Origin of the sequence: Rhizobium sp. AC27/96, assembly GCF_001692325.1 — a bacterium.
Classification (GTDB): domain Bacteria; phylum Pseudomonadota; class Alphaproteobacteria; order Rhizobiales; family Rhizobiaceae; genus Rhizobium.
The window spans coordinates 575,245-631,612 of sequence record NZ_LXKN01000018.1; the positions used below are offsets into that span (position 1 = coordinate 575,245).

At 60.2% G+C, this 56,368-nt stretch carries 56 protein-coding genes (1 of these 56 cut by a window edge); 16 read left to right on the forward strand and 40 right to left on the reverse strand.

Annotated elements, in window-relative coordinates:
• Positions 1 to 90: 90 nt before the first annotated feature.
• Positions 91 to 732 carry a GntR family transcriptional regulator gene (locus A6U86_RS16290; protein ID WP_068393105.1) on the forward strand — a complete coding sequence of 214 codons (642 nt, stop codon included), beginning with the start codon at positions 91 to 93 and terminating at the stop codon, positions 730 to 732.
• 36 nt (positions 733 to 768) lie between these two features.
• Here A6U86_RS16290 and A6U86_RS16295 read toward each other — a convergent pair whose 3' ends face one another.
• Complete coding sequence (locus A6U86_RS16295) at positions 769 to 1,182, reverse strand: hypothetical protein (protein ID WP_068393107.1); 414 nt, start codon at positions 1,180 to 1,182, stop codon at positions 769 to 771.
• A 211-nt stretch (positions 1,183 to 1,393) separates the two neighbouring features.
• Positions 1,394 to 2,416 carry a LacI family DNA-binding transcriptional regulator gene (locus A6U86_RS16300; RefSeq protein WP_068393110.1) on the reverse strand — a complete coding sequence of 341 codons (1,023 nt, stop codon included), beginning with the start codon at positions 2,414 to 2,416 and terminating at the stop codon, positions 1,394 to 1,396.
• A 165-nt stretch (positions 2,417 to 2,581) separates the two neighbouring features.
• Between A6U86_RS16300 and ltnD the strand changes: the two genes are divergently transcribed.
• From ltnD to A6U86_RS16330, 6 genes are all read left to right on the forward strand, one after another.
• Complete coding sequence (ltnD, locus tag A6U86_RS16305; protein ID WP_068393113.1) at positions 2,582 to 3,490, forward strand: L-threonate dehydrogenase; 909 nt, start codon at positions 2,582 to 2,584, stop codon at positions 3,488 to 3,490.
• Positions 3,491 to 3,493: 3 nt separating this feature from the next.
• Positions 3,494 to 4,768: a 3-oxo-tetronate kinase gene (gene otnK, locus A6U86_RS16310; protein ID WP_068393117.1), complete on the forward strand. Its 1,275-nt coding sequence runs from the start codon at positions 3,494 to 3,496 to the stop codon at positions 4,766 to 4,768.
• Positions 4,765 to 5,415 carry a 3-oxo-tetronate 4-phosphate decarboxylase gene (gene otnC / locus A6U86_RS16315; protein ID WP_068393120.1) on the forward strand — a complete coding sequence of 217 codons (651 nt, stop codon included), beginning with the start codon at positions 4,765 to 4,767 and terminating at the stop codon, positions 5,413 to 5,415. The genes otnK and otnC overlap by 4 nt, the downstream gene beginning before the upstream one ends.
• 2 nt (positions 5,416 to 5,417) lie before the next feature.
• Positions 5,418 to 6,185, forward strand: coding sequence for a hydroxypyruvate isomerase family protein (locus tag A6U86_RS16320; RefSeq protein WP_083196854.1), 768 nt, complete (start codon positions 5,418 to 5,420; stop codon positions 6,183 to 6,185).
• Between the two features lie 84 nt (positions 6,186 to 6,269).
• A complete protein-coding gene (denD, locus tag A6U86_RS16325; RefSeq protein ID WP_068393123.1) occupies positions 6,270 to 7,256 on the forward strand; it encodes a D-erythronate dehydrogenase in 987 nt (328 codons plus the stop codon).
• Positions 7,253 to 8,029 (forward strand): SDR family oxidoreductase, encoded by a 777-nt coding sequence (locus A6U86_RS16330; protein WP_068393126.1) that lies wholly within the window; start codon positions 7,253 to 7,255, stop codon positions 8,027 to 8,029. Before denD ends, A6U86_RS16330 begins: the two co-directional genes overlap by 4 nt.
• A gap of 107 nt (positions 8,030 to 8,136) precedes the next feature.
• On the opposite strand, the gene A6U86_RS16335 is transcribed toward A6U86_RS16330, so the two are convergent.
• From A6U86_RS16335 to A6U86_RS16345, 3 genes are all read right to left on the reverse strand, one after another.
• Entirely contained in the window at positions 8,137 to 9,099 is a 963-nt protein-coding gene (locus A6U86_RS16335; RefSeq protein ID WP_068393128.1) for a S1C family serine protease, read from the reverse strand.
• Positions 9,100 to 9,261: 162 nt separating this feature from the next.
• Positions 9,262 to 10,803: a diguanylate cyclase gene (locus A6U86_RS16340; protein WP_083196891.1), complete on the reverse strand. Its 1,542-nt coding sequence runs from the start codon at positions 10,801 to 10,803 to the stop codon at positions 9,262 to 9,264.
• Positions 10,804 to 10,961: 158 nt separating this feature from the next.
• Positions 10,962 to 11,444, reverse strand: a complete 483-nt coding sequence (locus A6U86_RS16345) for a MarR family winged helix-turn-helix transcriptional regulator (protein WP_068394021.1) — start codon at positions 11,442 to 11,444, stop codon at positions 10,962 to 10,964.
• Between the two features lie 39 nt (positions 11,445 to 11,483).
• Here A6U86_RS16345 and A6U86_RS16350 point away from each other — a divergent pair, with 39 nt between their 5' ends.
• The gene (locus tag A6U86_RS16350; protein ID WP_068393134.1) at positions 11,484 to 12,758 is read left to right on the forward strand and encodes an FAD-dependent monooxygenase; all 1,275 of its coding nucleotides are present in this window, start codon (positions 11,484 to 11,486) and stop codon (positions 12,756 to 12,758) included.
• 19 nt (positions 12,759 to 12,777) lie between these two features.
• Here the strand turns inward: A6U86_RS16350 and A6U86_RS16355 are convergent, their stop codons facing one another.
• Entirely contained in the window at positions 12,778 to 13,317 is a 540-nt protein-coding gene (locus A6U86_RS16355; protein WP_068393137.1) for a hypothetical protein, read from the reverse strand.
• Between the two features lie 171 nt (positions 13,318 to 13,488).
• On the opposite strand from A6U86_RS16355, the gene A6U86_RS16360 reads away from it, so the two are divergent.
• Positions 13,489 to 14,121 carry a lysozyme inhibitor LprI family protein gene (locus tag A6U86_RS16360; RefSeq protein WP_068393141.1) on the forward strand — a complete coding sequence of 211 codons (633 nt, stop codon included), beginning with the start codon at positions 13,489 to 13,491 and terminating at the stop codon, positions 14,119 to 14,121.
• 159 nt (positions 14,122 to 14,280) lie between these two features.
• Here A6U86_RS16360 and A6U86_RS16365 read toward each other — a convergent pair whose 3' ends face one another.
• Positions 14,281 to 14,529 carry a hypothetical protein gene (locus tag A6U86_RS16365; protein WP_068393143.1) on the reverse strand — a complete coding sequence of 83 codons (249 nt, stop codon included), beginning with the start codon at positions 14,527 to 14,529 and terminating at the stop codon, positions 14,281 to 14,283.
• 292 nt (positions 14,530 to 14,821) lie between these two features.
• On the opposite strand from A6U86_RS16365, the gene A6U86_RS16370 reads away from it, so the two are divergent.
• Positions 14,822 to 16,045, forward strand: a complete 1,224-nt coding sequence (locus tag A6U86_RS16370; protein WP_068393146.1) for an ROK family transcriptional regulator — start codon at positions 14,822 to 14,824, stop codon at positions 16,043 to 16,045.
• A 71-nt stretch (positions 16,046 to 16,116) separates the two neighbouring features.
• On the opposite strand, the gene A6U86_RS16375 is transcribed toward A6U86_RS16370, so the two are convergent.
• From A6U86_RS16375 to A6U86_RS16410, 8 genes are all read right to left on the reverse strand, one after another.
• Positions 16,117 to 18,144: a beta-N-acetylhexosaminidase gene (locus A6U86_RS16375; RefSeq protein ID WP_198929062.1), complete on the reverse strand. Its 2,028-nt coding sequence runs from the start codon at positions 18,142 to 18,144 to the stop codon at positions 16,117 to 16,119.
• A 23-nt stretch (positions 18,145 to 18,167) separates the two neighbouring features.
• A complete protein-coding gene (locus A6U86_RS16380) occupies positions 18,168 to 18,638 on the reverse strand; it encodes a GNAT family N-acetyltransferase (RefSeq protein WP_068393152.1) in 471 nt (156 codons plus the stop codon).
• Positions 18,639 to 18,650: 12 nt separating this feature from the next.
• A complete protein-coding gene (locus tag A6U86_RS16385) occupies positions 18,651 to 19,577 on the reverse strand; it encodes an ABC transporter ATP-binding protein (protein WP_068393155.1) in 927 nt (308 codons plus the stop codon).
• Positions 19,574 to 20,389 carry an ABC transporter ATP-binding protein gene (locus tag A6U86_RS16390; RefSeq protein WP_068393158.1) on the reverse strand — a complete coding sequence of 272 codons (816 nt, stop codon included), beginning with the start codon at positions 20,387 to 20,389 and terminating at the stop codon, positions 19,574 to 19,576. The genes A6U86_RS16385 and A6U86_RS16390 overlap by 4 nt, the downstream gene beginning before the upstream one ends.
• Positions 20,386 to 21,288, reverse strand: a complete 903-nt coding sequence (locus A6U86_RS16395) for an ABC transporter permease (RefSeq protein WP_068393161.1) — start codon at positions 21,286 to 21,288, stop codon at positions 20,386 to 20,388. The genes A6U86_RS16390 and A6U86_RS16395 overlap by 4 nt, the downstream gene beginning before the upstream one ends.
• Positions 21,288 to 22,268 carry an ABC transporter permease gene (locus A6U86_RS16400; protein WP_068393173.1) on the reverse strand — a complete coding sequence of 327 codons (981 nt, stop codon included), beginning with the start codon at positions 22,266 to 22,268 and terminating at the stop codon, positions 21,288 to 21,290. The genes A6U86_RS16395 and A6U86_RS16400 overlap by 1 nt, the downstream gene beginning before the upstream one ends.
• A gap of 22 nt (positions 22,269 to 22,290) precedes the next feature.
• Positions 22,291 to 23,985, reverse strand: coding sequence for an ABC transporter substrate-binding protein (locus A6U86_RS16405; RefSeq protein ID WP_068393175.1), 1,695 nt, complete (start codon positions 23,983 to 23,985; stop codon positions 22,291 to 22,293).
• A 456-nt stretch (positions 23,986 to 24,441) separates the two neighbouring features.
• A complete protein-coding gene (locus tag A6U86_RS16410) occupies positions 24,442 to 24,837 on the reverse strand; it encodes a RidA family protein (protein WP_068393178.1) in 396 nt (131 codons plus the stop codon).
• A 269-nt stretch (positions 24,838 to 25,106) separates the two neighbouring features.
• Here A6U86_RS16410 and A6U86_RS16415 point away from each other — a divergent pair, with 269 nt between their 5' ends.
• Both A6U86_RS16415 and ligD read left to right on the forward strand, forming a co-directional pair.
• A complete protein-coding gene (locus A6U86_RS16415) occupies positions 25,107 to 25,901 on the forward strand; it encodes an SDR family NAD(P)-dependent oxidoreductase (RefSeq protein ID WP_068393182.1) in 795 nt (264 codons plus the stop codon).
• A 90-nt stretch (positions 25,902 to 25,991) separates the two neighbouring features.
• Positions 25,992 to 26,879: a non-homologous end-joining DNA ligase gene (gene ligD / locus A6U86_RS16420; RefSeq protein ID WP_068394022.1), complete on the forward strand. Its 888-nt coding sequence runs from the start codon at positions 25,992 to 25,994 to the stop codon at positions 26,877 to 26,879.
• Positions 26,880 to 26,881: 2 nt separating this feature from the next.
• On the opposite strand, the gene A6U86_RS16425 is transcribed toward ligD, so the two are convergent.
• From A6U86_RS16425 to A6U86_RS16445, 5 genes are all read right to left on the reverse strand, one after another.
• Complete coding sequence (locus tag A6U86_RS16425; RefSeq protein WP_068393185.1) at positions 26,882 to 27,460, reverse strand: isoprenylcysteine carboxylmethyltransferase family protein; 579 nt, start codon at positions 27,458 to 27,460, stop codon at positions 26,882 to 26,884.
• Positions 27,457 to 28,194: a glutathione S-transferase gene (locus A6U86_RS16430; protein WP_068394025.1), complete on the reverse strand. Its 738-nt coding sequence runs from the start codon at positions 28,192 to 28,194 to the stop codon at positions 27,457 to 27,459. The genes A6U86_RS16425 and A6U86_RS16430 overlap by 4 nt, the downstream gene beginning before the upstream one ends.
• A gap of 28 nt (positions 28,195 to 28,222) precedes the next feature.
• Positions 28,223 to 28,618 carry a GFA family protein gene (locus A6U86_RS16435; protein ID WP_068394026.1) on the reverse strand — a complete coding sequence of 132 codons (396 nt, stop codon included), beginning with the start codon at positions 28,616 to 28,618 and terminating at the stop codon, positions 28,223 to 28,225.
• A gap of 229 nt (positions 28,619 to 28,847) precedes the next feature.
• The gene (locus A6U86_RS16440) at positions 28,848 to 29,162 is read right to left on the reverse strand and encodes a plasmid stabilization protein (RefSeq protein ID WP_068393188.1); all 315 of its coding nucleotides are present in this window, start codon (positions 29,160 to 29,162) and stop codon (positions 28,848 to 28,850) included.
• A gap of 508 nt (positions 29,163 to 29,670) precedes the next feature.
• Entirely contained in the window at positions 29,671 to 29,943 is a 273-nt protein-coding gene (locus A6U86_RS16445; protein ID WP_068394029.1) for a DUF2934 domain-containing protein, read from the reverse strand.
• A 348-nt stretch (positions 29,944 to 30,291) separates the two neighbouring features.
• On the opposite strand from A6U86_RS16445, the gene A6U86_RS16450 reads away from it, so the two are divergent.
• Positions 30,292 to 31,755, forward strand: coding sequence for a phosphatidylserine/phosphatidylglycerophosphate/cardiolipin synthase family protein (locus A6U86_RS16450; protein WP_068393191.1), 1,464 nt, complete (start codon positions 30,292 to 30,294; stop codon positions 31,753 to 31,755).
• Between the two features lie 123 nt (positions 31,756 to 31,878).
• A complete protein-coding gene (locus A6U86_RS16455) occupies positions 31,879 to 32,718 on the forward strand; it encodes an endonuclease/exonuclease/phosphatase family protein (protein ID WP_068394030.1) in 840 nt (279 codons plus the stop codon).
• A 95-nt stretch (positions 32,719 to 32,813) separates the two neighbouring features.
• Here A6U86_RS16455 and A6U86_RS16460 read toward each other — a convergent pair whose 3' ends face one another.
• On the reverse strand, positions 32,814 to 33,569 hold the full coding sequence (locus A6U86_RS16460; RefSeq protein WP_068393194.1) for an SDR family oxidoreductase: 756 nt from the start codon (positions 33,567 to 33,569) through the stop codon (positions 32,814 to 32,816).
• Between the two features lie 539 nt (positions 33,570 to 34,108).
• On the reverse strand, positions 34,109 to 35,290 hold the full coding sequence (locus tag A6U86_RS16465) for an MFS transporter (protein WP_068393197.1): 1,182 nt from the start codon (positions 35,288 to 35,290) through the stop codon (positions 34,109 to 34,111).
• 239 nt (positions 35,291 to 35,529) lie between these two features.
• On the opposite strand from A6U86_RS16465, the gene A6U86_RS16470 reads away from it, so the two are divergent.
• A complete protein-coding gene (locus A6U86_RS16470; RefSeq protein WP_068393200.1) occupies positions 35,530 to 36,327 on the forward strand; it encodes an NAD(P)-dependent oxidoreductase in 798 nt (265 codons plus the stop codon).
• A gap of 35 nt (positions 36,328 to 36,362) precedes the next feature.
• Here the strand turns inward: A6U86_RS16470 and A6U86_RS16475 are convergent, their stop codons facing one another.
• From A6U86_RS16475 to kdpF, 12 genes are all read right to left on the reverse strand, one after another.
• Entirely contained in the window at positions 36,363 to 37,409 is a 1,047-nt protein-coding gene (locus A6U86_RS16475; protein WP_068393203.1) for a sulfate/molybdate ABC transporter ATP-binding protein, read from the reverse strand.
• An 11-nt stretch (positions 37,410 to 37,420) separates the two neighbouring features.
• Positions 37,421 to 38,293, reverse strand: coding sequence for a sulfate ABC transporter permease subunit CysW (gene cysW, locus A6U86_RS16480; protein WP_068393206.1), 873 nt, complete (start codon positions 38,291 to 38,293; stop codon positions 37,421 to 37,423).
• Positions 38,283 to 39,140 (reverse strand): sulfate ABC transporter permease subunit CysT, encoded by an 858-nt coding sequence (gene cysT / locus A6U86_RS16485; protein WP_068393209.1) that lies wholly within the window; start codon positions 39,138 to 39,140, stop codon positions 38,283 to 38,285. Before cysT ends, cysW begins: the two co-directional genes overlap by 11 nt.
• A gap of 6 nt (positions 39,141 to 39,146) precedes the next feature.
• Positions 39,147 to 40,175: a sulfate ABC transporter substrate-binding protein gene (locus tag A6U86_RS16490; RefSeq protein WP_068393211.1), complete on the reverse strand. Its 1,029-nt coding sequence runs from the start codon at positions 40,173 to 40,175 to the stop codon at positions 39,147 to 39,149.
• Between the two features lie 160 nt (positions 40,176 to 40,335).
• On the reverse strand, positions 40,336 to 40,791 hold the full coding sequence (locus A6U86_RS16495) for a PTS sugar transporter subunit IIA (RefSeq protein WP_068393214.1): 456 nt from the start codon (positions 40,789 to 40,791) through the stop codon (positions 40,336 to 40,338).
• A gap of 92 nt (positions 40,792 to 40,883) precedes the next feature.
• Positions 40,884 to 41,576: a response regulator gene (locus tag A6U86_RS16500; RefSeq protein ID WP_068393217.1), complete on the reverse strand. Its 693-nt coding sequence runs from the start codon at positions 41,574 to 41,576 to the stop codon at positions 40,884 to 40,886.
• On the reverse strand, positions 41,573 to 44,284 hold the full coding sequence (locus A6U86_RS16505) for a sensor histidine kinase KdpD (RefSeq protein ID WP_068393220.1): 2,712 nt from the start codon (positions 44,282 to 44,284) through the stop codon (positions 41,573 to 41,575). The genes A6U86_RS16500 and A6U86_RS16505 overlap by 4 nt, the downstream gene beginning before the upstream one ends.
• A gap of 60 nt (positions 44,285 to 44,344) precedes the next feature.
• Positions 44,345 to 44,950 (reverse strand): K(+)-transporting ATPase subunit C, encoded by a 606-nt coding sequence (locus A6U86_RS16510; RefSeq protein WP_068393223.1) that lies wholly within the window; start codon positions 44,948 to 44,950, stop codon positions 44,345 to 44,347.
• A gap of 11 nt (positions 44,951 to 44,961) precedes the next feature.
• Positions 44,962 to 47,049: a potassium-transporting ATPase subunit KdpB gene (gene kdpB, locus A6U86_RS16515; RefSeq protein WP_068393226.1), complete on the reverse strand. Its 2,088-nt coding sequence runs from the start codon at positions 47,047 to 47,049 to the stop codon at positions 44,962 to 44,964.
• 47 nt (positions 47,050 to 47,096) lie between these two features.
• On the reverse strand, positions 47,097 to 47,258 hold the full coding sequence (locus A6U86_RS35455) for a hypothetical protein (RefSeq protein ID WP_158008759.1): 162 nt from the start codon (positions 47,256 to 47,258) through the stop codon (positions 47,097 to 47,099).
• Between the two features lie 12 nt (positions 47,259 to 47,270).
• A complete protein-coding gene (kdpA, locus tag A6U86_RS16520; RefSeq protein WP_068393229.1) occupies positions 47,271 to 48,974 on the reverse strand; it encodes a potassium-transporting ATPase subunit KdpA in 1,704 nt (567 codons plus the stop codon).
• A 27-nt stretch (positions 48,975 to 49,001) separates the two neighbouring features.
• Entirely contained in the window at positions 49,002 to 49,091 is a 90-nt protein-coding gene (gene kdpF / locus A6U86_RS16525) for a K(+)-transporting ATPase subunit F (RefSeq protein ID WP_034509905.1), read from the reverse strand.
• Between the two features lie 640 nt (positions 49,092 to 49,731).
• Here kdpF and A6U86_RS16530 point away from each other — a divergent pair.
• The gene (locus A6U86_RS16530) at positions 49,732 to 50,751 is read left to right on the forward strand and encodes a LacI family DNA-binding transcriptional regulator (RefSeq protein WP_068393232.1); all 1,020 of its coding nucleotides are present in this window, start codon (positions 49,732 to 49,734) and stop codon (positions 50,749 to 50,751) included.
• An 11-nt stretch (positions 50,752 to 50,762) separates the two neighbouring features.
• On the opposite strand, the gene A6U86_RS16535 is transcribed toward A6U86_RS16530, so the two are convergent.
• The 6 genes from A6U86_RS16535 to A6U86_RS16560 form a co-directional block, all read right to left on the reverse strand.
• Positions 50,763 to 51,773 carry a zinc-dependent alcohol dehydrogenase family protein gene (locus A6U86_RS16535; protein WP_068393235.1) on the reverse strand — a complete coding sequence of 337 codons (1,011 nt, stop codon included), beginning with the start codon at positions 51,771 to 51,773 and terminating at the stop codon, positions 50,763 to 50,765.
• Between the two features lie 103 nt (positions 51,774 to 51,876).
• A complete protein-coding gene (locus A6U86_RS16540; RefSeq protein WP_068393238.1) occupies positions 51,877 to 52,935 on the reverse strand; it encodes a carbohydrate kinase family protein in 1,059 nt (352 codons plus the stop codon).
• Complete coding sequence (locus A6U86_RS16545) at positions 52,935 to 53,606, reverse strand: D-lyxose/D-mannose family sugar isomerase (protein WP_068393240.1); 672 nt, start codon at positions 53,604 to 53,606, stop codon at positions 52,935 to 52,937. The genes A6U86_RS16540 and A6U86_RS16545 overlap by 1 nt, the downstream gene beginning before the upstream one ends.
• Positions 53,603 to 54,760, reverse strand: coding sequence for a Gfo/Idh/MocA family protein (locus A6U86_RS16550; protein WP_068393243.1), 1,158 nt, complete (start codon positions 54,758 to 54,760; stop codon positions 53,603 to 53,605). Before A6U86_RS16550 ends, A6U86_RS16545 begins: the two co-directional genes overlap by 4 nt.
• Positions 54,761 to 54,782: 22 nt before the next feature.
• Entirely contained in the window at positions 54,783 to 55,607 is an 825-nt protein-coding gene (locus tag A6U86_RS16555; RefSeq protein WP_068393247.1) for a class I fructose-bisphosphate aldolase, read from the reverse strand.
• Between the two features lie 117 nt (positions 55,608 to 55,724).
• Positions 55,725 to 56,368, reverse strand: the 3' portion of a protein-coding gene (locus tag A6U86_RS16560) for a Crp/Fnr family transcriptional regulator (RefSeq protein ID WP_244509953.1). Its footprint extends 46 nt past the window's final position; 644 of the gene's 690 nt are visible here — the last part of the coding sequence; its start codon lies off the right edge, out of view — the gene reads right to left on this strand; its stop codon occupies positions 55,725 to 55,727.

Here is a 56,368-nt window from a genome sequence, read left to right on the forward strand (position 1 = left end):
GATATTTTTTCGGCACCGATTACGGGTCCGTTGGCCAAGAACCGGGTCCATGATAGTCATCGCCAAAAACGGGAGGCTTGGGAGAGCTGCATGAATTCGCTGGAAGCTGACGCGACAGCGCGCGCACAAGAGGCCGAGGCGCCGGATGTGACCGAGCTCATTCTCCAGGACATCCTTGCCGGCAGGCTTCCGCCCGGAACATGGCTGAAGCAGATCGATCTGGAGCGGCGATATCACTGTACGCGGCCGCAGGTGCGGCTGGCGCTGGACAGGCTGGTGCAGAAACGGCTGGTGGAGCACATCCCCAACCGTGGTTACCACGTCCACGAGCAGGATGGGCGCCGCGCGCAGGAAGTCAGCGACATCCGCGTCATTCTTGAAACGGCAGTCAGCGACCGCATCATCGCAAACGTAGCCGAGGCCGATATCGTCGCCTTGCGCGCGCTGGCCACGCGCTTCGACGAACTTGTCCTGACCGGCACCATGCTCGAGCTCTACGAAGCCAATCTCGCCTTTCATCGGCATTTGCTTGCGCTTGCAGGCAACCAGGAACTCGTCGACCTGATCACCGAAATCCGGCAGCGGACCTCATCGGCGCCGGTTTCGCAATGGCGTACCCGCGCCCGCATCGAGCAATCCGGCCGCGAGCATCAATCGATGGTCGACGCGATAGGCAAGCGCGATGTGGATATGCTCAAGGAGCTGACACGCCGACATATTCTGCAAGCGTGACAACACCGGCTCTCCAAGGCGACGGATCGGCCAAATTTACCTGACAGTGAAGTCGGCCGATTCCAGCACTTTGCCGTTAACCGAAAACTCGATCCTGTAGGTTCCGACGGGCCAACCATTGTTTGGTCTGGTCATCGCAGATTTTACGTTTTTTGTCAGGGAGCCAATATGCAGGTCGACGCCATCGATCTTGTAATTCGACGGCGCTGCTCCGCCGGTGTCAACAGCGATCCAAGCAATGTTCACGTCGCTCCCTGATGGCACATCCTTGGTCAGATGAGCTGACACGAAAATCTTCGGGGTATCGGCGGCGAAACTGGTTTGAACGGCTTTGGAACCCTCCTTGGCCGAAATCACGATGTTTTCGATGCCGGCTGCCCATGCACTTGTCGAGATGATTGTTACGGCACCGACCGTAAACGCGAAAATCACATGCTGGGGGCTACGCATTCTCTTGGATCCCTTTCTCTGGAAAAGACCGCTGCGCCGAACCAGATGACGGTCAGAGGATCGCCATGACGAAATTGCCCTCTGTACACACCGGACAATGTGACCGTCACCCCAGAATTCGGGCAATGAACGAATGGGATATTGGTCTCAACTATGCATTGACAAGGCTTACGGCTCAGCCTCGCGCTATCAAGGCGACACCCTGGGAGGGTTAAGAAGCATCAACAACGTCGTCGTAATCAGCAATTCCCGTAATGATCGGCTTGAACCTGACGGTTCGCTGCCCCGCCTCGTGCTCACCCGCCACAGCCTGTCGCACCAGTTGTGCGGCTACCTCGCCGATGGCTCGCCTTGGCGAGCGCGAGGTCGCAATCTGCGACGGGAGAGAGTTGACGAGATCCAATCCGTTAAATCCAGCGATCAGGATCTTCTCGGGGACTGCGACCCTCAGTTCCATGCACGCGAACAATCCGCCGCTCGCCATGTCGTCGTTGGAATAATAGATGCAGTCAAGATCGGGAACGGCAGCAAGCATGGCAATCGTCAGACGCTTTCCAAGCGCGATCGAGGAAAAGGCATCATCGATCGCCTGTTCCACGAAATGCAGGCCGTGCTCGCGCAACACGCGCTCGAAACCGGCCTTGCGCTTGCCCGCGCGCAAATCCTTATCCAGCGCGCTGCCGACATAGCCGAACCGCCGGCGGCCGGCCGCGATCAGCGCCCTTGCCATATCGGCACCGGCCTCGCCATGCGACAACCCGACATTGAAATCGATTGGCGTGCCATCGAGATCCATAAGCTGGATGACCGGGATGTCTGCGTGCTTCAGCAATTTCACCGTTTCCTCCGGCTGGTCGAGGCCGGTTACGATGATGGCGCAGGGCTGCCAGGAAAGCATATCGCGGATGATGGCGCGCTCCTTGGCAACATCATAGTCGCAAATACCGAATACGGCCTGCATGCCCGAGCCATCGAGGCCGGCGGAGATGCCGGCCAGCACCTCCGGAAAGACGATATTCGACATGCTGGGCACGACCACGGCGACGAGGTTGGTGCGCTGCGAGGAAAGCGAGAGCGCCAGCCGGTTGCCGACATAGCTGAGCCGCCTCGCCACCTCCAGCACCCTGTCGCGGGTTTCGCTTGACACATCGCCGGCACGGCGAAGGGCGCGCGAGGCGGTCATCTTGCTGACCCCAGCCTCGATCGCGACTTCTTCCAGAGTGGGTTTGCGCATTCCCCGGCGACCCTCGACATTGGCAGCGACTCCGGCCGGCGTCGCTCTTCCTCATAGGATATTTCCGGGAAAAGGAAAACTGGCGCTATTGACAGATACAGGAGAAATTGGCCATGTTAACGATACCGGTACCGGTAACATGGCCTAAATTACAGAGGTAACATCGTGCAGGAAACGAAGAAGGCAGCCGTCATCGGCTTGGGATCGATGGGCTGGGGCGCAGCCCTGTCCCTTCTCAAGGCAGGCTTCGCGGTGCGGGGATGTGATATTCGCAGCGATGCCCTCGCACGCTTCACGGAAGCCGGCGGGGACGCTTGCACAACGCCGGCACTGGCTGCCGAAACCGCCGATGTCATCCTTGTCTACGTCATCAACAGCAAGCAGGTTGAAGACGTCGTATTCGGTCCGAACGGCGCACTGGAGACGGCAAAGCCTGGCACCGTGTTTCTGCTCTGCTCCACCATGGCGCCGAGCGCCACCACCGATATTGCCGAAAGACTTGAGACAGCGGGCATGCTCGTCATCGATGCGCCGGTTTCCGGCGGCCATGTTCGCGCGCTGGCCGGCGAAATCACTGTCATGGCATCCGGCTCGCAAGAGGCCTTCGATCGGGCTTCTGCCGCCCTCGATGCCATCTCGGCCAAGGTGTTCCGGCTGGGGGATCGTCCCGGCGCAGGTTCCCAGGTGAAGATGATCAACCAGCTTCTCGCCGGCGTCCATATCGCCGCGACGGCCGAGGCGATGACACTTGCCGCCAAGGCCGGCATCGACCTGAAGACGCTTTATGACGTGATCCGCGTTTCCGCAGGCTCCTCATGGATGTTCGAGAACCGCGGTGAGCACATTGTTTCCGGCGATTATGCGCCACGTTCGGCAGTCAACATTTTCGTCAAGGATCTCGGTATCGTCGCGTCCGAAGCCGAAAAGGCAGGGGCGATCACACCGCTTGCGGCCTCCGCGCTCAACCTTTTCGTCGAGGCGTCGGAGGCGGGCCTTGGCCAGGAGGATGACGCCGCCGTCGCCAAGATCCTTGCTCGCAAGAGCGGCGCCACCCTTCCCGGCATGGAGGAATAGCTTATGGCCCTCCTCCTCGGCTGCATTGCCGACGATTTTACCGGGGCCACGGATCTCGCTGCCCTCCTGTCGCGCAGCGGTCTACCCGTATCGCTGCGGATCGGCGTGCCGCCGACGAAACGAGACGAGAGCGATGCATCCGTCATCGAAGTCATCGCCCTGAAATGCCGGACATCGCCGGTCCAGAGCGCCGTCGAGCAAGCGCGCCAGGCGCTGGACTGGCTGAAAGACGCCGGAGCGACGCGCTTCTTCTGGAAATACTGCTCGACCTTCGACAGCACATCGGAGGGCAATATCGGGCCGATCGCAGAAATGCTGATGGCGCAGACTGGCGCGGAGCAAACGATCTATTGCCCGGCCTTCCCCGAAAACGGCCGCAACATATTCATGGGCCACCTTTTTGTCGGCGAGCAGCTTCTTGCCGAAAGCCCGATGAAGGACCACCCACTGACGCCGATGCGCGATTCCAGCCTGGTGCGACTGCTGTCGCCACAGGTGCGCGGCAAAGTCGGCCTTGCCAGTCGCGTCGTGGTGTCGGAAGGCCCGGCAGCCCTAAAGGCGAGGCTGGAGCGGTTCAAGGAAGACGATGTGCAGCATGTCATCGTCGATGCCATTTGTGACGACGATCTACGCACCATTGCCGCCGCGACGGTGGATATGCCGCTTCTGACCGGCGGCAGCGCCATCGCCGGCCAGCTGCCGCGATTGTACGTCGAACAGGGCCTCGCAACAGCGCCTGACACTCACAAGCTCTTGCCACATGTTGGGGGTGGCCAAATCGTCCTGTCTGGAAGCTGCTCCGCGATGACACGCAGGCAGGTGGCGGATTACACAGCACATAGCGCCGGCCTCAAGCTTGACCCCATCAACCTTTCCAAACAGGGTTCTGCAGCCGCATGCCTGTGGCTGAGGCAGCAGCCAGCCGACACCGGCAAGATCATCTACGCCACAGCAGAGCCCGCTGACGTGCACCAGGCGCAGGAACGATTGGGACGCGAGGAGGCAGGCCAGGTTGTCGAGGAAGCGTTGTCGGAGATCGCCCGCGAGGCTTTTCAACGGGGAATTCGCCGTTTCGTCGTCGCCGGCGGCGAGACATCGGGGGCGATCACGCAGGCGCTCGGGATCACCCATCTTACCATCGGCCCGGAAATAGCCCCAGGCGTACCCTGGACTTTCACGGAGGTGGATGGCGAGATGATCGCGCTCGCTCTGAAATCAGGCAATTTCGGCAGCGAGACCTTCTTCACGGATGCCTTTGCGCGGCTGGAGGAAGCATGAGCGAAGAAGCCAGCCTGCGCGAGCAGATATGCCAGATGGCCAAGTCGCTTTACGATCGGGGCCTTACCGCCGGCTCGTCCGGAAATATCTCCGCGCGCCTCAGCGATGGACGCCTGCTGGTTACGCCGACAGGCAGTTCCTTCGGACGGCTGGACCCGGCACGGCTTTCGCTGTTTGACCATGATTTGCGCCTGATCGGCGGAGACAAGCCGACGAAGGAAATGCCGCTGCACGCCGCTTTCTACGAGACGCGACCGGACAAGACCGGAGCCATCGTGCATCTGCATTCCAGCCATTCGGTCGCACTGTCTGTTCTGCCTGATGTCGACAGCGACAATATGCTGCCGCCATTGACAGCCTATTCGATCATGAAGCTCGGCAAGGTGAAACTTCTGCCCTATTTCATGCCGGGAGACCCGGCCATGGGCGATGCGATCCGCGGCCTTGCCGGCAAACGCAGCGCCGTCATGCTGGCGGCGCACGGACCAGTCGTCTCGGCTAAGGATCTGGAAGCAGCGGTGTATGCGATCGAGGAACTGGAAGAGACGGCAAAGCTGGCCATTCTGACGCGCGGGGCCAACCCTTCCCTGCTGACGGATGCCCAGATCGCCGATCTGGTTCGCACCTATGATGTGGAGTGGGACTGAACATGCTGCACTTTTCCGCCAATCTCGGCTTTCTCTGGCAGGAGCTTTCGCTTCCCGACGCGATCCGGGCCGCCAAGGCCGCCGGCTTCGATGCGGTGGAATGCCATTATCCCTATGACACACCAGTTGAGGTCGTGCGGCAGGCGCTCGCCGAAACAGGCCTTTCCATGCTTGGCCTCAATACCAGCCGTGGCAATGTCCAGGCCGGCGACAATGGGTTGGCGGCCTTGTCGGGGCGAGAGGACGAGGCACGCCGCGCGATCGACCAGGCAATCGACTATGCCGCGGAGATCGGCGCGCAGAATGTCCATGTGATGGCAGGAAAGAGCCGTGGCGAGGAAGCGCGCGCCACCTTCATCGCCAATCTGCGCCATGCCTGCGGGCGGGCCAGCGAGGTGGGCATTACGGTGCTGATCGAGCCGCTGAACAGCCGCGATGCGCCGGGATATTTTCTACAGACGACCGATCAGGCGCTCGACATCATATCTGCGGTTGGCGCAGGGAACATCAAGCTGATGTTCGACTGCTATCACATCCAGATCATGCAGGGCGACCTGACCCAGAAGCTCGAAGCACTTCTGGGCGCCATCGGCCATATCCAAATCGCATCTGTCCCCGACCGGCGCGAACCGGATCACGGCGAAATCGACTATCGTCACATTTTCCGCTTCATCGAAAAGCTTGGCTATGACAGGCCCATCGGAGCCGAATATCGACCCGCCACGACGACGGAGGCTGGACTGGGCTGGCTGCAGGCATATCGCAGCTGAACCATTTGATCGTTTTCGACCCGGCGCGGAGACGGCGAACCACATTGAAGACCGATACCGATTCCTTGAGGAGGAAAAGCCGAAATGCATGTGTTGATTTTGGGGGCCGCCGGCATGGTCGGCCGCAAGCTTGTTGAACGGATCGCCAGTGAACCGAAGGCGCTCGGACAGTCGATCGATCGACTTACTCTCGCGGATGCTTTTCAATCGCCCATACCGGAAGCTCTCAGAGACATCTCGAAGGCTGTCACCGTCGACCTCGCCAATGCCGGCGTCGCGGATAAGCTCATCGAAGAACGTCCCGACCTCATCTTTCATCTGGCCGCCGTTGTTTCAGGCGAAGCGGAAGCGGATTTCGACAAGGGCTATACGGTCAATCTTGACGGAACACGGGCGCTGTTCGAGGCGATCCGGCAACAAGGTCTGGCGGCTGCCTATACGCCACGCGTCATCTTTGCATCATCCCTCGCGGTGTTCGGTACGCCCTTCCCCGAGATTATCGGCGACGAGTTCCTGACTGCGCCGCTCACCAGCTACGGTACGCAAAAGGCAATCACAGAACTTCTGCTCTCCGATTATTCGAGACGCGGCATTTTCGATGGCATCGGCATCAGGTTGCCGACCATCTGCGTGCGGCCGGGCGCTCCGAACAAGGCGGCCTCTGGCTTCTTCTCGAATATCCTGCGCGAACCGTTGATCGGCAAGGAAGCGATCCTGCCGGTCAGCGACACGGTGCGGCACTGGTTTGCCAGCCCGCGCTCTGCGGTCGGCTTCTTCGTGCATGCCGCGACGCTCGACACCGCGAAGATCGGGCCGCGACGCAATCTCACCATGCCCGGGCTTTCGGCCGTCGTTTCCGACGAGATCGACGCGCTGCGGCGGGTGGCCGGCGACAAGGCGGTCGCCCTCATCCGGCGGGAGACTGATCCGGTGATCGAGAAGATCGTTACCGGCTGGGCGCAGCGGTTCGATGCAGAGCGCGCGCGTGACCTCGGCTTCAAGGCGGAACAGAGCTTCGACGAGATCCTGCAGGTGCATATCGAGGACGAATTGGGCGGGAGGCTTGCATGAGCGAAGGTTTGGCTAAAACACAAACTGGAATAGCGCTGGTAACAGGTGGCGGCACGGGCCTTGGGCGCGCCATGGCAAAAGCGCTTGGAGTGGCCGGCTTCAAGGTCGTGATCTCAGGACGCCGTGCGGATGTGCTTGAAACATCCGCCAAAGAGCTTTCCGAAGAGACCGGCGCGGAATTTTTCGCGGTTGCCGCCGATGTCAGCGATCCCGACTCGGTCCGCGCCCTCTTTGATGCCATCACCAGCCGATACGGCCGCCTCGATCTGCTGGTCAACAATGCCGGCATGGGCCTTCCGGCCGTACCGATGGAGGAACTGAGCTTCGAACAGTGGAACGCCATCCTCGGCGCGAACCTCACCGGCGCCTTCCTCTGCACGCAGCAGGCCTTCCGGCTGATGAAGAGCCAGGTGCCGCACGGTGGCCGCATCATCAACAACGGCTCGATTTCGGCAACGACGCCGAGGCCACATTCGGCACCCTATACGGCGACGAAGCATGCCATCACTGGTCTCACGAAATCGACGGCGCTCGACGGCCGTCCCTTCGACATAGCCTGCGGCCAGATCGATATTGGCAATGCCGCGACCGACATGACCGCAAGGATGAGCGCCGGCGTGCTGCAGGCAAACGGAGAGGTGGCTGCCGAGCCGACGATCTCGGCCGAACATGTCGCCCGCGCCGTCGTCTATATGGCCACCCTGCCGCTTGATGCCAATGTGCTGTCGATGACCGTCATGGCAACCAAAATGCCATTGGTCGGCAGAGGCTAGCGACCGGCAGGCTCGGAGCATTTCCAGGTAAACCGGAAATGCTCCATCTTTTTGTTTCCTGACGCATTCCGGACGGAAAGCCGCTACGCACTTTTCCTGGAGGTGCCCTAGATCGCAGGACGAGCCGACGGCTTCACTTGCCGTCGCTCGATCAGCCCGGCGACGCTGAAGATCAGAACCTCGATTTCGGTATCGATCTTGTCGCCGTCCAGAAGCCTGACAACATCGTCTATGCCCGAGACGGCGTGGCCCTCGATGGCGAGCAGATAGTCGCCTTCCTGCAGGCCAGCCTTTTCCGCCGGGCTATCCTTTTCGACGCGGCGCAGACGCACTGCGGTTGAATGCGTGACGCCGGCCTCAAGCGCAATGCGTCGCTGCAACTCGACAGTGTCGGCGGCGATGCCGATATAGGCACGCCGGACATGACCGAAGCGCAGGATTTCGGACACGACATGCCTGGCCGTGTTCGAGGCGACCGAGAAGGCGATGCTCTGGGCGCCCTGGATAACCGCCGTATTGACGCCGATCACCTCGCCCGCCGACGATACCAGCGGCCCGCCGGAATTACCCGGATTGAGCGCCGCATCCGTCTGGATGATGTCATCCATCAGCCGGCCGCTCGCGGCGCGCATCGACCTGCCGAGCGCGGATACGATGCCCGCCGTAACTGTCCATTCGAAGCCGAGCGGGTTGCCGATGGCGATGGCAATATGGCCGCGCTTCAACGTCTTGGAATCGCCGAGCCGGGCCCATGCGCCGGGCCAGTCATTGGCGCGGATTAGCGCAAGATCGGTGTCCGGATCACGGCCAAGCACCCTGCCCTCGACGGTTGCCCCTTCCGGCGTCTTGATGCGGACCGTCTTGGCATCGTCGACCACATGGTTGTTGGTGACGACGAGGCCATCCGGCGAGATGGCGAAGCCGGAACCATGCCCGGCACGGCCGCCCAAGCGCTCGATCCGGCTCACGGCCGGACCAACGATATCGACGGCACCAGATACCGATTGGGAATAGGCATCCAGCAGCCCGGCATCGGGTGACGGCTGGATGTCGCGATCAATGAATCCCATAGAAACTCCTCCGACGCGGGCGCGTCGCTACGAGGACCGGCAGCTACTGTGAAAAGCGAGAGGCTGTCAGTTCGACAGATTGAAACAATTGATATTCAGATGAGGAGGCGACGAACCAAGTTCAAGAGCTGGGAATATGCACCGCCATGCGGCGCCGGCCCATTACTTCATACGCCTCGAGACGGCCTGACGACGACGGACGCTGGCGGCCATCCGCCAGGTATTCCGGCCGCTGGCTTTTGCCTGATAAAGGGCGCGGTCGGCCTCCTGAACGAGTGCCTCCCCGCTCTGACCGTCCTCCGGCGACGACGAGACGCCGATGCTGATGCCGATATCCACCGCCACGCCCCCGATGAAGAAAGAGGACTTGAAGGCGGCGATGCAACCGCGCGCGACATCACCGATATTTCCATCGGCTGCTTCCATCAGGATGGCGAATTCGTCGCCGCCCAACCGGGCGACCATGTGTTCCCTCGCCGCGCCGCGCAACCGCTCTGCGACCATCTTGAGAACCTCATCACCAGCGGCATGCCCAAACGTGTCGTTGACCGGCTTGAACCCATCGAGGTCGAGACAGAAGACGGCGACGCCTTTTCCCCCACTCGTCTTCAGAGCTTCGCCGAGGGCCTTGTAAAAACACATCCGGTTCGGCAATCCGGTCAGCATATCGTGTGCGGCCAGACGGTTGGCTTCGGCCTCGGCGAGAATTCGGTCGCTGACATCGGCGATCGTCAGCAGCAGGCGGCGCTCCAGCCCCTCGTGGAGCAGCCGAACATAGACGAGCACATGGCGCTCCGAACCATCGGCTATTCTCTGCCGCCAAACGGTTCTGGCCTCGCAATCACCTTCGAGCTCAAGAAGTGCAGCTGCGAAACGGTCGGCCTCGCTCTCGACATGCATGCCGCACGCCTTGGATGAAAGCAGTGTTGCCGCATCAAAACCGTAGAAGTCCAATGCTGCCCGGTTGGCCTGGAGGATATCGAGGCTGGTGCCATCGCACAGGAGCATCGGCATCGGATTGGCGTCGAAAAGCTGGCTCAGCCATTCCTCGCGCTGCTTCAGCTCGCTGATGTCTATCCGCATGCCGATGGCGCCACCATCCGGCGTGCGCCGGTCGTCATGCCGAAGCCATCGTCCGTCGCGCAGTTGCTGCTCTTCCTGGGAAACCGGCTGGCGAAACTTTCGCATGCGCTGCCGCAGCCAGATATCCTTGTCTCCGACGACTTCCGGCATACGGCCGCTTGCGAGGCTGATCTTCAATATATCTTCGAAAGCAGTCCCCGGCTTCAGATGGTCGGCAATATCCGGATAGAGCTCCGCATATTTCTCGTTCCATAGGACATAGCGGTCGTTCGCATCGAAGACGCACACGGCTTCCGGCAGCATCTCGATGACATAGCGCAGGCGCAAATTGGCGTCTCGTGCCGCGACAGCCGCCTGGCGCTCCTGGCTCTCCGGCTCGATGAGAATTGCGGTCAGCTCATCGGATGCCGAACGCCATGTCGTCACCTTGACCTGGCAGTTTCGCCGATCGCCACCGGCTGCGACGACAAGCGCGTGGGATACTGTGGCCTGTAATGGCCAGTCCGGCAGCAGAGCCGAGATAGCGAGATCGGGAGGCACTTCGCCAAACGCAAAGAGATCACAGGCCCCCGCATTCGCAAAGACAACGACACCAGCGGCGTCAACTACAAGCGCCGCCATCGGATATGCTTGGAGAAATGCGACGATTTCCGCGCTCAGCATCTTATCCCGGTATTTGCCTTTCGAATTTGAACCTGTCTTCGATCATAACACCCGATGGTAAAGGAATGTCCTCGGCTGCGACAGTATCCACTAAACGCCCTTCCGACCCGATGGGATCAGCTCGCTCCCCTCTCCTGCAACCGTTCGAGTTCGTGCTCCTGCATCTCTATCGCTTGCGTCAGAAATCGCAGGACGACCTGCTTTTCCGCTTCTGAAAACTGCCCAAGCATCCGCATGCCAGCCTCATGGATCGGACCGTAAATTTCCCTGCCGAGCTTTACGGCCTTCTCCGAGGGAGCGACCAGGATCTTGCGCCGGTCTTTCGGATCGGCGACGCGATGAACAAGATCGCGCGCCGTGAGGCGATCGATCAACGCTGTCACCGATGGAGGTGCAAGGCCGATGGCCTTGGCGACGGCGTTCGCCGGTTGTGGCGCTCTCATGATGACACTCAGGCATTGGCGCTCGGCGCTATTCAACCCGTAAAGCTTGCCGAAGGTTTCATCGAAGGCCTCCACCGCTTCCTGCCATCGCATGCAGGCGAAACCGATCTCCTCGGCAAGGCGCTGCGACTCCTCATTTGACTTTTGTTCGATCATCGAATAATTCACCTATCTAACAATTAGAAGGAAGAAACAATGTGCCCTATGACGGACGGTGCTGCAACTCCCGATACAAATAGCCAAGAATTGACGATCGGCATTTGCGGTGCCGGCATCGGCGGGCTGGTGCTCGCTTTGCGGCTGGCAAAGCTGGGTTTTCGTCCGATCCTGTTCGAGGCCCGCTCGCGGGAAGCCGCTCTTTCCGAAGGCGAATTCCTGACGCTCGCGCCCAACGGAATGAACGGGCTTCGGGCCGTGGATTGCTGTGATGAAGTCCTGCGCGCGGGGCTGGAGACCAAAGCCATCGAGCTTTGCAATGCGCGCGGCCGCAGGCTGGCTCTCGTGGACCAGAGCGACCATCGGTCGACGTTCGGCGCCCCGTCCGTCACGGTCAAGCGGGGAACACTGACCCGGATACTGATCGAGCAATGCGAAGCACGCGGGATCGCCGTGCAATTCGACCGACGCGTTTCCGGCGTCGAGAGCCGTATCCATTCCGTTTCGCTAAGTTTTCCGGATGCGGCCAGCGTTTCGGTGGGCCTTCTCGTCGCCGCCGATGGTCTGCGCTCGCAGGTCCGTTCGCAGGTGTTCCCGGACTTCCCGGCCCCGCACTTTACCGGCCTGATCGGCGCCGGCGGCATTGTGGATGCCGATATACCGGCAACGGATGGCCTGATGCGCATGACATTCGGTGAGAAAGCCTTCTTCGGTTACATCAAGACGGCATCGCATCCGGTTTACTGGTTCAACTCCTTCGCCGCGGATACCCCCGATATGGTGCGCGGAATGGATCCCCATGCCTTGGCGGACCGCATTCGCGAGATGCATGCCGAGGATCCGTTTCCCAATGCGGTGATCCTGCAGGAAGTTGAGAGGGTCGAACGCAGTTATCCGATTTTCGACATGCCACCGCTTCCGGCCTGGTCGAAAGGGCGCGTGGTTCTGCTCGGGGATGCTGCCCATGCGATAGGCCCGCACGCCGGACAGGGAGCCTCGATGGCGATAGAAGATGCGCTCGTCCTGTCGTCATGCCTGGCCGAAACGATCGACCACAGCGACGCCTTCGCCCGCTATGAAGCATTGCGGCGCCCAAGGATCGAGCGCGTCGTAAAGCTTACCAGGCAGAACGCATCAAGGAAGCGTAAGTCCACTCGGCTCGGGCTGTTGCTGCGAGACCTGCTTCTGCCCCTGTTGCTGCCACTCGGCATAAGGATGGGCCGCAAATTGTTTGCCTATCGGGCCGATCTCGAAGCCTTGGGTCCAGGCAGCATCGATAGTATGGGGCAAAAGAACCAGCGAGACGCCGCATAGGCGTACCAAAGGCATTTTGTCATTTCGCGCTTTTGTTGGCCGTTGCACCAGATGCCTTGCGCGGCCAGGCCAGTCTGCTCCAGTTCGCGATGTAGATCACAAAGACGATGAACATGCCGGAGCCGATCACATCGAGCCGGTGATGGCCGAACAGGAAGAGGCCAAGCAGGGCCAATCCGACCGAGGATAGCATTAGAAAGATGGACGGGAGCGTGCTGGTGATGCGCGTTCCCGCTTCACCCTCGGCTTCGACACCGCCGCCGGTAATATGGCCGCTTGAGCCTGGCGATCCGTTGTTGAGCCGGATAGAAACCCTGCCTCTCCTGACACCGACCTTGCCTTTGGTCTGCCTCCCCGAGGTCAGCATCACGAGCATCATGGCGACGACCATGCTGCCGAAGCCCCATGCAAAAACCACGCAAGCCGCCATAGCGGTTGCCGTGGCGTTTGTTCTGTAAAGGTGGATTCCCAATGCCGCCATTCCGATGGTGACGGCAAGAAAAACCGATCCGACGACCAGGAACGTGACCCTGCCAGACAATTGTGTTTCGCCCTTCACCCCACTCCTCCGCCGATCTGCAAATTACCTTGATCAGCAAAACTAGGTCCCTCCTCGCAATCTTCAAATGCGGCGCGGATCAAATCCCTCGCATTGCCATATGCGCTGCGAGGCCTTTACGACGACGAGGTGCGGCATAATTAGCAGGGATGATTGCGGACGGAGGACCCCATGACTATTTCGAAATTCGCCATGGCGATGCTGGCAGCTAACCTGTTTGCAATGCCGGTTTCGGCTGCGGGCATTGATTGCAAAAAGCCTTCCACGGAAAGCGACCGCATGATCTGCGGGGATCAATCGCTGCGAATACGGGATGCGATGACCAGCGATCTCTACACCGCCGCGCGCAAAAGCGATGATGCCAACACCATCGAAGGACGGCAGCAACGCTGGATCAAATCCGTGCAATCATGCCACGATGCGGCATGCATCCGGCAGGCCTATGACAATCAGATCGGGTATCTTCAGGCGACAAAGGGCGGACAAAGCGTCTCCACCAATTTTCTGGCCGAAGGCGGCAAGGGCGACGAAGGCAATCTATCCATATTCGGCCCGGTCGGCGGCCTCACGGCAATCCTGTTGACCGCGACCCATGTCGGTCCCGGCGGCGCCGATGCAGGCGATGTCGACGCCGGCAGCATCAATGGTATCATTCCGCTAAAGGGCGGGCATGGCAAGCTTTCCGTCGACAATTGCTCCATCGGCTTCGAACGGCTCAACGCCCAAACATGGCGGGTTACGCACGCAGGAGTGTGCGATTTCGCCGATGGCGTGACCATGCAGGGCACCTATCGGAAACAATAACGAAACCGGCTCCAATCAAGGCGGAAATTGCCGTGGCGATGTGGGTACAAAACGCAGCGACACGGCAATTCGTATCGCTACGTCTCGATCGTAACAATCAACTATCTAACCTGCGCTCAGCGCACTCGAGATAATCGCTCGAAAGCTTGATATCAGCGATCAACCGCCGACGGCATCGGCGTTGCACTTCTTGACGAAGCTCGTCTTGGCTGCACCGGCAAGTTTCTTGGTAGCGGCCTGCGCATCGCAAGACGCTGCCGCATCCTTCGCGCATTTATTGGTGAAGCTCGTCAAGGCAGCTCCCGCCAACTTCTTGTCGGCTGCCTGCGCCTTGCAGGTGGCGTCCGCGGCCATGGCTCCGGTGGCAAGGCAGGTAGAAAAAATCGCAAGTCCGAGCAGTCTGATCATCGAAATCCTCCAGGGGCTATCCTCCGCAAAAGCCGAGGTAACCGGAGTCTAACCTAACAATCTTCATAGTAAAGGCGTGCGCACTCACCTAAGCAGCGGAAAAAGGGCCTAAAAGGCACCAGCCTTTGGCCTATTGATCCCTCACATCTTGAACCGTTGAACAAAAGGATGGAAAGTACCCAAATACCCGGCGAACAACGGTAATTTGCGCCTCGCCCTCTCCGTCACGCAGCAGCAGCCGTGACAAGCAACAACGCTAACGAACGCTGATCCAGAAATTTCCAATCATCTCATGAAGACAATTTCAGGCACGAATCTCGAACAGGCCAAATCGCATAACAGGCGTGTCGTGATCGAGGCCATCCGCACCAACGGGCCGATGTCACGGGCAGCGATCGCCCGCATAACGGCGCTGACCACGCAAACAGTTTCGAACATCGTCGAGGAACTCGCGCGTTCACACCTGCTGATCCCGATGGAAGCGCAGAGGATTGCCCGCGGCCAGCCGATCATTCCCTACACCATCAATCCGAACGGGGCCTACTCCATCGGTCTGGAACTCGGCCGGCAGAGGGCGATCGGCGTGCTGACCGATCTGTCCGGCACGGTTTGCGCCCGCATCGAACGACATGTCGACAGACCCGGGCCGACCGAAGCTATGCCCGTCCTTGCCACCATCGTCCGGGATTTGCAGGACGCCTTCTCCTTCGATCGCGACCGGTTGCTCGGCGCCGGCATTGCCTTGCCGGGGCGCTATGCGGATGGCGGCGTTACATCGCTCAGCCCGCTCAATCTGCCCGGCTGGCAGGACTTTCCCGTCGCCAGCGAATTGGAGCGACGTATCGGCGTGCCTGTGCTCGTTGAAAACGATGCAACGGCTGCGGCGATCGGCGAGCGGTTATATGGCGTTGCCCGCGGCCTCGGAAGCTTCGTCTATCTTTTTCTCGCGGGCGATGGCGGCATCGGCGCCGGCATGTTCCTGGACGGCCATCTCTACAAGGGCAGCCGCGCCAATGCCGGCGAAATTGGCCATATCATCGTCGAGCCACATGGCCGGCTGTGCACCTGCGGTAAGCGCGGCTGCCTCGATCGTTATGTGTCGCCATCCGTCGCCTATGAATATCTTGGCATCGAGAACGCCCAGGAGCTTTCGCCCGACGATCTCGATGTGATGATCGCAGCCAATCACCAGGGGCTGGAGACCTGGGTCGAGCAGGCGGCCCAGCCGCTGCGCCAGACGATCGATTTTCTCGAGCTTGCCTTCGATCCACAGACGATCGTGCTTGGCGGCAGTGCGCCAACGGCCTTGATGACACGGCTCGCAGCGCGTGTGGAGCCATTGCATATTCCGGTGAACCCGTCGGAAGAGCGCACGATCCCGCGCCTGATGATCGGCGCTTCCGGCAAGGACACGGCCATTCTCGGCGCCGCCGCACTACCGATCTTTTCGGAAACGAACCCGCAATTCGATGTCCTGCAAAAGCCGATCCTCCATCGCGCTGCCCAGCAACTGTAACGACAGCCGATGCCATCAAACGCAATCGGGCGCGGCACCTAAGCCGCGCCCGAGGGTCACGCATCAAGCTGTCAGAATTGATGCAGGCCGTATAGCAGCGGCATCGTGCCGACAAGCGCCTTGAACCGCTCCCAGGATTTTGCCGATGGCTTCGTCCAGCCCGTTTCGGCAAGCGCCGAGAGACGAGGGAAGACTAGCCGGTCGAAGATGGCGCGGTCCGTCATCGACTCCGACCAGATGCAGGCCTGAATGCCGCGAAGCTTTTCCTTCTGGACGTCCGTCCAGCCACCGATGGGATCGAAGTTGTAGAGTTTCTCCGGATCCGAGTGGCCCGCCCAGCTCGCACCGGGTTCGTCCCAATCCGGGCGCATCGCCATATCGAGGTAATAGACCTGTCCCGGGCAAACCACGATCTCGTATCCGCGACCGGCAAGTTCGGCCGCGACTTCGACATTGCGCCAACTGCAGAGATAGCTCTTGTCCTTGTCGATCCTGTCGCCATGAGCCGCCTCTTCCCAACCGCCCGTTATACAGCCCTTTGAGGCGAGAAAGGCCTGGATGCGCTCCAGGAATTCCGCCTGCAGATAGGCCGCGCCGGAGCCGTGAATATCGTCGGCACCATGCGTGTTGGTGATGACGTTCAACCGCTTGGCATGTGCTTCCGCAACCTCGTCGCCGGCGAGTTCGCGCAGTCGCGCCAGGGCCTCCGGCGAACCGGACCATGCGCCGAGCGGAACCTCGTCGGCGCCGATGTGGATCGTCTTGAACGGGAAGAGTTCGATCAATTCGGAGAGGATCGTCTCGATGACCTCATAGGTCTTTTCGCGCGCCGGGTTGATGCAGTTATCAGGGAAACCCTGAACCGAGTAATAGCTGCCGGCTTCATTCGGATCGCGAAGTTCGGGAATTGCCTGCAGCATGGCGTAGCAATGGCCTGGGATATCAATCTCGGGCAGCACCTCGATGCCGAAACCCTTGGCATAGCTGACAATGTCGCGCACGGCTGCCTTGGTATAGTAGCCGCCAGTGCGAGCCGGGCTGGAACCGAGCAGCGGCGGCAGCGGCAGACCATGGCCGCGCCATGCGCCGATCTCCGTCAGCGCCGGATAGGCGTCGATTTCGACACGCCAGGATTCATCGTCCGACAGATGCCAATGGAAGCGGTTGAGCTTGTTCCAGGCAAGCACCGCCATCAGCTTCTTGATCTCGGCAGTGCCATAGAACTGGCGTGCGACATCCAGATGCAGGCCACGCCAGCTCATTGCGGGCTCGTCGACGATCTCGCCACCCGCCGGGAAATGGAATGCCTGCGGGTGCAGACGCGCGCCGCGCCAGATCTGCCCAATGGTCACGAGGCCATAGACGAAACCGGTCTGTGCGCTCGCTTCGACCGTGATGGCTTCAGACGAGAAGACAAGCCTATAGGCCTCTGCACCGAGACCGGCTACCTGGCGCAACTCGACGGGCACAGCCCCTTCCGCCTCGGAACGGATGAGACCTTCAGCCGAGAAAAGATGCTCGACAAGCGCGGTGAAACTTGCGGCAGCAGCCTGCGCTTCCGGCGCGGTGGCCTTCAGGGCAAAGCCTGCCGGCAGCGGGCGACGGGCGGAAACGGCCACGCGGTTCGGCCAGGGAATGATCGACAGCGGCACCGGCGGATTGGCCGGTACAGGGTAGATTTCCGCGCCGCGCTTCAACGGCGCATTGCTTGACGATGTGCGTGTCGGCTCCGTGCCAAGTGAAACCGTCCCGCCATCGGCCAATGCCAGATAGGCGCTATTGGCACCGTCATTCCAGTGGCGAAACTGCCAGCTCAGCGCACGAACGGTGATGGTCCAGGTTTCGCCGCCAGCCAACACGAAACCTTCCGGTGGCTGGAATTCAGTGAAGTTGGACAGCCGCTTGGTCACCGTCGCGCCATCGACAACGCCAGCGGGGTCGACACGGCCGGGACCGCTGACGCAGAGCGAGAAGTCCGAAAGCGCATCAGACGAAAGGTTTTTCAGCCGCAGCACATAGGAAAAATCCTTGCCGTCGGCGGGGGGATTCCAGGTTGTTTCAAGCCGCAAAGCTAGGGATCGCGGGGTCGACATTAGCATTCTCTCTTTATCTGAAGGATCGTTCAAAGCTTGAGCAGTCCGGCATAGATACCGGGCGCGGAATTGGGGATCTGTATCGCGCCAACCGTCTTCTCGTAGAATTCCGAAGGGCCGACATCACCGATGACGGTATAGGCGTAGCCCATCGCCTTGTGGTCGTTGAGGCAGGCAAACAGCAGCGCACGGCCGATGCCGAGACCGCGAACGCTTTCGTCGACACCGGTCGGGCCGAAGAAGCCGCGTGCAGTCGCCTCATGGCAGGCAAAGCCGACCAGTTCCTGATTGCGCGTGGCGATGAAGCAGGTCGGCGGCTGGCGCGTCATCGCCACCGTCGTCTCGCTTGCCCATCCCTCGCTGAAATGCTTGCTGACCCAGCCGACGATAAGTCTCAGTTCCGGCGGCAATGCCCTTCTGATGGTGACACCCGCCTTCGCCATCCGCTCGGGCGACTGCGTATCCACTGGCAAGGTCGATAGATTGACCAGATAATCCACGATGAAGTCCTTTTAGTTCGATGCGACGAGCGCACGCATGAAATGATTGTCGCCGAGCTGTTCCACCACGGTCGAAATCGGCCGGCTGAGCGAGCGGATCTTCTCCGCCTGCTCGAGAAAGCGGGCGCTGCCGCCTGTGACGAACCTGCGGCCGCCATCCGGAATGGCGGAGAGCAGGAGCTGGGTATAGGGATGCTTCGGGGCGGCGAGCACGGCGTTGGTATCGCCCCACTCCACCATCTGACCGGCAAACATCACGACAATCTCCTCGGCAACATGGGCAGCCGTGGCGATATCGTGTGTGATGTAGAGCATGGCGAGGTCGTTCTCCCGCTTCACCCGCGCCAGCAGATCCAGGATGTCCTTGCGGATCGAAACATCAAGCATCGAGGTCGGCTCGTCGGCCACCAGAACGCTGGGTGAAACCGCCAATGCACGGGCGATGTTGACGCGCTGGCGCTGGCCACCTGACAGTTCATGCGGAAATTTCTGACGTGTCAGGGCAGGATCGAGGCCAACGCTCTCAAGCAGCTTGGATATCTGATCATCGCGCTCGGCCTTCGACTTGTCTTCGCCATGGAGCTGCAGCGGACGAGCGATATGATGATTGACCGTAAAGGCCGGGTTGAGCGAGGAGAACGGATCCTGGAATACCATCTGGACGTCCTTGCGGTACATCCGCTCTTCCTTGCCTGTGGCGCGCGCGGTGCGATCCTGTCCGCGAAAGAAAAGCTTACCGGCGCTCGACCTGTCGAGCCGGGCGATAATGCGGGCGCATGTGGTCTTGCCGCAGCCGGATTCGCCGACCAGCGCCAGAGCGCGCCCGGCAAACAGGGAAAAGGAGACGCTCTTCAGCGCATGGACCGAACCGAAATGGCGCTGAACATCCTCAAGCCGGATAACGGGTTCGGCAGCGACTGCCTGTATCTGCGGTTTCATGCCAAAGCTCCGGAAAAGTGTGCGCTGGCTGGAAGCTGGGGAATGGCGTTCCAGAGCTTGCGCGTATAGTCGTGAACGGGCGATTGGCTGACCTGTGCCACGTCGCCGACTTCGACGAGTTCGCCCTTCAGCATGACACCGATGCGCCCGCAAAGCTGCGCCATCAGATGCAGGTCATGGGTGATGAACAGCACCGAGAAACCATAGGTCTGCTGGAGGTCGAGGACCTGCTCCAGGATCTCGCGCTGGACGACGACGTCGAGTGCGGTCGTCGGCTCGTCCATGATGATGAGTTCGGGTCTGAGCGCCAGGCAGATGGCGATGACGATGCGCTGGCGCATGCCGCCGGAAAACTGGTGCGGATAGTCGCTGACGCGATGCGTGGGAATGCCGACCAGCTTGAACATTTCCTCGGCGCGGGCGCGGGATTCCTGTTTGGAGCAGCCGGTATGGCGATGAAGCACATCATGAAACTGCGCTTCCACCCGCATCAGCGGATTGAGCGAATTCATGGCGCTCTGGAACACCATGCCGATCCGCTTCCAGCGGATCTTTTGCAGTTCGCTTTCCGGCATCCGCAGCAGATCCTGCCCATCCAGACGGATGCTGCCGCCGCTGATCCATGCCGGCGCCTTGGAGAGGCGGGTGATGGCATAGGCAATCGTGCTCTTGCCGCAACCGGACTCACCGGCGAGACCGAAAATCTCGCCGCGACCGATGTTGAATGAAACATTCTTCACCGCACGGAAGTCGCCCTTGTCGACCAGATAGTCGATGTTCAGGTTTTCAATCTCAAGCAGATTGTCGCTCATTGGCCAGCCCTCATCATGCGGTTGCGGGCGCGGGTCAGGCGGAACCACCGGGTCAGTGCCGGGCCTGAGCGCAATTGCGGATTGGCGATTTCGTCGAAGGTGAAGTTGATCAGCGCAAGGCCGAGGCCCGTAAGGGCGATACCGGCGGCCGGAACTGCAATATCCCACCACGCGCCGACCATGATGGCCGAAGCATTCTGCGCATTATAGAGCATGGTGCCCCAGGTGACCCTCAGCGGATCGCCGAAGCCGAGATATTCAAGCGTGGTCTGTGCGACGATGGCATAGATGATGCTGCCGACGAGGTTGATGCCGATCAGCGGCGTCAGGTTGGGCAAAATCTCCACGAAGATGATGCGCCAGGCCGGCTCGCCGATCATCTTGGCCGCGGTGACGAAATCGCGATTGCGCAACGCCATCGTCTGAGATCGGGTCATGCGCGCACCCCATGGCCATGAAGTCAGGGCGATGATCGTCATGATAGTCATCGGCCCGACCGTCCCCGAAAAGGAGGCAAGCAGAATGAGAAGCGGCATGTTCGGTATGACGAGCACTGCGTTGGTCGCAAGATCGAGCACCGCATCCGTCTTGCCGCCGGCATAACCCGCGATCAGACCGATTGCAGTTCCAATGACCGTAATGGCGATGCCGGTCGCGAAGCCTACGGAGAGCGAGCTTCTTGCGCCCCAGACGAACTGACGATAGACGTCGCGGCCCATCTTGGTGGTGCCGAAGACATGCTCGACCGATGGCGCCTGGTGCGAACGACCGACACGTGCACCAGGCTCGCCCGGGGCAATGATCGGCGCAAAGATTGCCATCAGGCACAATGCAGCAACAATGATGAAGCCGACGAGGGCCTTCTTCTGGCTAAAAATTGATTTCAACGCGAAGCCCATTATCTGCCCTCCCGCAATCTCGGATCGACCAGGCCGTAGATGATGTCGACCATGAAATTCGCTATGAGGGTCGCCATGGTCATCAGGAGCAATTGCCCCTGAATGACGGGGTAATCGCGGGCAACACTGGCGGTGAACAGCGTCAGGCCAAGGCCCGGATAATTGAAGACGATCTCCGTGACGATCGACCCGCCGAAGACAGCGCCGAGCATCAGCGCCAGGTTGGTCAATACGGGCAGCAAGGCATTTCGGGCGCCATAGCTGAACATGACGGCGAGGTTGCTCAGCCCCTTCGCCCGCCCCATGGTGACGTAATCCTCACCCAGCACGACGATCATCGAGGAGCGCATCGTCGTCTGGAACTCGCCGATGAGAAATGGCGAGAGCGTGAGGACCGGCAGTATGGCGTGCATGAACACGCTGCTGAAGAAGGTGAAGTTGAACCCCGGATCGAGATTGGGATCATAGGCATAACCCACGGGGAACCAGCGCAGCGATACCGCAAAGATGAAGAGGATCGTCAGGGCGATGATGACGGGCGGGATCGAGAACATGATGACGGCGAGAGGCGATACGACAGTGTCGAACCGCCCGCCGCGACGCCAGGCGGAGATCGCGCCGAGCACGACGCCGACGCACAGCGAAAAGATGATCGCCGTTACCACCAGGAAGATCGTCCAGAGCGTGGCGCGGCTTAACACCTGCACCACAGTCTGGGGATAGTATTTGACCGAAACGCCAAGATCGAGCGTTGCGAGGCCTTTGAGATAATCGACGAACTGCATCATGATCGGCTGATCGATCTCGCCGAAGCGCGCCTTGATCGCCTCGACGGCGGCAGGCGTTGCCCGTGGCCCGAGCTGGGCCACCATGGCGTCGACGGGACTCCCCGGCATAAGCCGGGGAAGAATGAAGTTCACGACGATCGCGAAGGCCAAAGCCACCGCATACACGCCTAGGCGCCGGCTTGAAATACGCATGTCTGCTTCCCTTGCTGAGGTCTTATTGGACCGGCTTCAGACGCAGGAGATGCATGAGGCGCATGCGATTATTGTCGTGGTTTTCCGGGTTCATCACCGGATCCTTGTCGGTGACCCAACCGGTGAACCGCTTGCTGGAATACTGGTACCAGGTCGGACCGTTGAAGACCGGCACAACCGGGAAATCATCCGCGATCAGAACCTGAATATCGTTGAAGATCTTCTTGTGATCCGCATCGGAAGACGACTTGCGATACTGATCGAACAGCGCGTCGAGCTTCGGGTTGGAGTAGCGCGGCGCGGAGACGGTGAGCTTGCCGGCATAGTCCGTCGACAGGCTCTGATAATAGCCCTGGAACGGGGTGGCGCTGTCGGCGCGCGAGTTCATGACGACATCGAAGCTGCCATCGAGAAGCTGCTTGCGCCACTGTTCGTATTCAGGCGTGGCAACAGAGGCGTTGATGCCCGCAGCGCGCAGCCCTTCGACGGCGATCTGTACGGCATCAATCCAGTCGGTCCAGCCGTTCGGCACGATGACGGGGAAAGCGATCGGCTTGCCGCTTGGCGTGGTGCGGAAGCCGTCGGCGCCCTTCTTGTAGCCGGCGTCGTCGAGGATCTTGTTCGCCTTGTCGGTATCGAAGCCCATGAAGGCATCCTTGTCACCTTCAGCGGCCTTGTTGCGCCAGCTGTCGAAACGCGGCGGCAGGCCGCTGGCATGCAGGTTGACGACCGGATAACCGAAGCCGGCAATATCGACCATCGACTGGCGGTCCATCGCCAGGCTGAAGGCGTGACGGAAATTCAAGTCCTTGAAGGCCTCGAGATTGCCGGCGTTCGTGGACTTGAAGTTCATCTGGAAGGCGACGGTTTCAGCCGGCGGCTGCCAGTAGCCATTGTGCTGCGGGTCAAGTGCGACAAAGGTCTTGTCGATCTGCGGCAGGAAAGAGCCGATCCAGTCGACAGTACCTTCCGGCAGCAGCGCCAGCATCTGGTCGTTGCCCGAAATCTGCGGCAGGCGCAGGCAATCGACATGCAGCGATGCGGCATCCCAGTAGTTCGGATTGCGGCACTGCTCGTAGACCTGTGGCGTGAAGCGGCGAACTTCGGTCATCGGACCGGAGCCGACGGGCTTTTCATTCTTGAAGGCCACCGGATCGGCAACGTCCTTCCAGATATGCTCGGGCACGACAGCCAAGTCGGCGAGCGATTCAGGGAACTCCGAATTCACGGCCTTGAGGTTGATCTTGATCTGCGTCGGCGACGGCGCTTCGACGGAGGCAACGGTCTGGCCGACACCAACGGTGTCGACCGCCGGGTTCTTCAGCATCAGGTCGATGGTGTATTTCACGTCGGCCGAGGTCAGCGGCTGTCCGTCGGACCACTTCACGCCGGGGCGCAGGTCATAGGTGATCGACATCAGATCGTCGGAGAACTTGTAGCTGGTGGCCAGACGCCAGACCGGCTTGCCGCCGTCATTGGCGTTGAAGATGACCAGCGGCTCGTAGATGAAATCCATCGTGCTCTGGCGGCGACCGGCCAGATCGAAAGGATTGAAGTTGCTGACCCAGCTGGTCTGCTCCTCGATGTGCATCGTGAGCACGGATTCGGCAGCCGAGGCGACACCGGCACCGAATGCCAGCGAGACGCCCAATGCCGCCGTTGCCAGCCATGGAGCCCGGTACACGAAATTACGCAATCTGCTTTTTTTCATTCCCATTTGCAGTTCCCTCTCGTTGATTTCGAGTAGTCAATCAAATTGATTTAATCGTGAGTTTGCGCGCTCGTCAATCCGCTGATTTGAAATCAACAGGCAATTGGACGAGCGTCGGGGCGCATCGGCGGCCGACCGAACAACGATTTGTGGCAATAGGGAATTCGGGAAAAACTGCGCGTTGCCCTGCCCTACCAATCTGGACCCGCAGGCCAATATCAGGGCGCGCATTTGCGACCGGAGCAACGAGCGACCGGCTTTGGCAAGAAGACTAGGGAGATCGCTGCGCTTGAACGACCGAAACTCCATCGGCGGCGCAGCTATTTAACGGATCAACAATCAAGGGTACACGTTTCGAAGGCGCAGCTGCTGCGCCTTCGAAATCGGCTAGTTACAAAGCTGTACCGTCGCAGTGGTTTTTACACCAGGCAACGAAGCTTCTGATAATCAGGGATTGTCAGTTCAATCGAGCGGCTTGTAGGCGATGACATCCATCTCGATCTTCACATCCACCATCATCGGCGACTGGACGGTGGAGCGCGCCGGCGGGTGATCGATGAAATGCTTCTGGAAAACGGCGTTGAAGCTCGAGAAGTCGCGGGCATCGTCGAGCCAGACATTGACCTTCACCACATGCTCAAGGGTGCAATCGGCAAGAGCAAGGACATCCTTGATATTGGCGATGACCTGCTCGGTCTGCGCAACGATATTGCCGACGATAACCTCGCCGTTAACAGTCGGGACCTGACCCGAGACGTAGACGAAATCGCCGGCGCGCACGGCCTTCGCGAAAGGACGGCGCTGGCCGCCGGCCTGGCTATCGGCAATATCGAAACGGATCAGCTTGTTCTTGCTCATGATATCCTCGGTCTTTCTCTGTTGTCCAAAGTCGCAGCCGACACCCCGAACGCACAGGACCGGGCACGCGACTCCTCTGCGCTCTTCAATATCCGCCATGACGCGGCCACGCCAGATCGTTTTTCGGCGCAGCACAATGCTCGAAATATTGTTCGGCGATCATATCATCGTGTCCATTTACCGGCGCAGTCGCATTGCCTTGCCGCGCCCGCACCTGTTAAGACAGGGAGAATTCGTCATATGATTATTGAGGTTCAGGAGGAGTCGTCATGACAGAACTCGCGCAGTCGCTCGCGTCCATTCGTATTCCCGATCTTGCCGGCAAGCGTGTGCTGATTACCGGCGCTTCCACAGGCATCGGTGCAGCCCTTGCGCTCGCCTTCACCAAGCAGGGTATGAAGATAGCTCTTCACTTTAATGCCAGCCGTGAGCCGGCCGAGCAGCTGGCCGCCGAAATCAAGGCGGATGGCGGTACTGTTCACCTGATCCAGGGCGATGTCTCGCAAGATGGCGAGACCGAGAAGGTCATCGACAAGGCTGCCGAAGCGCTTGGTGGCCTCGATGGTTTGGTGAACAATGCCGGCGGCATGTTGGGACGGCTGCCGACATCGGACATGACCGACGAACATTACGAGCGCGTGATGAACTTGAACGCCCGCTCGGTGCTGGCCGCGACCCGGGCAGCCCATCCCCATCTCAAGAAGCAGGGCGGCTTCATCATCAACACCACGTCGATTGCGGCCCGTAACGGCGGCGGCAACGGCGCGATCCTCTACGCTGCCGCCAAGGGCTTCGTTTCGACCATCACCCATGGTCACGCCAAGGAATTCGTCAACGACAAGATCCGCGTCAACGCGGTAGCGCCGGGCGTCATCGCGACGCCGTTCCACGAGCGCTATACCAATGACGAGCAGATGGAATTGCAGCGCAAATCCATTCCCATGGGCTTCGTCGGCACTCCGGAAGATTGTGTCGGCGCCTATCTGTTTTTGGCATCGCAGACCTTGTCCGGCTACATCACCGGGCAAATCATCGAGGTCAATGGCGGCCAGCTCATGCCGTAAGGCATGTAGGACGATCGACTTTTCGCGCCGGGCAATGCTAATCTACGCCCGGCGCAGATCTCGCGTCGAAGCAAGATGGAGCGCATGCGAATGGCAAGGACGCCCATTGAGAACCGGATCGAAACCTCCGTTCAGTTGACGCATCCAGAGCGGGTCTACTGGCCCGACGACGGCGTCAGCAAGCAGGACCTCGTTGATTATTATGCGCTGGCCTGGCCGCGCATGGCACCCTTCGTCGCCAATCGGCCCCTGGCACTGCTGCGTTGCCCTGATGGCATAGGTGGCCCTCGCTTCTTCCAGAAACATGCCTGGAAGGGCATCAACCCGCATATCATCGAAATTGCCGATCCCGACGACGAGGAGAGCGCCAAGTTCCTGAAGATCGAGGATTTCGACGGGCTTGCAGCACTCGTCCAATCCGCGACACTCGAAATACACCCCTGGGGCACGACCACCGATCATTGGGAAAAGCCCGACATGATCATCATGGATCTAGATCCCGGTGAAGATGTCAGGTGGGCCAAAGTCATCAAGGCTGCGTTGGAAATAAGGGAGCGCTTTACAGCCCTGGGGCTTACCTCCTTCGTCAAGACCTCAGGTGGCAAGGGTCTGCATGTCGTCGCCTCCCTCAAGCCCAAGGCGGAGTGGCCGCAGATCAACGACGTCGCCGAAGCGATGGCGCACGCCATGAGCGCCGACAGCCCGGAGGAGTATCTCTCCGTCGCCAGCAAAGCAAAGCGGACCGGCCATATCTTCATCGATTACCTGCGCAACGGCCGCGGCAACACCGCGGTCGCGCCCTATTCGACGCGCGCAAGGCCGGGCGCGACGGTCTCGATGCCGATTGCCTGGGAAGAATTGAACGACAAGATCGGGCCGGCCTCCTTCACGGTCAAGAACGCCGCAGCGCGGCTGGGCAATTCCAGTGCCGATCCCTGGGCCGATTTTTTCAAGGCCGCTTCGCCGCTGAAAGCCTGACGCTAGACCAGGAATGGGATGAGTGCCGTCGTAGTGGCCTTGTAGTCGGCATATTCTGGATCAAAGGTCTCGCTCATCCAACGCTCCTCAATGCCCACACGTCGCAGAACCGCGTAAAGCATGAAGGCAAACGCAAGCAACGCGGCGATATCGCCTCGCGCAAGCACCGCACCGAGGATCGCCAGTATCAGGCCGGAATAGATCGGATGGCGGACGAGAGCGTAGGGACCGGTGCGGATCAACGCATGGTCCTGCTTGACCGTGATCACGCCACTCCAGTTACGACCGAGATGATAGCGCGCCCAGATGGCAAAGCCGAGGCCAATGACGGTCATGACGGCGCCGATGCCGTAAAAAGTCAGATTTTGCGGGACAAGCCGGAACGACAAAGGCCCGAGCCAGGATGGCGGCACGACCAGCAGGAAGGCGCAGATCCAGATCGGGACGGTATTCGACAATCGCGACCATGGATCCTCGTGCCGCGCCGCCTTTTTGACGCCGAACGAAGCGATGAACCAGATGGCTGCCCAAATACCCCAGCATACGGGGAAAAATAAACCCAGCAGCCTTGCTTCGGTCATGCATCGCTCCTGTCGAGCTCGGGATAGTGCCGGAAAATGCCATCCTCGTTCAAGGGAATGCGGCGATCCGATTGAAGATAGTGAGCAATATTGGGCCGTTTCGCGACAGCAGCATGCAGAGCGGCGAAATGCGGATAGTGGTCGGCCAGATGCGCGGTGCTGCTCGGAAAGGCATAGCGCAATCCCTCGTAAATCTGAAACAGCGAGAGGTCGACATAGGTCAGACCATCGCCAAAAATGTGAGCAGGCCCATGCCGGTTCTGTTCCAGCACACGCTCGAAGTAGCCGAGATATTTCGGGATACGATTGTCGATGAATTCGGCAGACCGAGCCTTCGCCTCCTCCTTCTGGTCCTCATAATATTTCGAAGTGGCGATCGGGTGGTGCGTGTCGTGGACCTCGGCGACGAGATCGGTGACAGTCAATTGCAGCGCGTTAAGCTCATGCCGCTGCGCTTCATCCCTGGGGGCAAGACCAAGAGTCGGCCCGAGATACATCAGGATGTTCGCCACATGCGAGATGATCAGATCGCCATCCTTCAGAAACGGCGGCGCGAAGGGAACGGCGGGTTCGGACTTGCTGTCCATGATGGCCAACATGGCGCCTGTGCCCTGCCCCTTGCTGGCAGGACCACGGCAAATATCGACATAATCGGCACCCGCCTCTTCCAGAGCCAGCCGTACGAATTCGCCGCGTCCCTGAATACCGTCCCAGTAGTAAAGTTCATAAGGCATTCCGGTCACTCCTTGGCGCATATGGCGATCAGTCGCTCTCTTCATACTGTGGGAGATTATCGGTGATTTCAAACCACTCGGCCTTTGAGCCGACGAAAACATGATGCGTCGGACGTATGCTCGGTGTGTCGACTAGCGTCCCCATGGTGACATGGGCGTAGGTTCCGTTCTTGACGATTGCATACAATAGCGGGCCGCACTTCCCACAGTGCATGTATGTCGAAGCATCGTCCCCATAGGACATGATGCTTTCCAGGCCGTCGGCAATTCTGATTTTTTCAATCTCAATGCCCGCCAGGGGCTTGAATGCCGACCCGGTTGTGCGCCGGCAATTCGAGCAATGACAGTTCACGGCATAGACAAATTCGTCAGCAACTTCATAGGTGACGGCCCGGCATCTGCATTGTCCGGTGAGCATTCTCATCAATCCGCCTCCGCACTATTTGCCGGTTGCCATGACCGAAAGCCATGCCTCAACGCCTCGGTGATACTACGACCCCGATTGAACCGACAATATGCGGCATGGAGCCTGCGCGACAAAGTCGCGGCGGCTAGAGCATTTCCGCTTTTCTTCGAATCGCGAAAACGCTCCATCTTTTTGTTCTTTACGCATTCCGGACGAAAAACCGCTACGCACTTTTCCTGGAAGTGCTCTAGTGATGAGCATCATGCTCGTGGCGCTTGCGAGTCGCGGCGGCCTTCTTTGCCGATGCGGAACGCTCTGCCGCCGGGCGGTTTGCCGAAGCACGACCGCCGATCCTGCCGCCCTTCTCCGATGAATCATGATTTTCCGGGTGACCGCGGCCGGAACCGGACTTGTTACCGCCACCGCTTTCCTTGTTCACCGTCGCCCATGCGCGCCGCTCGGCTTCCTCATGGGAAACTCCGCGGTCTTCATAGCCTTCTTCGATGTGTTCGGCTTTGCGCTTCTGCTTGTCCGTATAAGCGGATTTGTCTCCTCGGGGCATGGTCTTTCTCCTTGTTGTGGATGAAAGACCAACCCACGGTCAGGGAAAAGGTTCCGATATCCGGCTCGGTGCGCTGCGATCGACGGGCACGAACCACGACCGGCGACCACTCCGTGGGGTAGCCCGATGTTTGGCGGACGCAGGAAAGAATACGCCCACAGAACGGTCGATGATCAGGATGAGGATCAAGGCGGCCAGAAGATAGAGGGCCGCAAGAATGAGGAGGGACGTCACCGCGTTTCCTCCGCGCGATGAACGGGAACCTGAGGGCAGCGCGCTGCGACGATCGTCAAGACAGTATTTTCCAGATTATCAGCATGGCTACGACGCATGGCGGGGCTCCCTACCCGCTCTGATAGCACCGATGTGTGACAACTATTTTGTGCCTGAGGCCCAAGTTACAGAAATTGTTGCGGATATTCTGTCGGTTCCAACCCAAAAAGGAGCGGCTCGTTGGTTGTTGTCGAGCCGCTCCCGCTTCCGCCACATCCAAAGGGCAGGACCCGCATCAGACTTTGGCTTTGACCGCCTTCTTGGACGTCCGTTTCACGGCAGGCTTGCCCACGGGCTCATCGACAACTGCCGCGACGGCGACCGTCGGCTTGCGCTTTGCCTTAGATTTGGCGCCGAGCTTCGCTTCCTTGCCAGCGCTTTTCTCAAGCGCGATGCGTTCGCTGCTTGCCTGTTCCCAATGTATGCCGTCACGGCCAGCGGGATAGCCTTCTTCTTCCCAGATGGCATATGCGCGTTTCTTGATCCATTCGTCCCGAGATTCCAACATCTGCTGTTCTCCGTTCGCATTATTGAACATGGTTGATGAACAATGCCCGTTCTTGAAATGCGGGCTTCGTGCCTCCCCCGAGCAGCCAAGACTCCATGGCGGCGAAAATGCCCATGGAACGATTCCTCTAGTCTCGACTCCCGAACCGCAGTGGCGCTTCGCACAAGAAACACGAATACCGTGGGGGACGGTAGCGAAGCAGCCTAAGCACCCTCAATATGAAGACTGCGACAGGGCTGTTCAATTAAAAATATCTAATAAGGCGGCTTTTCGCACCGCTATCAGCCATATAAAGCGGATTGTAAGGCCGCCGATTGCAGCTTTCGCGGGCCGGGATATATTCGCATCATGATCGACCTTCTGGTTGCCCATTGGGGCCAAATTCTTGCCGTCCTGTCCATTGCCATGGGAGCGGCGGCGGCAATTCATGCCGCCATGACGAAGGAGGATGTGCGAGCGGCGATCGGCTGGGTCGGCGTCATCATCCTGTCGCCCATAATCGGTGCCCTGCTCTATGCCGTCGCGGGCATCAACCGTATGCGCCGGGCCTCCCTCAGTTCGCACCGTGATGCGTTCTTTCGCAAGGACGCATCGGGGGAACTTGCCAGTTTCGATGCAGACGACCACCGGGTGCGGCAGCTTTTCGGCGACCATTTCGGCTCGATGAAGACGCTCGGCGACCGCGTGGCCCGCTACACCATGAGCACCGGCAATACCATCGAGATGCTGGCGAGCGGCGATGCGGCCTATGCTGCAATGAAGGCGGCCATCGATGGCGCCGAGCGCAGCATTCTGATGGAGACCTATATATTCGACCGCGACCCGATCGGCCTGCGTATTGCCGACGCACTCATCGCCGCCGTCAAGCGCGGTGTCAGTGTTCGCGTGCTGATCGATTCCGTCGGCGCCCGCTACTCCGTGCCGACCATCATGGGCTATCTCAGCCATGGCGGGGTCGACGCCGATGTGTTCAACGGCAACGTTATCATCGGTCTTCGGTTGCCCTATGCCAATCTGCGCACCCACCGCAAGATCCTGAGCATCGACGGGCGGATCGCCTTTACCGGCGGCATGAACATTCGCGAGGGTTTCACGCGTGAGTTCGCCGGGGATCATTGCGCCCGCGACATGCATTTCTGCGTCACGGGGCCTGCGGTTGCCGATCTCTTCAATACGGCCGCCGAGGATTGGCGCTTCACGACCGGTGAAGTGCTTGATGGAGACGAATGGCGGATTTCAGCGCCCTCCAACGAGCCAGGTGCACCCGTCTTCATGCGGGTCGTGACCTCCGGTCCCGACCGCAGCGTCGAGACCAACCACAAGATGCTCATCGGCGCGTTGTCGGTCGCACACAGGTCGATCCGCATCATGTCACCCTATTTCCTGCCCGATCGGGAACTGATCAGCGCCCTGGTCACGGCGGCCAGACGCGGCGTTGAGGTCGACATTGTCGTCCCGACGGCCAACAATCTCGTACTGGTCGATCGCGCCATGACCGCGCAATTCGACCAGATGCTGAAGAATTACTGCCGCATCTGGCGTGCGGAGGGACCGTTCAACCATTCCAAGCTTCTGGCTGTGGACGGCATCTGGGCCTATGTCGGCTCTTCCAACCTGGATCCTCGCTCCCTGCGGCTGAATTTCGAGGTGGATCTGGAAGTGATCGACCGCGGCTTCGCCGGCACGATCGACGCTCATATCGCGACAATCCTTGAGACGGCACATCCGGTCGATCTCGAAAAACTGCGCGCCCGGCCCTTCATCGTCAGGTTGATCGAGAAGGTCTTCTGGCTCGGCTCACCCTATCTCTGAATGAGTTCACATCGACATTCTGCGGCGGTCGCGGCCTTTTTACATGACAAGGCCCGTCATCGCTTCCTATATTCCCAGGGGAGTGCCCGGCATGGTTTGGTCAAGGAAACGATCGGCGGACAGATGCGGAAGAAGAAGGAAAGTCTCCGTGCGAGCATCCTGGAAAGCCTGAAGAACAGAAACCAGGCGCGCCCGAAGCAGGCCGCCAAGGCCGCCCAAGCGGCCGGCACGCTGATCGCTTCCTACAATGTCCATAAATGCGTCGGCGCCGATCGTCGCTTCGATCCGGATCGGATCAGCCGCGTCATTCATGAGATTGATGCCGATGTCATCGGCCTGCAGGAGGCCGATACGCGCTTTGGCGAACGTACCGGCCTGCTCGATCTGCGCAGGCTCGAACGCGACACCGGGCTCATTCCCGTGCCGATCGCGGGAACCAGCAAGGCGCATGGCTGGCACGGCAATGTCGTCCTGTTCAAACAAGGCACTGTGCGCGATGTGCATCAGATAAAACTGCCCGGACTGGAGCCGCGTGGCGCGCTGATTGCCGAGATAGAACTGGCGCATGGCGGCAGCATCCGGATCATCGCAGCCCATCTCGGCCTGCTGCACCGTTCGCGCGCCCAGCAAACGCGGCTGATCGTCGAACTGATGAATGATGGCGGCGATACGCCTACCATCCTGCTCGGCGACCTCAACGAATGGCGGCTGGGCGACCGTTCCTCGCTCAATACCTTCCAGGCAGCCTTCGGCCCCCTTCCTCCGGCCGTCCCAAGCTTTCCCTCGACACTGCCGCTCCTGGCGCTGGATCGCATCATGGCAAACCGGCGTGGCATGATCTCGGCAGTCGAGGTACACGACTCGCCGCTCGCCCGCGTGGCCTCCGATCATTTGCCCATCAAGGCCATGGTCAGCCTCGAAACGCTCGACGGCGGAGCCAAGATGCATTCGCACACCGCTTGAGCGCAGAGCCTGTCGTTTAATTCGGCATGTCATTCACGGCCTCCGAAGGAAGGCCGTGAATGATCCGTCTGCTTCCGTCAGGCCCGCCCCGGCTTTCAAACCGGGTTGATCGCGGCGTAAACCTCCTCGTAGCGGCCTTCCCGCTCGGCCGACCGCCGTGCACGATCGCGCTCGACCAGCACCTCTCCCCCTGGATGGTTGCCCGCCTCCAGCAGTTGCATGACCTCCGCTACATAAGCGGCAACCGGCATGGCGCGCGGATCGGACGCCTGATGATCGCCGGTCAGTTCGGTCTGCACATAGGGTGGCGAAAGCTCCAGCACCTCGACCGGAATCTTGCGAAGCTGATGCCGCAACGACTGCAGCCAGGAATGTAGGAAGGCCTTGCTGGCGCAATAGGTCGGGAAATCGGCGCGCGGAATAAAGGCGAGGTTTGAACTGGTCGCCATGATGGTCGCACCTTGCCGGCCCTTCAACAGCGGCAGGAGCGCCGCCGTCACCCGCAGCACGCCCATGATATTGGTATCGACGACCGATTGAGCGGCGGAAACATCCCAGCCCTCCGCAGTCATATCCTCCGACCGCGAGATTCCGGCATTCGCAATCAGCATATTCAGCTCGGGGAAAAGCAGCCGAACATCGCTTGCAAGGCGAGGTAGGGAATCGGGGTCATCGAGGTCAAGCGGTAGGCCAACCAGGCCCGGGCGCTCCGCGGCGATCTCCTCAAGCAAGGCCCGCCGCCGCCCCGTGATGATCACGCGATTACCGCGGCCGTGGAAGGCTTCGGCGAGTGCACGGCCAATGCCGCTGGTGCCGCCGGTAATGAGGATCGTATTGCCAGTCATCTGCATAGTTTTTGCTCCATTGTTCAATGTCGGCCGTCAGCCGATGGTTCGCCCGTGGCTCTGACCTCTTTCGGAAGGGTCGAACATCCACGGCCGTCGAGAGCGCATAGCTGTGCCGCTGCCTTTTCATTGCTCCCTGCGGCTGAACCGAAGGGAGCAATGGACAGCAGACCAGATTGCGCTGGCGCCAATGGGGAACGTGTTTTCTCGAACCGCGGGTTCGCAGGCTCTCCCTTCGGCATGGTCGTGCCGAGGAGGATGCTGCCAACCGCATAGCCACCCCGTTCAGATCGGGCGAATTTACTCCGCAGTGCACCCTTTGCGGGTAGCATTGTGGGGGCCGTCAAACGGCTTGCGAATGGGATCGGGAAAAACAATGTCATACCATGAACGCCTCTTGCATCGAGACCTCCCTGCTGGGACCTTCTCGACAAAGGACGCGTTGGATGACGGTAACGCCTACGACAGTGCTACAGGAGCAACTGCAGTTTCGCGTCTAGCGCGACAGGCAGCTTGTTGTCAAGCTGAAGCCGTCGCGGGCAAGATCACGTGAACGCCGCTTGGGGAAGAGCAGCACCGCTGCGCTTTTCGTGTGCCGCGGAGAAGATGGCGACCAGGCAGGCCAAAGCAAGCGCTACGGCACCCAGCACCGGCAAACTGCGATAACCATAGCCACCCTCAAGCAAACCGGCCCCTATGACCGCCGCGATGGCAATGCCGATGTTGAACCCCGATGGGATGAGCGAGGAAGCAAGAGCTGGTGCATCGGCGGTCCACATCAAGATGCGGGCCTGAACCGGGGCGCCAATGGCAAAATTCAGGGCGCCCCAGACGAAGATCGTTGCGGTCATCAGCAAGGGATAGGGGCTGACCAGGTAGAGAATGACAAGTATCGCGGCCTGAATGCCGAGCATGACAATAAGCGCGGGCATCAACTTCCAATCGGACAGTCGTCCCCCGATGAAAACACCCAGCGTTGCTCCGACGCCATTCAGGAGGAGCACCCAGGGAATAATCATGCCATCAAGGCCCGTCACCTCCCGCAGGAGAGGCGTTATATAGGTGAACGGCACCATCTGCCCGATCATCAGCGCGAGCATGATGATGAGCGAGGTCCAAACCTGTTGACGGCCAAGTACACGGACTTCGCGCCCCAGATGGCCGGCTTGCTGGGGCTCGGCTTTCGTCTGCGGGATCAGAGCCCATATTGCGATCAATGCGAGGACGCCGACCAAGGTCATCGCCCAGAATGTCGTCCGCCACCCCCAAAGCCCGCCAATCGCCGCGCCAGCGGGCACGCCGATAATGTTGGAGACCGTCAAACCCGCGAGGATCACGGACACCGCGCGGCCTCGAAACGCAGGCGGGACGAGGCCGACCGCCACCACCATCGCAATACCGAAATAGGCGCCATGGGCGATGGCGGTCGCAACCCGGAAAGCGAGCATGGCGACGAAACTGGGCGCGAGCGCGCAGGCGATTTGCCCAAAGCAAAAGGCGATCGTAAGGGCTATCAGAATCGTGCGACGCGATACATGTCGTGTCGCCATGGTCAGGAATGGTCCGCCGACGGCAATACCCAGCGCATAGCCGGACACCAGATAGCCGGCGAAAGGAATGGAGACGCCTAGCCCCTGCGCCACGTCCGGAAGAATGCCCGCGATGACGAATTCGGTTGTGCCGAACGCAAACGCTGCCAGAAACAAAGCGAAGAGGGGCAAGGACAAGGGCGGCTCCCATATAAGGACATAAGAGTTTCTTTATATCTCAACCAAAAGTACATCAAGTACGCGAGAGCGGAAAGCAAGCACCAGGGAATGATTGTGCGGGAACGAATGCGGGATCATTTTCTTGTCGCTCAGCTCCAGAACTCCTTCAAACGCGGCTTGCTGGCCGCCTCCGCTATGGCTAGAGGAAAGGCCATATTATAACCTGGCCATCGACCAGACTGATCCGGGAGACAACCATGCTGAAAACTCTGCTGCTCACAGGCGCTGCCGGCGGCGTCGGCCAGGCGCTGCGTCCGCTTCTGTCTCAAATCGCCGAGAGCGTCGTTCTCTCCGATCTCACGCCGATACATGATCTGCGGCCCAACGAGCGCTTCGTTGCCTGCGATCTCGCCGATCGCAGCGGTGTCGATGCGCTGGTTTCCGGCGTCGACGGCATCATCCATCTCGGCGGTATTTCGGTGGAAAAGCCCTTCGACCTGATCATGCAAGGCAATATTCTCGGCCTGTACAATCTCTATGAAGCAGCCCGGGCAGCAGGCAAGCCGCGCATCGTCTTTGCAAGCTCGAACCACGCGATCGGCTTTTATCGCCGCGACGAGCGGATCGACAACAAGGTGCCGACCCGGCCGGATTCTCTCTACGGTGTCTCCAAGGTATTCGGCGAAGCGGTCGCGAGCCTCTACTTCGACAAGTTCGGTCAGGAAACCCTGACCGTACGCATCGGCTCCTGCTTTCCCGAGCCCCGCAATCCGCGCATGCTGGCCACCTGGTTCAGCGCAAGGGATTTTCTGTCACTCTGCGGCTGCGCCTTCGACGCGCCCCGGCTCGGACATACGATCGTCTACGGTGCATCTGACAATGACGAGCAATGGTGGGACAATAGCCAAGCGGCCTTTCTGGGCTGGCGTCCGCGCGACAGTTCGGCCCCATGGCGCGCCGAAGTTCTCGCAAGAACACCGCAGGAAGACCCCAACGATCCGGCCGTCATCTATCAGGGCGGTGGTTTTGTCTCAGCTGCTCATCCCGAGGATTGACCGAAGCCGACCAATCTGTGGCGAACGGCAGGCCGTCAGCCACCGTTGCGGAACAGCTTCCACTTGGTCGGCCGGAAAGCGATGCGGTTACGGTCAAGCGCATCGGCCTTGTTCGGCGGCAGCTCGATTTCGATATGGTCGTGGTTTTCGCCAATATTGATTTCGAGATGCCGCGTGCCGGCAACACGCCGGCTTGAAAAGAGCAGGCCAGCAATCGCACCGCCATCGCCTTCATGCAGCTCAATATCGTGCGGCCGGAAATAGAGATAGGCCTCGCCATCCGGCTCATGCGGCGTGCTCAATCCAAGCGGCCGGTCCTCGAACCATATTTCCCCGCTCGCGATGCGCACCTTGACGCGATTGGACTGGCCGATGAAGCCATACACGAAGGGGGAATTCGGCGTATCGTAGATCTCGTCCGGGGTGCCGACCTGTTCGATCGCGCCCTTGTTCAGAACCACGACCCTGTCGGCTAGTTCCAGCGCCTCTTCCTGGTCATGCGTCACGAAAACCGTCGTATGACCGGTGCGATCGTGAATTTCCCGCAGCCACTTGCGCAGATCCTTGCGCACCTGCGCGTCAAGCGCACCGAAAGGCTCATCCAGAAGCAGCACATTCGGCTCGACCGCCATGGCACGGGCCAGCGCCACGCGCTGCCGCTGGCCGCCTGAAAGCTGCGCCGGATAACGCTTCTCCAGTCCGTTTAGCTGCACCAGCTCCAGCAGTTCCGTGGCGCGCCGATGAATTTCCGCGCGCGGCGGACGACGCGATGCGGAGCGGACCTTGAGACCGAAGGAGATATTTTCCAGCACGGTCATATGCCGAAACAGGGCGTAGTGCTGGAACACGAAACCGATATTGCGCTGCTGCACGGTCTTTCGCGAAGCATCCTCCTCACCGAAGAAGATCTGGCCTTCCGTCGGCGTTTCCAGTCCGGCGATCAGACGCAGAAGCGTCGTCTTGCCGGAGCCTGAAGGGCCAAGAAGCGCGATCAGCTCGCTTGAACGAATATCCAGGGAGACGTCATGCAATGCGGGAAAGCGACCGAATTCCTTGCGCAGGTTTTGAACGCGAACTTCCATCAAAAATTCCTTCAGTGACGCCGGCTGGCTGCGATCTCTTCGCTATAGCGCATTTCCAGCAACGTCTTCAGTATAAGTGTGACAAGGGCAAGCAGGGCCAGCAATGTGGCAACGGCAAAAGCCCCCGAGAAATTATAGTCGTTATAAAGGATCTCGACCTGCAGCGGCATCGTATTCGTTTCGCCGCGGATATGACCGGAGACGACCGAAACCGCGCCGAACTCGCCCATGGCGCGGGCGTTGCAGAGCAATACGCCGTAAAGCAAACCCCATTTGATGTTCGGCAGCGTGACATACCAGAAGGTCTGCCAGCCATTAGCCCCGAGCGAGAGCGCCGCCTCCTCGTCCGCATTCCCTTGTTCCTGCATCAGCGGGATCAATTCACGGGCTACGAAGGGGAAGGTGACGAACATCGTCGCCAGGACGAGTGCCGGAACCGCAAACAGGACCTGTATGCCGTGGCTCTGCAGCCAGGGTCCGAGCGTGCTGCTGGAGCTGAACAGCAACACGAACACCAGACCGGATATAACAGGCGATACGGAGAACGGCAGGTCGATCAGGGTCGTCAGGAACGCCTTTCCCTTGAACTCGAACTTGGCGATCGCCCAGGCTGCGGCGACGCCGCAGACAAGGTTCAGCGGCACGCTGATGCCGGCCACGATCAACGTCAGCCGGATGGCGGCGAAGGTCTCCTCGTCGACCAGCGCATCGAAGAAGGCCTCGATACCTTTGCGGAAGGCTTCGACGAAGACGGCAGCCAAGGGCAGCAGCACCATCAGCGTCAGAAAGGTAAGGGAAATCAGCACGAAAACGATGCGTGCCGCACGGCTTTCGGTGATGACCGGATGCTCCACAGCGGAGGCGGCTGATAGATCATGTGCCATAGCCGTACCTCCTTCTGCTCCAGGACTGGATGAGATTGATGATCAAAAGCATGGTGAAGGAAATGAACAGCATCACCGTGGCGATCGCCGTTGCCGCCGCGTAGTTATATTCCTCGAGGCGGATGACGATGAGCAAGGGTGCGATTTCCGAGACATAAGGCTTGTTGCCGGCGATGAAGATCACCGAGCCGTATTCGCCGGCAGCACGCGCAAAGGCCAGTGCGAAACCGGTGAGCGCAGCTGGCGCCAACCCCGGCAACAACACTCGCGTGATCGTCTGGAACCGGGTCGCCCCCAGGGTTGCGGCCGCCTCTTCGACTTCACGGTCGATCTCCTCCATGACCGGCTGCGCCGTGCGCACCACGAAAGGCAGACCGACGAAAATCAGTGCGATGACGATGCCGACCGGCGTGAAGGCGATCTTGATGCCGAGCGGCGCCAGAAACTGCCCGATCCATCCGTTCGGCGAATAGAGCGTCGTCAGCGCGATGCCGGCCACCGCCGTCGGCAATGCGAACGGCAGATCGACCATGGCGTCGATGATGCGCTTGCCGGGAAAGCGGTAGCGCACCAGCACCCAGGCCATGATAAGGCCGAGGACGGCATTGACGAGTGCCGCGATGAAGGCGCCGCCAAAACTCATGCGCAGCGCGTAAAGCGTACGCAGATCAAGAGCCAAGGCCCAGAATTTATCCCAGCCGAGAGAGCTGCTCTTCCATAGAAGCCCAGACAGCGGAATGAGGACGATGAAGATGAGCCAAGCCAAGGTAACGCCGAGCGCCAATCCGAAGCCCGGAATGACACTCGGCTGCCGAAACCGCCACCGTTTGCGGGTTATGGACTGCATTCAGAGTTATTTTCCCGGCTTGTAGACCTGATCGAAGACGCCACCATCATCGAAGAACTTCGGTTGAGCTTTAGCCCATCCGCCGAAATCGTCAATCGTTGCGAGCTTCAGGTTCGGGAAGCGGGCGATATCCTTGGGATCGGCTGCCGCCGGCTTGATCGGCCGGTAATAATGCTTGGCGGCGATCTTCTGACCTTCGTCAGAGTACAGATAGTTCAGATAGGCTTCCGCGATCTTGCGCGTTCCCTTGGTGTCGACATTGCCATCGACGATAGCGACCGGCGGATCGGCACGAATCGAGAAGGACGGGGTCACGACCTCGAATTTATCCGGGCCGAGTTCGTCAAGCGACAGATAGGCTTCGTTTTCCCAGGCAAGCAGAACATCGCCGAGGCCGCGCTGTACGAAGGTCGTCGTTGCGCCGCGCGCACCGGTATCAAGAACCGGGACGTGCTTCAGAAGCTGCGTGAGATAATCCTGCGCCTTCGCATCGTCGCCGCCATTCGCCTGCTTGGCCCAGGCCCAGGCCGCCAGAATGTTCCAGCGCGCGCCGCCCGATGTCTTCGGGTTCGGGGTGATGACTTCTACGCCGTCCTTGACCAGGTCAGACCAGTCCTTGATGCCCTTCGGATTACCCTTGCGCACCAGGAAGACGATGGTCGAGGTATAGGGAACGGAATTGTTCGGGAATTTGGTTTTCCAGTCGGCCGGGATCTTGTGCGTCGCCTTGGCGATCGCATCGATATCGCCTTCCAAGGCCAGGGTGACGACATCGGCATCGAGACCATCGATAACCGAGCGTGCCTGCGCGCCGGAGCCACCATGCGATGCCTTAATATTGATGGTCTCGCCAGTATCCTTCTTCCACTTCGCCGCGAATACGGTGTTGAAATCCTTGTACAACTCACGCGTCGGATCGTAGGAAACATTCAGAAGCGTCTTGTCGGCCGCCCATGTCGGCGCAACTGCCGCAACGGAAAAACTGCCGATCAGAACTGCGGTGGCGAGAAGCCGGGAAAGCCTTATCGTCTGCATGGAAAACCCCCTTCGTTAGTTCCTAAACCCTATCAACTTGGTCGTATAAAGTAACGAAGACCGTTCCCGTTTTAAGGAACTCCGGAGAACAGCATCCCATAGAATCCAGAAAAGTGAAATCACATTCCCGCTTGGCCGCGAAAGCTCACAATCAGCGGTATCAAACGATGGAGTCGGACATAAAGATGGAGTAGAGTTCGTCTGCCGTTTTTGCCTTCAGCATGGCCGTCAGCACGCCTTCCGTCCGCAGCCGCCTGGCGATTGCGGCAAGCACGTTCAGGTAGTCACTGCGACCACGCTCGCCGAAAAGCAGCACAAAGGCCCATCTGGTCGGGGCATCGTCGATGGCTTCGAAATCCACGGGATGCGCGAAGCGAACCAGCAGGCCACGCGGCCTGGTCATGCCGGCGATCGCCGCATGCGGAACCGCGACACCATTGCCGATACCGGTCGTTCCCAGCTTCTCCCGTGTCTCAAGCGCCCTCAGGACGATTCCCTCATCCAGGCCAAAACAGCTGGCCGCCTTCGATGACAGCATCTGCAGCGCCCGCCATTTGGTCGGGGCTGACACCCCTATGAAGACGTGCTCGGGCAGGATGATACTAGAGAGGGCCATGGTCGCTCTTGAGGATCGGACAATCGATAAAGCGGGTATTCATTGCGACTACGATGAGGATCCGGGCGCCTCATCGCAGGGGCGGACAGCGTCTATTCCGGCTCGCGAAGGCGGTAACCCACGCCTGTCTCGGTCGTGATGTAATGAGGTTGGTCGGGGATCTGCTCGATCTTCTGCCGGAGCTGGCGGACATAGACGCGCAGATATTGCACGTCCGCGGCCGGCCCCCAGATCTGCTTCAACAGGAACTGATGGGTCAGCACCTTGCCGGCGTGCTGGGCAAGCACCCGCAGAATATCGTACTCCTTCGGCGAAAGCTTGATCTCCTTGCCCTCGACCTTGACGATGCGCTTGACGAGATCGATCGAGAGGGCGCCGGTCTGGAAGATCGCCTTTTCGCCCTGCTGCTGCAGCCGGTGGCGCAGAGCGACACGAATACGCGCCGCAAGCTCGTTGACGCCGAAAGGCTTGGTGACATAGTCGTCCGCCCCACTTTCCAGCGCCTTGACGATGCCGGCCTCATCCGTGCGGCTCGACAGGATGACCACAGGTATCTGCACGCCATCCTCGCGCCATTCCAGCAGCAGATCCTGGCCGGATTTGTCGGGCAGTCCGAGATCGAGCACGATCAGGTCGGGCCGATCCTCCTCGACGGAGGCTTTCGCGGCGGCGGCATTCTGCGCCTCGTTGACGGCGTAACCTTGGGCACCGAGGCCGACGCGCAGCAACTTGCGGATCGGCGGCTCGTCATCGACGACGAGAATCTTGACGGCAGTCGTGTTCATTTCAATTCATCCAGCTTTGGGACATCCGTTGGTCTTGGCAGGCGGATGGTGAAGACCGCCCCTTGGCGATCGGTTCTGTTGCCGGCGGCAATCGTGCCGCCCATGGCTTCGATGAAACCGCGGCAGATGGAAAGGCCGAGGCCGGTGCCCGCCCTCACCTGATCGCCCTTGCGCACGCGGTAGAAAGTGTCGAAGACGCGCTCGAGATCGGCGGGCGGAATGCCCGGCCCCTCGTCCATCACTCTGAAAACGATATTGTCGATATCCGCCCATGCTTCCAGCCGGATGGCTGAGGCCTCGGGCGCATATTTCGCGGCATTATCGAGCAGATTGAACAGCACCTGCTCGAACAGCACCGGATCGACCCGCACCATCGGCAGGTCGACAGGTATCTGCACCTCCAAACGATGGTGGCTCAGAATTTTCTGCGCGCGCCGCAAGGCGCTGCCAACGATATCGCCGCCATAATGCAGGGCGTAATTCGGTTCCATCGCGCCTGATTCAATCTTCGTCATGTCGAGCAGATTGACGATGAAACGGTTGAGGCGTTCGGATTCGTCGATGACGGTCGACAGAAGATCCACGCGATCTTCATGCGGCAGTGTTTCCAGATAATCGCGCAACGTCCCGGCGGCCCCCATGATGGCGGCAAGCGGCGTCTTCAAGTCGTGCGAAATCGAGGTCAGCAGCGCCGAGCGCAGCCGGTCGGCCTCAACGGCCAGTTTGGCGCGATCGACATCCGCCACCAGTTGCACGCGCTCGATGGCAAGCGCGGCCTGATCGGCGAGCGCATCGAGCAACCGCTGCTGCTCGGGCGTCAGGAGCGGCCCGTCGCGACGGTCGCTATCGAGACCGATGACGCCGACGGCGGTGCGGCCCGTGCGCAGCGGAACATAGAGACGCTTGGCGCCCGGCAGAGTATCGGCGCCCCTCCCCGCTGCATGATTATGCTCCCACGCCCAGCGAGCCGCGGCGATATCGGCGTCATCGAGCGTATCATCAGGCGGATAGCCGGCCTTGACCGCAATCGTGCCACCTTCCGGCAGCAGCAGCACCACCCGCAGCTTCAGCATCGAGGCCAGTTGAAAGGCAGTCGCCCACAAAACGTCGTCGAGCGTGCCGGTGCCGGCAAGTTTCTTGGAAAACAGATAGAGATCTTCCGTCGTTCTTGCCCGCTGGCGCGCAGCCGCTGCCTGCCGCTGCACGGTTGCCGTCAGATTGCTGGCGATAATGGCCACGCCCAGAAAGAAGAAAAAGGCAAGCACGCTTTCCGGGTCGCTGATCGTCAGCGTGTAGCGCGGCGTCAGGAAGAAGAAGTTGAAGGCGAGTGCACCGAGAATGCAAGAATAGAGTGCCGGTCGCAGTCCTTGCGTCACAGCCGTTGCCAGCACCGCCATCAGGAAGACGAGCGCCAGATTGCGCACATCCAGCACCTGATCGAGGATGACGCAGAAACCGAGCGCAACGGCGACATAGAGCGTTGCCAGGACATAGCCGCGCAACTGGAAGGGCGAAGGCGAAGGGGCTGCCTTCACGCCGCGGCTGGCCGCCGGAGCCTCCGCATCGCTGCCGGAAATGACATGGACGCTGATCTCGCCGGCCTTGCGAATAAGATCGTAGGAAACGGACCTACGCGACCAATCCCGCCAGGACCCGATTTTCGGCGAGCCGATGACGATATGGGTGACATTGTTGCTGGCGGAATGGCGGATCAGTTCCTCCGCCACCTCGCGGCCCGGAATGGTGATGGCTTCGCCACCGAGCTGTTCGGCAAGTCGCAAGGTCGCGGCTATGGTGTCGCGTTGCGGCTCCGTCAGGCTGATCGAACGGTTGGTTTCGACATAGACAGCCGCCCAGGGCGCCCGCAGGCGCGAAGCCATCCGTGCGGCATAGCGCACCAGCGACGCCGAACGCGGATGATGATCGATGGACACCAGCACACGCTCGCCCGCAGCCCAGGGGCCGGAGATCGCATGCGCCTGCATATGGGTGAGCAACTGATCGTCGACGCGCTGCGCCGTGCGCCTCAGCGCAAGCTCGCGCAGCGCCGTCAGATTGCCGGGTGTGAAATAGTTGGTCAGCGCCCGTTCGGCCGTTTTCGACACATAGACCTTGCCGTCATGCAGCCGCTTGATCAGATCATCCGGAGTGAGGTCGATGATCTCGACATCGTCGGCCAGATCGATGATCGAATCCGGCACGGTCTCCCGTACGCGGACACGCGTGATCTGGGAAACGACATCGTTCAGGCTTTCGACATGCTGGATGTTCAACGTCGTATAGACGTCAATGCCGCGCTCCAGCAGTTCCTTGACGTCGAGGTAGCGCTTCGGATGACGGCTGCCCTGCGCGTTGGTGTGTGCTAGCTCATCGACCAGCACAAGCTGGGGCCGGCGCTTGAGAATGGCGTCGAGATCCATCTCTTCGAGCGATCGTCCCTTATAGTCGACATCGACACGCGGGATGATTTCGAAGCCCTCGATCAGAGCCTGCGTCTCGCGCCGCCCATGGGTTTCGACCACACCGACGACAACGTCCACTCCATCGGCGATCTTCGCCTTGCCGGAAATCAGCATCTCATAGGTCTTGCCGACGCCGGGCGCCGCACCCAGAAAGATTTTCAGCCGCCCGCGTGCCTCGGCCTTCGCTTTTTCCAGAAGCGCGTCGGGTGAAGGCCTGCTCATCATGTCGCGGCTGTCATCTGCCATCAGTGGGTTCGTCTTCCGTTACAAGGTTGAGACGACCATCGCCGTCTCAACCTTCTCAACCTATTGATTCATAGAGGCATCGAGCGCTTGGTTCAATGCCAGTACGTTGACGACAGGCTCGCCGAAAATACCGAGCTCCCGGGATTCGACAGCCGCGTCGACGATCGACTTGAGCTTGGCTTCATCCATGTTGCGCGCCTTGGCCACGCGCGGGATCTGGAAGTATGCATCCTCAGGCGAAATATGCGGATCGAGACCGCTGCCCGAGGTCGTGACCAGGTCGATTGGAACCGGCATGTTCGGGTTCTGAGCCTGCAATGTCGCGGTGTCACCCTTGATGCGGGTCATCAGCGCCGAGCTGGTCGGACCGAGATTGGAGCCACCGGAATTGGCTGCATTGTAGGGCGAGGAAACCGATTTGGTTGGGTCATTCGGGTCCGCTCCTGTCGTTGCCGACAGACGGCCGTGGAAATAGCGGTCCGTGGTGAAGCTCTGGCCGATCAGGCTGGAGCCGATGACCTTCCCATCCTTCTCCACCAGGCTGCCATTGGCCTGATGGGGGAAGAGAGCCTGGGCAACACCTGTCATGGCGAGCGGATAGGCAAGGCCAGTCAGAACGGTCGTGGCGACGATCATGACGATGGCGGGTCTGATTTGTTTCAGCATGGGAAATCTCCTTAGACCAGGCCAATGGCGGTAATCGCCATATCGATGGCCTTGATGCCGATGAAGGGTACGATGATGCCGCCAAGGCCGTAGATCAGCAGGTTACGGCTGAGCAGCGCGCCGGCACCGATCGGGCGATAACGAACGCCCTTCAGCGACAGCGGGATCAAAGCAACAATGATCAGGGCGTTGAAGATGATCGCGGAAAGGATGGCGCTCTGCGGCGTGGCGAGCCCCATGATGTTCAGCGTCTTCAGCTGTGGATAGAAGGCAATGAACATTGCCGGGATGATGGCGAAATACTTCGCGATATCATTGGCGATCGAGAAGGTGGTAAGCGCGCCGCGGGTCATCAGCAACTGCTTGCCGATTTCGACGATCTCGATCAGCTTCGTCGGGTCGCTGTCGAGGTCGACCATGTTGCCGGCCTCGCGGGCGGCCACGGTGCCGGTGTTCATGGCGACGCCGACGTCGGCCTGGGCTAGCGCCGGGGCGTCGTTGGTGCCGTCACCGCACATGGCGACGAGCTTGCCCTTGGCCTGCTCTTCGCGCATCAGCGCCAGCTTCATTTCCGGAGTTGCCTGGGCGAGGAAATCGTCCACCCCGGCTTCGGCGGCGATAGCAGCAGCCGTGAGCGGATTGTCACCCGTGATCATTACCGTGCGGATACCCATGCGGCGCAATTCGGCAAAGCGTTCGCGGATGCCACCCTTGATGATGTCCTTGAGGTGGATGACACCGAGCAGGCGGCCGTCTCGGGCAACAGCAAGCGGCGTGCCGCCGGCCTTGGCGATCTCGTCGGCAATCCCCTGCAGTTCGCGAAGCGTCTCGCTGGTGGTACGCGAGATGACAGCGGTGCCATCGCTGCCGCTATTGGCAGCACCGTCCACATAGGCAAGAACCGCATCGACAGCGCCCTTACGGATCGACGAGCCCTCGAGATCGACACCGCTCATGCGGGTCTGGGCAGTGAAGGGCACGAAGGTGGCCTTGAGGCTCGTCATGTCGCGACCACGGATGGCATACTTCTCCTTGGCAAGCACGACGATGGAGCGCCCTTCCGGCGTTTCGTCGGCAAGCGAGGCGAGCTGGGCAGCATCGGCCAGATCCTGCTCGCTGACACCCCGAACCGGGCGGAAGGCGGTAGCCTGACGGTTGCCGAGGGTGATCGTGCCGGTTTTATCGAGCAATAGCGTGTCGACGTCGCCGGCTGCCTCGACGGCACGGCCCGACATGGCAAGCACATTGAAGCGCACCAGACGGTCCATGCCGGCGATACCGATCGCCGAGAGAAGCGCACCGATTGTCGTCGGGATCAGCGTCACGAACAGGGCGACGAGCACGACGGTCTGGATCGAGCCGCCGGCATAGGCCGCAAAGCTCGGGATCGTCACCGTGGCAAGCACGAAGATCAGCGTCATGCCGGCAAGCAGGATGTTGAGCGCGATCTCGTTCGGCGTCTTCTGACGTTCTGCACCCTCGACCAGTGCGATCATGCGGTCGATGAAGGTGGAGCCGGCTGCTGCCGTGATGCGCACGCGGATTTCATCCGACAGAACCTGTGTGCCGCCCGTCACGGCCGAACGGTCGCCACCGGATTCACGGATCACCGGTGCCGATTCACCCGTGATCGCTGCTTCGTTGACCGAGGCAACGCCTTCGATGACTTCGCCGTCCGACGGGATGATGTCGCCAGCTTCGACCAGCACGACGTCACCGACCTTGAGGCTGGTGCCCGGCACCATCTTGTAGTCGGCGCGGCTGGTGCCGCTCAGAAGCTTTGCCTGGGTCTCGGTGCGCGATTTGCGCAGCGAATCCGCCTGCGCCTTGCCACGGCCTTCGGCGACAGCTTCCGCGAAGTTGGCAAACAGCACCGTGAACCACAGCCAGATATTGATCTGCAGGGAGAAGGCGAGATTGCCGCCGCCGGCGATCAGGTCGCGCAGAAACAGGACGGTCGTCAGTGCCGAAACGACGGCGACCACGAACATGACGGGGTTCTTGGCAAGCGTGCGCGGGTTCAGCTTTTTGAAAGCAGCGCCGACCGCCGGAACGAGGATGCGAGAATCCAGAATACTCGCTGATTTTAACTGGCTCATAAGAGGCTCCAGCGTGAAGAGGAAAACGTCAGATCGGAACGCACCGATCAGCCGATTAGAAATCCGAAGATGACAAGGCCGAGAAACAGGGTGACCATCGCCAACAGAATGGCGTCGGAAGCACAGGTCGTTCCCGCCGGGCCACGCCCCCTGTCGAAGGGGCGTGGGTCGATGACTTTTCTAAGCTTGCTCAAAAGCGGCTGGCTCATGGCCTTAACCCCTTAAAAGGTCTGGCCGGCGATCATTGCCAGGTGGTCGACGATCGGTCCGAGCGCGAGCGCCGGGAAGAAGGTCAAGCCGCCGACGATCAGGATCGTACCGACAAGCAGGCCGACGAAGAGCGGACCATCGGTCGGGAAGGTGCCGGCCGAAGCGGGAACGGTCTTCTTGGTGATCAGCGAACCGGCAATAGCAAGAGCGGGAACGATGACCAGGAAGCGGCCGATCAGCATGACCATGCCGAGGGTGATGTTGTACCAGGGCGTATTGCCGGACAGGCCGCCGAAGGCCGAGCCGTTGTTTGCCGCAGCCGAGCTGTAGGCGTAGAGGATTTCCGAGAAGCCATGCGGACCGGAATTGCCGACCGAGGCGACTGCCGACGGCAGCACGACGGAGATCGCCGTGAAGATCAGCATGCCGAAGGGCAGGCAAAGCACGGCAAGCATTGCCATCTTCACTTCTTTGGCCTCGATCTTCTTGCCGAGATATTCCGGCGTGCGTCCAACCATCAGGCCGGCAACGAAGATGGCGATGATGACGAACATCAGGATGCCGTAGAAACCGGCGCCGACGCCGCCGACGATGACTTCGCCAAGCTGCAGGTTGATGAGCGGGATCAAGCCGCCAATCGCGGTGAAGCTGTCGAGCATGCCGTTGACCGCGCCGCAGGATGCAGCCGTGGTGATGACGGCAAACAGTGAGGAGGCGGCGATGCCGAAGCGGACTTCCTTGCCTTCCATGTTGCCGCCCTGCACGCCAAGTGCATGGATCAGCGGATTGCCGGCAGCCTCGGCCCAATAGGTGACGATCACGCCCGCAATGAACAGAGTGCCCATGGCGGCGAGGATGGCCCAGCCCTGACGCTGGCTGCCGACCATACGGCCGAAGACGTTGGTAAGCGCAGCGCCGATGGCGAAGATCGCCAGCATCTGAATGAGGTTGGAGATCGCGTCCGGGTTTTCGAACGGATGTGCGGAGTTGGCGTTGAAGAAGCCACCGCCATTGGTGCCGAGCATCTTGATGGCAAGCTGCGAGGCAACAGGGCCGACAGCGATGGTCTGCTGTGCGCCTTCAAGCGTCGTCGCGTTGACATAGGGCCCGAGCGTCTGCGGCACGCCGAGATAGACGAAGGCAATCGTCAGGACGATGCAGATCGGCAGCAGCACGTAGAGCGTCGCTCTGGTCATATCGACCCAGAAATTGCCGATCGCCTTGCCCGAGGCGCGCGCAAAGGCGCGGATCAGGGCAATGGCGATGGCAATGCCTGTTGCCGCAGATACGAAATTCTGCACCGTCAGGCCGGCCATCTGCACGAGATAGGACATCGTGCTTTCACCGCCATAGTTCTGCCAGTTGGTATTGGTGACGAAACTGGTGGCCGTGTTGAAGGACAATTCCGGCCCAACCGCCGTCATGCCTGCCGGATTATACGGCAAGCCGGCCTGCAGTCGCTGCAGCGCGTAAAGCACGAGGAAGCCGGCGAGGCTGAACAGAAGCAAGGAGATCGAATAGGTCGTCCAATGCTGCTCTTCGCGCTCGTCCGTGCCGGCGAGACGATAAAGTCCCCGCTCCACCGGGCCGAAGACATAAGAGAGAGGTGTGCGCTCGCCGGTAAAGACACGCGTCATATAACCGCCGAGCGGTTTGACGAGTAGGAGAAGGATCCCGATATAAATGAGGATCTGAAGCCATCCGTTGAGGGTCATGGAAGTAACTTTCCCTATCCAGCGCTGTTAGAAGCGCTCGGGGCGAATGAGAGCGTAGATCAGATAAGCGGTGAGAAATAGCGTCACGCCGCCACCGAGGATGTAATCGAGAAGCATTGCCGTCTCTCCGACTAAAGGCTGTCGCAGGCCTTGGTGTAAGCGACACAAATGAGAAAGAATAAAACGCCGATCCCGATAAGAATGATGTCCATCATCGATCGCATTCCTTGCTTGTTATTGTTGACTGCAGAAGCGATGGGAGCGCTCCGGATGAGAAGCACCTCTTTTCATTCTGCCGAGGGAGAAGACCCACTTTGCGTGTATCTTCGCCATACTATATGCAGCCGAACCGCATTAACGTTCGAGACGGCGGGATGAAGGAAGATATAAAAATCTTATAAATGCCGATGCTGCTGACGGCGGCTCGTATGCATGCCAACACGCTGATCCGACGCCCGTCAGCGTTGCCAAATTCACCCGAAGAATCAGGCATGCTCCGCAAGTGCGCAGGCGCTATTTCATTGAATTTCCTTGGTCATCTTCCCAAAACGCCACGGTCGAGCAAGTGATGTCGACCACCCTCAATGATTGCACGATACCATATGCGTCAATGCTAACATAGCTGGAATCAATGTGATGACATATAAGGCCGTATGTATCGCGCTTGATGCCGCATCCTGCCGATGATCTAGTCCGAGACGAGATGGGTTGCGCCTCTCATAGACATTCGACCGCCAAACAAAAGAAATGCGAGCCAGTGACGACCAGCATCAGACATATCGCCAAACTCGCAGGAACATCGGTGTCTTCGGTCTCGCGCGTCCTCAACAATAGTGGTTATGCCTCCCCCGAACTCCGCGAGCGCGTCGAGGCGGCCATCCGCGCGCTGAATTACACACCCAGCAAGGATGCCCGCATGCTGCGCGGCGCGCCGAGCCGGATGATCGGGCTCATGCTGCCGTCGATCGACGTACCGTTTTTCGGCATACTGGCTCATACCATCGAGCAGGAACTGTTCCAGCGCGGCTATCAGACGCTGATCTGCAGCACTGCGGAAAACATGGAACACGAGGCGCGCTACATTTCCATGCTGCTGTCCCAGCGCGTCGATGGCGTTATCGTCGCTAGCGCCTTTGGCAGCATCGAGCACTTCGCGGTCTTTCGCGATGCCGATATTCCGATCGTCGCCATCGATCGTGAACTGAACGGCATCGCCGACGATGCCATCATGGCCGATCACGAGGAGGGTGGACGGCTGATGGCGCGCCATCTGCTTGGCCTTGGCCATCGTTCGATTGCCATCGTCGGCGCACCGTCACATAGTCAGCCCGTCCAGCTTCGCCTCCGAGGCATTACGGCCGAAATGGCCGAGAGCGGGATCTCGCCCGCAGCCGTTGGCATGGCGGACGAACATAGCTTTTCGGCGGCCTATGGGCTCGCGACCGAGGTTCTTGCCTCCAAACCTGATATCACCGCCATCATCGGCACATCGGATATTTCGGCCATCGCCGTCATTCATGCGGTCCAGGATCGCGGCTTCTCCGTGCCGCGCGACTATTCGGTGATCGGCTTCGATGACCTGCCCGAGACCGCCTATGTATTTCCCCGGCTGACGACCGTGGCGCAGCCGATCCGCGAAGTCGGCCAGCAAGCTACCCGGCGGTTGGAAGCCTTGATCAGGGATCACCAGATGGGGCATAAGCCGGCGCCCGGCGCCATCGTCAGGGTACCTGTCGCCTTGATCGAGCGTGATTCAACCGGACCTGTCCGCAGCTGATGCGGGCAAGCTCAGGGCCGTACTATGACCTTGATTTCACCGGGTAGCGGCGCGCTGCCGACCACTTCGGCAACATCTTCGAGAGCGATGGTCTTCGTTACCAGCGAATCCAGCTCCAACGCCCCGCTCGCCACCATTGCCGCAGCGCGCGCATGCGTGAACGGGTTGAGATAGGCGGGCCTGATTTCGACTTCGTTGACAAGCAGATCGAAAGGCAGAACGGGCACTTCAAGCCCCGCTGGCGTCACGCCGAACAGGACGAACGTGCCACCCCGCCGCAGCATCTTCACGCCCGTCTGCAACGTCTCGGGGACCCCGGCACACTCGATGACGATATCGGCACCACCTTGGGTCACCTCTCGCGTCAAAGCCACCGTGTCGGAACCCGTCGGATCAAACGCATGTGTGGCGCCCAGGCGCAACGCGGCTTCGCGCCGCGACAGCTGCCGCGTGATCAGGATCACCTGCCCGGCACCGGCCTGACGCGCCAATTGAACCATCAGCAGCCCGATGACGCCGCCGCCGAGGATAGCGACACTATCTCCCGGGCTGATCCCAGCCTTGTCCATGGCATGAATGCAGCAGGCCAAAGGCTCGCAGAAGGCACCGTGGACGGGATCGAGATCGGAAGGCAGGATGAATGCCTGGCCACACGGCACCGCGACGTACTCGGCAAAGCCACCGTCCCGCGTCACTCCGATAGCATTCAAATTCGCGCAAAGGTTCGGTCGTCCGCGTCGGCAGGCCGGGCAGGTGCCGCAGGCAATATTCGGGTCGATCGTGACGAGCTCGCCACCGGCAAAGGACGTGACGCCGTCACCAATATCCTCGACGAGACCGCAGAATTCGTGGCCGAGGGTCACCGGGATTGCTGTCGGATACTCCCCCTTGAACATGTGGCGATCCGAGCCGCAAATGCCGGCTACCAGCACCCGGATTATGAGTTCACCCCGCCCGGCGCTCGGCCGCTCAACGCTGCGCATGGCCATGGTCCTGGTGGATTCCAATCGTACTGCCCTCATTCTCCTCCTCCGGACATAAGGTTATGTCGACGCATGCGGCAGCACCGCTCCCCGCGGCACTGTAGCATTGAATGATGCCTGGTAACGCCTTCAAACCGAGCCGCTAGTCATATTCTGGATGCATCTCCTTCACATCCGACAGGAGAGCCGACATGTGGGGAACGCCATCTGTCGCGGTTGCCCCGCCAAGGCAGCGGGCAGCGGCGGCATGCGCGACAGCGCAAATTCTCTCGACCGGCCAATTCTCATGCAGGCCATAGAGCACGGCGGCACAGAAGGCATCGCCGGCACCCACCGTACTGACGATCTCGGTTGGATCGACCGGCCTTGAGCGTGTGACCACAGGCGCGGCACCGGGCGTAAACCAGAAGCAGATCTCCGGCGCATGAATGATCGCCCCTTTGGCAACGCCTGCCGCCAGCAAACGCTCACCGGCCGTCAAAAGACCAGCCTCGATCAAGTTCCCGTTTGCATCGCGAACGGTCACGCCAGTTGCCCGCCCCGCCTCGATCTCATTGATGATCAGGAAATCACAATAGGGCAGCGAAGCGCCGACTTTCGCCGCAAACTCCGGCTCCTCGCTCGATACGAAATCCACGCAGGTGGTCAGACCGGCGTTGCGGGCCGCCTCTAAAAGGCGCGAGGCTCCCGACCGGCCATCAGCATCGATCCCGTCAAGGCCGGGCAGCAACATCAGATAGCCGAGATAGAAAAGCCGGTAGCCCGCCTCCGCGAAAACCGCTGGTGAAATGAGCGTATCCGTCACGGCATCATTGGCGCCGCCATGATAGAAGAAGGTGCGATTTTGGCCCGGCACATTCATGACATGGGTATGGGCCGTCGCCCGCCCGGAAAGCACCTGCAAACCGCCGATATCGATGCCGGCATCCACAAGGCGCGTCTTGACGATCTCCCCGTCGATGTCAGCACCGATGCATCCGGCTGCCGCCAACCCGCCGGGAAAGCCGAGCGAAGCCAAGTCGGCCACGACGTTGGCAGCGCCGCCGCCGACACCGACATCCTGATGGACGATATGGGCAAGATTGCCCTGCTCGGGCCAGTAGGACAGCGTGTGAACGCGGTCGACTATGAAGTTTCCCGCGCAAACAATGCCTCCCCGGCTCTGCTTTTCGCTGTCGCGAACCTCCTCCCCGGTTCGCATCAGCCACCTGCCTCGTTCCACAAAGGCCTGAGCGGCGGCTCGTCTTCCTCGATCGCGGCGAAACGCCCGATCGGCTCCAGAAAATAATTATCGCTATTGTCGTCGTTGACCTGGCTGACCTCGCCGACGAAGACCGGCCCGCCACCCTTTCGACCATAGAAGCGATGGTAGAGCCCTGTGTGGATCGTCACGCTCTGACCTGGCGACAGAACCAGGGGCTCCCATGCGGCGAGCCTGCGCGGCAATCCGTCCACGGGGACGGTTATATCGTCATTCAGCACCTTGCCATCGGCGTCGGTTGCTGCAAACTCGATGACGAGATCGCCGCCGGCGCGATTGATGATGTCTTCCATCTTTGCGGCATGGCGATGGGTCGGCGTTACCTGCCCTTCCTCGACGAACAGCAGCTTCTCGGCATAGGTGCGCTCGCCCTCGACACCGACGATGCCGTTGCGAAGACAAAACAGCACGAGGCCGCATTCGGCGAACCCGCCCGAGCCGAAGTCCGTCACGTCCCAGCCGAGCTGATGGGTGCGCAGGTAGCTCGCCGCCTGCGGATTGGCGGCAAAATCCGCCGCATTCCAATATCCCCATTCCGGCAGCGCCCACCGCCAGTGCTCAAGCGTCTTGGTTGCCCGCCGCAACGCCGCGTTGATCTCGGATCGCTTCATCGGAGCGCCTCCCCTTGGTAATCGACGGGCACCACGATGTTTTCGCGACCGGATTTGAGAGCTGCCGTCAGCACCGCGTGGTGGGCCTGCGCTTCTGCCGGCGTGGGGCAGGCAAAACCGTTGGCATTTCCGCCTGCCAGCTCATCGACGAAAGCTGCCCACATCTGCTGGATGGCGTCGGCAAAGCCGAACTCGAAAATCTTGCCGGTTATGGCCGGAAACAGCGAACCATATCCGAGATCCTCGGTACTCCAGGCCTGCGCACCGCCGGTATAATCCATCCACTGCCATTGACGCGGCGATTTCGTGCTGAAGAAGGCGCTCTTCTTCATGCCGAGAACACGAATGTACCAGCTGTTGGATTCGCCGGGCGCGATGCGCCAGGTCTTGAGCACCATCGGGAAATCCTGATCCGCCGTCCGCACGCGGCTGCTGATCGTGGCATTGTCCCAGGTGGTGCAGGGCGCCATCCCGCCCTTGCCGTCGGGGCGCCCGGTGACCTTCTTGACAAGTTGCGCATGCAGCGTAGTCGGGCGCCAGCCGAGACGCAACGGCACATGCAGGACATGCATGCCGAGATCGCCCATGCAGCCATATTCGCCATTGATCTCGGCCATGCGCTTCCAGTTGATCGGCTTCTGCCGGTCGATATCGGACGAATGCAGAAAGCCGGCTTCGACCTCGAGGATATCTCCCATCTCACCGCTTTGCGCGAGCGCGATCACCTTCTGTGCGCCGGGGAAAAACGGCATCTCCGACGAGCAGCGGACCAGAAGCTCCGGGTGCTCGGCAAGCACCTCCATGATTGCCCGGTTCTGCGCTGCATCCATGCCGAACGGCTTCTCGCCCAGCAGATGCTTTCCCGCCTTCAGGATATCGATATAGAATTGCTGATGCAGCACATGCGGCACGGCGCAGTAGACAGCGTCGACCTCCGGATTGGCCAGAAGCTCCTTATAGTCTTCGGTGGATTGCCGCACGCTCGGCACATGATCCCTAAACCAGTCGCGCAGCGCGGCATTGGTATCGCAGACGGCGACGATTTCCGGTCGCGCCTTCACATCGGCAAGATGCAGCCAGCGCGCCGCGGCGCTTGCGAATTCGCGCCCCATCAGGCCGCAGCCGATGACGCCGAAACGGAATATCTTGGTCATGTCTCCTCCTCCCAAAAGTGCGTCAGGCGAGATGCCGCGAGGCGTCTTCGACGGCAGCTCCGTCATGGACGATCGCCATCAAGGCGCGCGTCATGCCAGCCGGATTTTGATGCTGGATGACATTGCGGCCATAGACGATGCCGCGAGCGCCCTGCCCCATCAGCTGCTTGGTGCGGGCGAGGATTTCCTGATCCGAAACGCGACCGCCGCCGCGCACCAGGACCGGCAGCCCCTGGGCAATCTCGATAACGCGATGATATTCCTCGACGTTGTCGCACGGGTCGGCCTTGATGATATCGGCGCCGAGTTCGGCGGCCTGGCGGACGAGCGGCAGGATCTTGTCGATCGCACCATCGACCATATAGGCGCCCTTGGAGTTGTCCTGCATTACCAGCGGCTCGACCATTAGCGGCATGCCATAGATTTCGCATTCGCGCTTCAGGCTGTTCACGTTGCGCACGCAGGCGCGATAGACCTCGGGCTGGTTCGGCAGCATCAGGAGATTGACGACGACGCAGGCGGCGTCGAGCACCATAGCCTGCTCCACGCCCCGATCGATGATTTCGGAAAACAGCGTCTGGGGTAGCGGATTGCCGTAGATATTGGCGATATCCGTCCGCAACACCAAGGCAGGACGGTGCTTGCCGGGGATCGCCTGCAGGATGGGCGCAGTTCCCGGCGGAAGCTGAATGGCGTCGGGCGCGGCATCGGCGATGACCTTGATTGCCGTCTTCATGTCCTCGATGCCGGCAAGAAAAGTCCGCTCATTGAACATGCCGTGATCGATGGCAACGTCGAAGCAGTTTCCGGACACGCCAAAAAGGCGGTTGAGCCGCGCGGATTTCATTCGGTTCCTCCCAATGTGGTAACGTTTCCACATTCAGATTAGAGAACATGCGTCATGAGTCAAGATGGATGCGGTATCGTTTCCACATCCGCCGTCTTGAGACGAACCGCCCGCAAACTATTGCAGATAGGAGGAGTCGAAATCAGCCAGACGCTCCAGCCGCTGGCAATCGAGAAGCCTCACCCATCCCTCATGAAAGGTCATCACCTTCAATTCGCGCAGCTGCCTGAGAACGCGGTTGAAATGAACTGCGGTCAAGCCGAGTGCATCGGCGATCAGCGACTGAGTCAGCGGGCATTGGTAGGTGCACCTCGTGCCCAATCCGAGGAGGGCCAGCCGCGAGCCCAGCTCGAGGAAGAAATGCGCCACCCTGTCGATGGGGCGACGACGGCCGACATCGACCAGATGCTGGACGAGAATGGCTTCGTCCTTCAAGGTGGACCACAGTATCGACATGGCAAGGCGGCCATTGCCATCAAACGCCTCAATGAGGTCTTCGACATTTATCTCGCCGACCTCGACGCGCGTTACGGCGCAAAGATTGTCGTCGGCACTGGACAGCAAGAGCCGCCGAATGCCGATCAGATCGCCAGGAACATAGAAACTGATGACTTGCCGCGTGCCGTTGCGCATCAGCTTGTAGGAACAAGCCCAGCCGGCGCGAAGAATATAGGCGCTTTGAGGCGATTGCCCCTCATGCGTGATATCGGATCCCTTGATGAAGACGCGCTTTCGGATTTGGAGAGCGTCGAGGATCGCCT

Excerpts from the sequence above, each read along its gene's own strand:
- A6U86_RS16555 (WP_068393247.1), bottom strand. The coding sequence starts at position 55,607 with ATGAAATCCGCGCGGCTCAACCGCCTTTTTGGCGTGTCCGGAAACTGC.
- A6U86_RS16410 (WP_068393178.1), bottom strand. The coding sequence starts at position 24,837 with ATGAGCAAGAACAAGCTGATCCGTTTCGATATTGCCGATAGCCAGGCC.
- A6U86_RS16400 (WP_068393173.1), bottom strand. The coding sequence starts at position 22,268 with ATGCGTATTTCAAGCCGGCGCCTAGGCGTGTATGCGGTGGCTTTGGCC.
- ligD (WP_068394022.1), top strand. The coding sequence starts at position 25,992 with ATGGCAAGGACGCCCATTGAGAACCGGATCGAAACCTCCGTTCAGTTG.
- A6U86_RS16425 (WP_068393185.1), bottom strand. The coding sequence starts at position 27,460 with ATGACCGAAGCAAGGCTGCTGGGTTTATTTTTCCCCGTATGCTGGGGT.
- A6U86_RS16335 (WP_068393128.1), bottom strand. The coding sequence starts at position 9,099 with ATGGGATTCATTGATCGCGACATCCAGCCGTCACCCGATGCCGGGCTG.
- A6U86_RS16450 (WP_068393191.1), top strand. The coding sequence starts at position 30,292 with ATGATCGACCTTCTGGTTGCCCATTGGGGCCAAATTCTTGCCGTCCTG.
- kdpF (WP_034509905.1), bottom strand. The coding sequence starts at position 49,091 with ATGCTTCTCGATTACATCCTCGGTGGCGGCGTGACGCTATTTCTCACC.
- A6U86_RS16345 (WP_068394021.1), bottom strand. The coding sequence starts at position 11,444 with ATGATCGAACAAAAGTCAAATGAGGAGTCGCAGCGCCTTGCCGAGGAG.
- A6U86_RS16390 (WP_068393158.1), bottom strand. The coding sequence starts at position 20,389 with ATGAGCGACAATCTGCTTGAGATTGAAAACCTGAACATCGACTATCTG.
- A6U86_RS16505 (WP_068393220.1), bottom strand. The coding sequence starts at position 44,284 with ATGGCAGATGACAGCCGCGACATGATGAGCAGGCCTTCACCCGACGCG.
- A6U86_RS16545 (WP_068393240.1), bottom strand. The coding sequence starts at position 53,606 with ATGAAGCGATCCGAGATCAACGCGGCGTTGCGGCGGGCAACCAAGACG.
- A6U86_RS16500 (WP_068393217.1), bottom strand. The coding sequence starts at position 41,576 with ATGAACACGACTGCCGTCAAGATTCTCGTCGTCGATGACGAGCCGCCG.
- A6U86_RS16445 (WP_068394029.1), bottom strand. The coding sequence starts at position 29,943 with ATGTTGGAATCTCGGGACGAATGGATCAAGAAACGCGCATATGCCATC.
- cysT (WP_068393209.1), bottom strand. The coding sequence starts at position 39,140 with ATGCAGTCCATAACCCGCAAACGGTGGCGGTTTCGGCAGCCGAGTGTC.
- kdpB (WP_068393226.1), bottom strand. The coding sequence starts at position 47,049 with ATGAGCCAGTTAAAATCAGCGAGTATTCTGGATTCTCGCATCCTCGTT.
- A6U86_RS16290 (WP_068393105.1), top strand. The coding sequence starts at position 91 with ATGAATTCGCTGGAAGCTGACGCGACAGCGCGCGCACAAGAGGCCGAG.
- A6U86_RS16365 (WP_068393143.1), bottom strand. The coding sequence starts at position 14,529 with ATGATCAGACTGCTCGGACTTGCGATTTTTTCTACCTGCCTTGCCACC.
- A6U86_RS16395 (WP_068393161.1), bottom strand. The coding sequence starts at position 21,288 with ATGGGCTTCGCGTTGAAATCAATTTTTAGCCAGAAGAAGGCCCTCGTC.
- A6U86_RS16535 (WP_068393235.1), bottom strand. The coding sequence starts at position 51,773 with ATGAGGGCAGTACGATTGGAATCCACCAGGACCATGGCCATGCGCAGC.
- A6U86_RS16415 (WP_068393182.1), top strand. The coding sequence starts at position 25,107 with ATGACAGAACTCGCGCAGTCGCTCGCGTCCATTCGTATTCCCGATCTT.
- A6U86_RS16460 (WP_068393194.1), bottom strand. The coding sequence starts at position 33,569 with ATGCAGATGACTGGCAATACGATCCTCATTACCGGCGGCACCAGCGGC.
- otnC (WP_068393120.1), top strand. The coding sequence starts at position 4,765 with ATGAGCGAAGAAGCCAGCCTGCGCGAGCAGATATGCCAGATGGCCAAG.
- denD (WP_068393123.1), top strand. The coding sequence starts at position 6,270 with ATGCATGTGTTGATTTTGGGGGCCGCCGGCATGGTCGGCCGCAAGCTT.
- A6U86_RS35455 (WP_158008759.1), bottom strand. The coding sequence starts at position 47,258 with ATGAGCCAGCCGCTTTTGAGCAAGCTTAGAAAAGTCATCGACCCACGC.
- A6U86_RS16430 (WP_068394025.1), bottom strand. The coding sequence starts at position 28,194 with ATGCCTTATGAACTTTACTACTGGGACGGTATTCAGGGACGCGGCGAA.
- A6U86_RS16385 (WP_068393155.1), bottom strand. The coding sequence starts at position 19,577 with ATGAAACCGCAGATACAGGCAGTCGCTGCCGAACCCGTTATCCGGCTT.
- A6U86_RS16490 (WP_068393211.1), bottom strand. The coding sequence starts at position 40,175 with ATGCAGACGATAAGGCTTTCCCGGCTTCTCGCCACCGCAGTTCTGATC.
- A6U86_RS16550 (WP_068393243.1), bottom strand. The coding sequence starts at position 54,760 with ATGACCAAGATATTCCGTTTCGGCGTCATCGGCTGCGGCCTGATGGGG.
- A6U86_RS16370 (WP_068393146.1), top strand. The coding sequence starts at position 14,822 with ATGAAGACAATTTCAGGCACGAATCTCGAACAGGCCAAATCGCATAAC.
- A6U86_RS16340 (WP_083196891.1), bottom strand. The coding sequence starts at position 10,803 with ATGGCGGCGCTTGTAGTTGACGCCGCTGGTGTCGTTGTCTTTGCGAAT.
- A6U86_RS16495 (WP_068393214.1), bottom strand. The coding sequence starts at position 40,791 with ATGGCCCTCTCTAGTATCATCCTGCCCGAGCACGTCTTCATAGGGGTG.
- A6U86_RS16295 (WP_068393107.1), bottom strand. The coding sequence starts at position 1,182 with ATGCGTAGCCCCCAGCATGTGATTTTCGCGTTTACGGTCGGTGCCGTA.
- kdpA (WP_068393229.1), bottom strand. The coding sequence starts at position 48,974 with ATGACCCTCAACGGATGGCTTCAGATCCTCATTTATATCGGGATCCTT.
- A6U86_RS16330 (WP_068393126.1), top strand. The coding sequence starts at position 7,253 with ATGAGCGAAGGTTTGGCTAAAACACAAACTGGAATAGCGCTGGTAACA.
- A6U86_RS16320 (WP_083196854.1), top strand. The coding sequence starts at position 5,418 with ATGCTGCACTTTTCCGCCAATCTCGGCTTTCTCTGGCAGGAGCTTTCG.
- A6U86_RS16435 (WP_068394026.1), bottom strand. The coding sequence starts at position 28,618 with ATGAGAATGCTCACCGGACAATGCAGATGCCGGGCCGTCACCTATGAA.
- A6U86_RS16300 (WP_068393110.1), bottom strand. The coding sequence starts at position 2,416 with ATGCGCAAACCCACTCTGGAAGAAGTCGCGATCGAGGCTGGGGTCAGC.
- A6U86_RS16360 (WP_068393141.1), top strand. The coding sequence starts at position 13,489 with ATGACTATTTCGAAATTCGCCATGGCGATGCTGGCAGCTAACCTGTTT.
- cysW (WP_068393206.1), bottom strand. The coding sequence starts at position 38,293 with ATGGCACATGATCTATCAGCCGCCTCCGCTGTGGAGCATCCGGTCATC.
- A6U86_RS16455 (WP_068394030.1), top strand. The coding sequence starts at position 31,879 with ATGCGGAAGAAGAAGGAAAGTCTCCGTGCGAGCATCCTGGAAAGCCTG.
- otnK (WP_068393117.1), top strand. The coding sequence starts at position 3,494 with ATGGCCCTCCTCCTCGGCTGCATTGCCGACGATTTTACCGGGGCCACG.
- A6U86_RS16350 (WP_068393134.1), top strand. The coding sequence starts at position 11,484 with ATGTGCCCTATGACGGACGGTGCTGCAACTCCCGATACAAATAGCCAA.
- A6U86_RS16405 (WP_068393175.1), bottom strand. The coding sequence starts at position 23,985 with ATGGGAATGAAAAAAAGCAGATTGCGTAATTTCGTGTACCGGGCTCCA.
- A6U86_RS16470 (WP_068393200.1), top strand. The coding sequence starts at position 35,530 with ATGCTGAAAACTCTGCTGCTCACAGGCGCTGCCGGCGGCGTCGGCCAG.
- A6U86_RS16440 (WP_068393188.1), bottom strand. The coding sequence starts at position 29,162 with ATGCCCCGAGGAGACAAATCCGCTTATACGGACAAGCAGAAGCGCAAA.
- A6U86_RS16510 (WP_068393223.1), bottom strand. The coding sequence starts at position 44,950 with ATGCTGAAACAAATCAGACCCGCCATCGTCATGATCGTCGCCACGACC.
- A6U86_RS16540 (WP_068393238.1), bottom strand. The coding sequence starts at position 52,935 with ATGCGAACCGGGGAGGAGGTTCGCGACAGCGAAAAGCAGAGCCGGGGA.
- A6U86_RS16475 (WP_068393203.1), bottom strand. The coding sequence starts at position 37,409 with ATGGAAGTTCGCGTTCAAAACCTGCGCAAGGAATTCGGTCGCTTTCCC.
- A6U86_RS16375 (WP_198929062.1), bottom strand. The coding sequence starts at position 18,144 with ATGCTAATGTCGACCCCGCGATCCCTAGCTTTGCGGCTTGAAACAACC.